The 56,656-nt window shown below is 66.3% G+C and carries 52 protein-coding genes and 3 pseudogenes (2 of these 55 cut by a window edge); 29 read left to right on the top strand and 26 right to left on the bottom strand.

From position 1 onward, the window contains the following. Both ABD974_RS16005 and ABD974_RS16000 read left to right on the top strand, forming a co-directional pair. On the top strand, positions 1-1,051 hold the 3' portion of the coding sequence (locus ABD974_RS16005; protein ID WP_345304333.1) for a TonB-dependent receptor plug domain-containing protein. 1,967 nt of this gene lie to the left of the window's left edge; the window shows 1,051 of its 3,018 coding nt (coding positions 1,968-3,018); the start codon falls outside the window, past its left edge; the stop codon is at positions 1,049-1,051. Between the two features lie 336 nt (positions 1,052-1,387). Further along, positions 1,388-2,362: an aspartyl/asparaginyl beta-hydroxylase domain-containing protein gene (locus ABD974_RS16000; protein WP_345304332.1), complete on the top strand. Its 975-nt coding sequence runs from the start codon at positions 1,388-1,390 to the stop codon at positions 2,360-2,362. 42 nt (positions 2,363-2,404) lie between these two features. Here ABD974_RS16000 and ABD974_RS15995 read toward each other — a convergent pair whose 3' ends face one another. From ABD974_RS15995 to ABD974_RS15980, 4 genes and pseudogenes are all read right to left on the bottom strand, one after another. Beyond that, entirely contained in the window at positions 2,405-3,274 is an 870-nt protein-coding gene (locus tag ABD974_RS15995; protein WP_345304331.1) for a hypothetical protein, read from the bottom strand. Between the two features lie 149 nt (positions 3,275-3,423). Beyond that, positions 3,424-3,978, bottom strand: a complete 555-nt coding sequence (gene ppa, locus ABD974_RS15990; RefSeq protein WP_345304330.1) for an inorganic diphosphatase — start codon at positions 3,976-3,978, stop codon at positions 3,424-3,426. A 189-nt stretch (positions 3,979-4,167) separates the two neighbouring features. Continuing rightward, positions 4,168-4,539: an OmpA family protein gene (locus tag ABD974_RS15985; protein WP_345304455.1), complete on the bottom strand. Its 372-nt coding sequence runs from the start codon at positions 4,537-4,539 to the stop codon at positions 4,168-4,170. 120 nt (positions 4,540-4,659) lie between these two features. After that, positions 4,660-6,690, bottom strand: a pseudogene (locus ABD974_RS15980) (sodium-translocating pyrophosphatase); the annotation flags it as partial. A gap of 284 nt (positions 6,691-6,974) precedes the next feature. On the opposite strand from ABD974_RS15980, the gene ABD974_RS15975 reads away from it, so the two are divergent. Next, the gene (locus tag ABD974_RS15975; protein ID WP_345304329.1) at positions 6,975-7,496 is read left to right on the top strand and encodes a hypothetical protein; all 522 of its coding nucleotides are present in this window, start codon (positions 6,975-6,977) and stop codon (positions 7,494-7,496) included. A 7-nt stretch (positions 7,497-7,503) separates the two neighbouring features. Here the strand turns inward: ABD974_RS15975 and ABD974_RS15970 are convergent, their stop codons facing one another. The 5 genes from ABD974_RS15970 to ABD974_RS15950 all read right to left on the bottom strand — a co-directional run bounded on the left by ABD974_RS15970 (position 7,504) and on the right by ABD974_RS15950 (position 10,488). After that, positions 7,504-8,421 (bottom strand): alpha/beta hydrolase, encoded by a 918-nt coding sequence (locus tag ABD974_RS15970; protein ID WP_345304328.1) that lies wholly within the window; start codon positions 8,419-8,421, stop codon positions 7,504-7,506. Continuing rightward, on the bottom strand, positions 8,379-8,936 hold the full coding sequence (locus tag ABD974_RS15965; RefSeq protein ID WP_345304327.1) for a DUF3106 domain-containing protein: 558 nt from the start codon (positions 8,934-8,936) through the stop codon (positions 8,379-8,381). Before ABD974_RS15965 ends, ABD974_RS15970 begins: the two co-directional genes overlap by 43 nt. Next, positions 8,933-9,499, bottom strand: a complete 567-nt coding sequence (locus ABD974_RS15960; RefSeq protein ID WP_345304326.1) for a hypothetical protein — start codon at positions 9,497-9,499, stop codon at positions 8,933-8,935. The genes ABD974_RS15965 and ABD974_RS15960 overlap by 4 nt, the downstream gene beginning before the upstream one ends. Further along, positions 9,496-10,092, bottom strand: coding sequence for an RNA polymerase sigma factor (locus ABD974_RS15955; RefSeq protein WP_425562718.1), 597 nt, complete (start codon positions 10,090-10,092; stop codon positions 9,496-9,498). The genes ABD974_RS15960 and ABD974_RS15955 overlap by 4 nt, the downstream gene beginning before the upstream one ends. A gap of 63 nt (positions 10,093-10,155) precedes the next feature. Continuing rightward, the gene (locus ABD974_RS15950; RefSeq protein WP_345304325.1) at positions 10,156-10,488 is read right to left on the bottom strand and encodes a hypothetical protein; all 333 of its coding nucleotides are present in this window, start codon (positions 10,486-10,488) and stop codon (positions 10,156-10,158) included. Between the two features lie 137 nt (positions 10,489-10,625). Here ABD974_RS15950 and ABD974_RS15945 point away from each other — a divergent pair, with 137 nt between their 5' ends. The 10 genes and pseudogenes from ABD974_RS15945 to ABD974_RS15900 all read left to right on the top strand — a co-directional run bounded on the left by ABD974_RS15945 (position 10,626) and on the right by ABD974_RS15900 (position 21,084). Beyond that, positions 10,626-10,940, top strand: a complete 315-nt coding sequence (locus ABD974_RS15945) for an NAD(P) transhydrogenase subunit alpha part 2 (RefSeq protein ID WP_425562717.1) — start codon at positions 10,626-10,628, stop codon at positions 10,938-10,940. An 8-nt stretch (positions 10,941-10,948) separates the two neighbouring features. Continuing rightward, a pseudogene (locus tag ABD974_RS15940) lies at positions 10,949-12,334 on the top strand (NAD(P)(+) transhydrogenase (Re/Si-specific) subunit beta); the annotation flags it as partial. A 158-nt stretch (positions 12,335-12,492) separates the two neighbouring features. Continuing rightward, complete coding sequence (locus ABD974_RS15935) at positions 12,493-14,478, top strand: NACHT domain-containing protein (RefSeq protein WP_345304323.1); 1,986 nt, start codon at positions 12,493-12,495, stop codon at positions 14,476-14,478. Positions 14,479-14,915: 437 nt separating this feature from the next. Next, complete coding sequence (locus ABD974_RS15930; RefSeq protein ID WP_345304322.1) at positions 14,916-15,473, top strand: hypothetical protein; 558 nt, start codon at positions 14,916-14,918, stop codon at positions 15,471-15,473. Between the two features lie 484 nt (positions 15,474-15,957). Then, complete coding sequence (locus ABD974_RS15925) at positions 15,958-16,836, top strand: hypothetical protein (protein ID WP_345304321.1); 879 nt, start codon at positions 15,958-15,960, stop codon at positions 16,834-16,836. A gap of 150 nt (positions 16,837-16,986) precedes the next feature. Next, positions 16,987-17,433: a CC0125/CC1285 family lipoprotein gene (locus ABD974_RS15920; RefSeq protein ID WP_345304320.1), complete on the top strand. Its 447-nt coding sequence runs from the start codon at positions 16,987-16,989 to the stop codon at positions 17,431-17,433. After that, positions 17,433-17,870 (top strand): hypothetical protein, encoded by a 438-nt coding sequence (locus ABD974_RS15915; protein WP_345304319.1) that lies wholly within the window; start codon positions 17,433-17,435, stop codon positions 17,868-17,870. The genes ABD974_RS15920 and ABD974_RS15915 overlap by 1 nt, the downstream gene beginning before the upstream one ends. Before the next feature lie 545 nt (positions 17,871-18,415). Next, on the top strand, positions 18,416-18,841 hold the full coding sequence (locus ABD974_RS15910; RefSeq protein ID WP_345304318.1) for a DUF1843 domain-containing protein: 426 nt from the start codon (positions 18,416-18,418) through the stop codon (positions 18,839-18,841). Between the two features lie 149 nt (positions 18,842-18,990). After that, on the top strand, positions 18,991-20,439 hold the full coding sequence (locus tag ABD974_RS15905; RefSeq protein ID WP_345304317.1) for a GDL motif peptide-associated radical SAM/SPASM maturase: 1,449 nt from the start codon (positions 18,991-18,993) through the stop codon (positions 20,437-20,439). A 171-nt stretch (positions 20,440-20,610) separates the two neighbouring features. After that, positions 20,611-21,084: a hypothetical protein gene (locus tag ABD974_RS15900; protein WP_345304316.1), complete on the top strand. Its 474-nt coding sequence runs from the start codon at positions 20,611-20,613 to the stop codon at positions 21,082-21,084. Positions 21,085-21,381: 297 nt separating this feature from the next. Here ABD974_RS15900 and ABD974_RS15895 read toward each other — a convergent pair whose 3' ends face one another. Next, positions 21,382-22,542 (bottom strand): Kelch repeat-containing protein, encoded by a 1,161-nt coding sequence (locus ABD974_RS15895; protein ID WP_345304315.1) that lies wholly within the window; start codon positions 22,540-22,542, stop codon positions 21,382-21,384. Positions 22,543-22,896: 354 nt separating this feature from the next. On the opposite strand from ABD974_RS15895, the gene ABD974_RS15890 reads away from it, so the two are divergent. Further along, on the top strand, positions 22,897-23,127 hold the full coding sequence (locus ABD974_RS15890) for a hypothetical protein (protein WP_345304314.1): 231 nt from the start codon (positions 22,897-22,899) through the stop codon (positions 23,125-23,127). Positions 23,128-23,215: 88 nt separating this feature from the next. After that, positions 23,216-23,740 carry a GrpB family protein gene (locus ABD974_RS15885; protein ID WP_345304313.1) on the top strand — a complete coding sequence of 175 codons (525 nt, stop codon included), beginning with the start codon at positions 23,216-23,218 and terminating at the stop codon, positions 23,738-23,740. Positions 23,741-23,759: 19 nt separating this feature from the next. Here the strand turns inward: ABD974_RS15885 and ABD974_RS15880 are convergent, their stop codons facing one another. Beyond that, entirely contained in the window at positions 23,760-24,344 is a 585-nt protein-coding gene (locus tag ABD974_RS15880) for a hypothetical protein (protein WP_345304312.1), read from the bottom strand. A 124-nt stretch (positions 24,345-24,468) separates the two neighbouring features. Between ABD974_RS15880 and ABD974_RS15875 the strand changes: the two genes are divergently transcribed. Next, positions 24,469-24,918, top strand: a complete 450-nt coding sequence (locus ABD974_RS15875; protein ID WP_345304311.1) for a hypothetical protein — start codon at positions 24,469-24,471, stop codon at positions 24,916-24,918. 12 nt (positions 24,919-24,930) lie between these two features. Here ABD974_RS15875 and ABD974_RS15870 read toward each other — a convergent pair whose 3' ends face one another. Next, the gene (locus ABD974_RS15870) at positions 24,931-25,569 is read right to left on the bottom strand and encodes a response regulator (RefSeq protein WP_345304310.1); all 639 of its coding nucleotides are present in this window, start codon (positions 25,567-25,569) and stop codon (positions 24,931-24,933) included. After that, positions 25,566-26,774 carry a sensor histidine kinase gene (locus tag ABD974_RS15865; RefSeq protein ID WP_345304309.1) on the bottom strand — a complete coding sequence of 403 codons (1,209 nt, stop codon included), beginning with the start codon at positions 26,772-26,774 and terminating at the stop codon, positions 25,566-25,568. Before ABD974_RS15865 ends, ABD974_RS15870 begins: the two co-directional genes overlap by 4 nt. A 146-nt stretch (positions 26,775-26,920) precedes the next feature. Between ABD974_RS15865 and ABD974_RS15860 the strand changes: the two genes are divergently transcribed. Then, entirely contained in the window at positions 26,921-27,628 is a 708-nt protein-coding gene (locus ABD974_RS15860; RefSeq protein WP_345304308.1) for a hypothetical protein, read from the top strand. A gap of 40 nt (positions 27,629-27,668) precedes the next feature. Here ABD974_RS15860 and ABD974_RS15855 read toward each other — a convergent pair whose 3' ends face one another. The 8 genes from ABD974_RS15855 to ABD974_RS15820 all read right to left on the bottom strand — a co-directional run bounded on the left by ABD974_RS15855 (position 27,669) and on the right by ABD974_RS15820 (position 36,125). Further along, positions 27,669-28,907: a glycosyltransferase gene (locus tag ABD974_RS15855; protein ID WP_345304307.1), complete on the bottom strand. Its 1,239-nt coding sequence runs from the start codon at positions 28,905-28,907 to the stop codon at positions 27,669-27,671. Between the two features lie 10 nt (positions 28,908-28,917). Continuing rightward, a complete protein-coding gene (locus tag ABD974_RS15850) occupies positions 28,918-29,508 on the bottom strand; it encodes a hypothetical protein (RefSeq protein ID WP_345304306.1) in 591 nt (196 codons plus the stop codon). Further along, positions 29,505-30,749 (bottom strand): glycosyltransferase, encoded by a 1,245-nt coding sequence (locus ABD974_RS15845; protein ID WP_345304305.1) that lies wholly within the window; start codon positions 30,747-30,749, stop codon positions 29,505-29,507. Before ABD974_RS15845 ends, ABD974_RS15850 begins: the two co-directional genes overlap by 4 nt. After that, entirely contained in the window at positions 30,725-31,678 is a 954-nt protein-coding gene (locus ABD974_RS15840; RefSeq protein WP_345304304.1) for an NAD-dependent epimerase/dehydratase family protein, read from the bottom strand. The genes ABD974_RS15845 and ABD974_RS15840 overlap by 25 nt, the downstream gene beginning before the upstream one ends. Beyond that, a complete protein-coding gene (locus ABD974_RS15835) occupies positions 31,675-32,565 on the bottom strand; it encodes an MBL fold metallo-hydrolase (protein ID WP_345304303.1) in 891 nt (296 codons plus the stop codon). Before ABD974_RS15835 ends, ABD974_RS15840 begins: the two co-directional genes overlap by 4 nt. Positions 32,566-32,588: 23 nt before the next feature. Beyond that, positions 32,589-33,596 (bottom strand): 3-oxoacyl-[acyl-carrier-protein] synthase III C-terminal domain-containing protein, encoded by a 1,008-nt coding sequence (locus ABD974_RS15830; protein ID WP_345304302.1) that lies wholly within the window; start codon positions 33,594-33,596, stop codon positions 32,589-32,591. Between the two features lie 134 nt (positions 33,597-33,730). Further along, the gene (locus tag ABD974_RS15825) at positions 33,731-34,888 is read right to left on the bottom strand and encodes an isovaleryl-CoA dehydrogenase (RefSeq protein ID WP_345304301.1); all 1,158 of its coding nucleotides are present in this window, start codon (positions 34,886-34,888) and stop codon (positions 33,731-33,733) included. Positions 34,889-35,024: 136 nt separating this feature from the next. After that, complete coding sequence (locus tag ABD974_RS15820; protein ID WP_345304300.1) at positions 35,025-36,125, bottom strand: Glu/Leu/Phe/Val dehydrogenase dimerization domain-containing protein; 1,101 nt, start codon at positions 36,123-36,125, stop codon at positions 35,025-35,027. A gap of 328 nt (positions 36,126-36,453) precedes the next feature. Between ABD974_RS15820 and ABD974_RS15815 the strand changes: the two genes are divergently transcribed. The 4 genes from ABD974_RS15815 (at position 36,454) to ABD974_RS15800 (ending at position 39,814) form a co-directional block, all read left to right on the top strand. Further along, positions 36,454-37,119, top strand: a complete 666-nt coding sequence (locus tag ABD974_RS15815; RefSeq protein WP_345304299.1) for a cupredoxin domain-containing protein — start codon at positions 36,454-36,456, stop codon at positions 37,117-37,119. Positions 37,120-37,121: 2 nt separating this feature from the next. Continuing rightward, positions 37,122-38,225, top strand: coding sequence for a hypothetical protein (locus tag ABD974_RS15810; RefSeq protein ID WP_345304298.1), 1,104 nt, complete (start codon positions 37,122-37,124; stop codon positions 38,223-38,225). 105 nt (positions 38,226-38,330) lie between these two features. Further along, entirely contained in the window at positions 38,331-39,281 is a 951-nt protein-coding gene (locus tag ABD974_RS15805; protein WP_345304297.1) for a DUF3034 family protein, read from the top strand. A 14-nt stretch (positions 39,282-39,295) separates the two neighbouring features. Then, positions 39,296-39,814, top strand: a complete 519-nt coding sequence (locus ABD974_RS15800) for a group I truncated hemoglobin (protein ID WP_345304296.1) — start codon at positions 39,296-39,298, stop codon at positions 39,812-39,814. A gap of 209 nt (positions 39,815-40,023) precedes the next feature. Here the strand turns inward: ABD974_RS15800 and ABD974_RS15795 are convergent, their stop codons facing one another. Then, on the bottom strand, positions 40,024-41,286 hold the full coding sequence (locus tag ABD974_RS15795) for a 2OG-Fe(II) oxygenase (RefSeq protein ID WP_345304295.1): 1,263 nt from the start codon (positions 41,284-41,286) through the stop codon (positions 40,024-40,026). Further along, positions 41,283-42,851 carry a phospholipase D family protein gene (locus ABD974_RS15790; RefSeq protein ID WP_345304294.1) on the bottom strand — a complete coding sequence of 523 codons (1,569 nt, stop codon included), beginning with the start codon at positions 42,849-42,851 and terminating at the stop codon, positions 41,283-41,285. The genes ABD974_RS15795 and ABD974_RS15790 overlap by 4 nt, the downstream gene beginning before the upstream one ends. Positions 42,852-42,982: 131 nt before the next feature. On the opposite strand from ABD974_RS15790, the gene ABD974_RS15785 reads away from it, so the two are divergent. The 3 genes and pseudogenes from ABD974_RS15785 to ABD974_RS15775 all read left to right on the top strand — a co-directional run bounded on the left by ABD974_RS15785 (position 42,983) and on the right by ABD974_RS15775 (position 48,699). Further along, positions 42,983-46,627: a methylmalonyl-CoA mutase family protein gene (locus tag ABD974_RS15785; RefSeq protein WP_345304293.1), complete on the top strand. Its 3,645-nt coding sequence runs from the start codon at positions 42,983-42,985 to the stop codon at positions 46,625-46,627. Between the two features lie 466 nt (positions 46,628-47,093). After that, a pseudogene (locus ABD974_RS15780) lies at positions 47,094-47,314 on the top strand (hypothetical protein); the annotation flags it as partial. Positions 47,315-47,316: 2 nt separating this feature from the next. Further along, on the top strand, positions 47,317-48,699 hold the full coding sequence (locus ABD974_RS15775) for an NUDIX domain-containing protein (protein WP_345304291.1): 1,383 nt from the start codon (positions 47,317-47,319) through the stop codon (positions 48,697-48,699). 234 nt (positions 48,700-48,933) lie between these two features. Here the strand turns inward: ABD974_RS15775 and ABD974_RS15770 are convergent, their stop codons facing one another. After that, positions 48,934-49,734 carry a hypothetical protein gene (locus tag ABD974_RS15770; RefSeq protein WP_345304290.1) on the bottom strand — a complete coding sequence of 267 codons (801 nt, stop codon included), beginning with the start codon at positions 49,732-49,734 and terminating at the stop codon, positions 48,934-48,936. Positions 49,735-50,979: 1,245 nt separating this feature from the next. Here ABD974_RS15770 and ABD974_RS15765 point away from each other — a divergent pair. Then, positions 50,980-51,636, top strand: a complete 657-nt coding sequence (locus tag ABD974_RS15765) for a hypothetical protein (protein ID WP_345304289.1) — start codon at positions 50,980-50,982, stop codon at positions 51,634-51,636. Positions 51,637-51,736: 100 nt separating this feature from the next. Here ABD974_RS15765 and ABD974_RS15760 read toward each other — a convergent pair whose 3' ends face one another. Continuing rightward, the gene (locus ABD974_RS15760; RefSeq protein WP_345304288.1) at positions 51,737-52,330 is read right to left on the bottom strand and encodes a BLUF domain-containing protein; all 594 of its coding nucleotides are present in this window, start codon (positions 52,328-52,330) and stop codon (positions 51,737-51,739) included. Between the two features lie 378 nt (positions 52,331-52,708). Here ABD974_RS15760 and ABD974_RS15755 point away from each other — a divergent pair, with 378 nt between their 5' ends. Then, a complete protein-coding gene (locus tag ABD974_RS15755) occupies positions 52,709-53,260 on the top strand; it encodes a type 1 glutamine amidotransferase domain-containing protein (RefSeq protein WP_345304287.1) in 552 nt (183 codons plus the stop codon). Positions 53,261-53,866: 606 nt separating this feature from the next. On the opposite strand, the gene ABD974_RS15750 is transcribed toward ABD974_RS15755, so the two are convergent. After that, a complete protein-coding gene (locus ABD974_RS15750; protein WP_345304286.1) occupies positions 53,867-54,301 on the bottom strand; it encodes a beta/gamma crystallin domain-containing protein in 435 nt (144 codons plus the stop codon). A 137-nt stretch (positions 54,302-54,438) separates the two neighbouring features. On the opposite strand from ABD974_RS15750, the gene ABD974_RS15745 reads away from it, so the two are divergent. From ABD974_RS15745 to ABD974_RS15735, 3 genes are all read left to right on the top strand, one after another. Then, positions 54,439-55,032, top strand: a complete 594-nt coding sequence (locus tag ABD974_RS15745; protein WP_345304285.1) for a DUF1993 domain-containing protein — start codon at positions 54,439-54,441, stop codon at positions 55,030-55,032. Positions 55,033-55,408: 376 nt separating this feature from the next. After that, entirely contained in the window at positions 55,409-56,179 is a 771-nt protein-coding gene (locus ABD974_RS15740) for a peptidoglycan DD-metalloendopeptidase family protein (protein WP_345304284.1), read from the top strand. Positions 56,180-56,189: 10 nt separating this feature from the next. Next, on the top strand, positions 56,190-56,656 hold the 5' portion of the coding sequence (locus ABD974_RS15735) for a HEAT repeat domain-containing protein (RefSeq protein WP_345304283.1). Its footprint extends 415 nt past the window's final position; the window shows 467 of its 882 coding nt (coding positions 1-467); it begins with the start codon at positions 56,190-56,192; its stop codon lies beyond the right edge, outside the window.

Here is a 56,656-nt window from a genome sequence, read left to right as displayed (position 1 = left end):
GATGGACGACCTGATGTTCCGCGGCACCTTCTCCGAATCCTTCCGCGCGCCCGACGTGCTCGACCTGTATCTCGGCGGCGCCGAAAGCTTCCCGGCCGCGATCGATCCCTGCAACACCGCGAACATCGCCCTCGCCACCACCGATGCCGCGCGCTGCGTCGCGGACGGCGTGCCCGGCGCCGGCGTGGCCCAGCCGAACGGGCAGATCCGCTCGCTGCAGGGCGGCAACCCGGACCTGCAGCCGGAATTCGGCGAGACCAAGAGTTTCGGCGTGGTCTACAGCCCGAGTTGGGCGCCGGGCCTGAACTTCACCCTCGACTGGTACAACATCACGCTCGAGGACGTGATCACCTTCCGCGGCACCCAAGCCATCCTCACCGCCTGCTACGGCGCGCCGGGCAGCGTCGGCGCCGCGCCGGACCCGGCCCAGCGCGCGCTGTTCTGTTCGTTCGTCACCCGCGACAACGTCGGCAACATCATCGACGTGCGCCAGAGCCAGTTCAATCTGGCGCAGGGCGAAGTCGAGGGCTACGACTTCCAGGTCACCTACGCCATGCCGGAGACCGCATGGGGCAAGTTCTCGTTCCAGTGGGACAGCACCTACTCGACCGACAACACCCTGTTCGGCGTGGTCGGCCAGTACAACGGCGCGCCGGCCTGGCGCCTGCGTTCGAACCTCACCACCTCGTGGCGCAAGGGCGACTGGGACGCGACCTGGGCGGTGCGCTACTACTCGGCGATGGACGAGGGCTGCCCGTTCGGCCCGAACTACTTCGAGTACGGCATCACGCCCACCGAACTGTGCGACAACGATGTGCTCGACGCGAACGGCAACCCGCTGCGCTTCGAGAACCGCATCGGCGCGCGGTTCTATCACGACGTGCAGGTCGGCTGGAAAACGCCGTGGAACGGCAAGATCAGCCTCGGCGCGCGCAATCTGTTCGGCAAGGAACCGCCGATCACCCGCAATTCGTTCGCGCATTCGTTCGACGGCGCCTACGACCTGCCGGGCGGTGGATTCTTTTATCTGCAGTACAACCAGAAGTTCTGAGCGCCGGGTTCGGGATCTCGGCGAGGGGTCTCTCTTGTCGATGCAGACGGACGACAGTCCGCCTGCATCGAATCAGGGATCCACTGTGGGAGCGACGGAAGTCGCGACAGGCTGCGGAAGGAATCTCTGCAATCCGTCGCGACTTCCGTCGCTCCCACAGGGGCTTCGATCATCGATCGGACCGTTTCATGGGCGCTATGGCCCCGGTCTCCCCGGGGCCGTGTCGTGTCCGGGCGTCCCGTCGGGCCGCCGGCCCGGGTTTGATCGGGCGCAAGCGGCAGGCGCGCGGAATCTGCCTAAAATGCCCGCCATCGCCAGCAATCCGGGGCCGCGGCCTTGAAACTCCAGGTACCTTTCATCCAGTTGCCGCTACTGTTCGACGCGGCCGTACTCGCACAGGAAATCGAGGCGCTGGGCGAGTCGGTGTGGAAGCCGCATCCGCAGGGCTTCGCCGGCAATTCGATGCTGCCGCTGCTTGCGGTGGACGGCGACCCGGACAACGAAGCCTTCGCCGGACGCATGCGGCCCACCGCGCACCTGCAGCGCTGCCCGTATCTGCGGCAGACGCTCGCCAGCTTCGGTGCCACCATCGGTCGCACCCGGCTGATGCGTCTGGCCGGGCAGGCCGAGGTCGCGCGCCACGCCGATCAGGGCTATTACTGGGTCGAACGCGTGCGCGTGCACGTGCCGCTGGTGACCCAGCCGACGGTCGCGTTCGAATGCGACGGCCACACCATCCACATGGCCGCCGGCGAATGCTGGATCTTCGATACCTGGCGCCAGCATCGCGTGCTCAACGACGCCGTGCAGTCGCGCATCCATCTGGTCTGCGACACCGTCGGCGGCGGCGCGTTCTGGGATCTGGTCGGCCACGGCCGCCCGCACGATGCGGACATCCCCGGCTGGCAGCCGCGTCGCGTGGTGCCAGATCCCGCGGCGCCGGCCGATTTCGCCTGCGAAGCGGTGAACCTGCCGGCGGTGATGAGCCCGTGGGAACTCGGCCAACACCTGTCGTTCCTGCTCGGCGAATGCCTGCCGCATCCGCAACTGCCGCAGTTGCAGCAGCACACCGCGCGGCTGATGCGGCAGTGGAAAGGCCTGTGGGCGCAGTACGGCGACGCCGCCGAAGGCCGCGCCAGTTTCCGCGCCGCGCTCGATGCCTATGCCCTGAGCGTGCGCCCGCTCGCGCAGGGCGTGATGCTGCGCAACGAGATGCCCTGGCTGCAGGTGATGACGGTGATGCTGGCGCGCACCGCGGTGGCCTCCGCCGATGCCCGCGCGGCGGCGAAACCGGCGGGCGAGTACGCCTGATCGCGCGGCGCGCGATCAGGCGTCGCGAGACCCGCGCCGCATTCACGCCGCCCGCTGTCTCCTGTCCGCGGCCGCATCGCATTCCAGCGCCGCGTTGACGAAGAAATCGCGCTGCAGGTCGGCGAAGCTGCGGTAGCCCTCGCGGGCGAGTTCGAGGATGCGTTCGCGCGGTTCCGGGCGATAGCGCGCCGCGAGTTCCAGCGCCTTCATCGCTTCGGCGAGGTGTTCGGCCTCGACGCCCTGCGATTCGAAGGTGGCGTGGATCGTGATCCATGCATACGCATGCACCAGTTTGCCGCCGAGCTCGACGCGGTAGTCGCGTTCGCGCAGGTACTGGTAGAAGCCTTCCTCGTGGCGTTCGGCGCGGAACACGCGGTCGATGATCGCGTACTCGCGGTCGGCCATCGATTCCGACGCGATATGCGTGCCGATCGAGCGGATCAGGGCTTCGGCGTCGTGCGCGACGCTGCCGTAGCAGGTGAAGGTGCGCGCGACCACGTCGCGCAGCCACGCGGGTGGTTCCGAAAGCGCGTTGCGTTCCGACAAGGTCAGCCCGGCGTAATCGGCCGCGGCCTTGCGCATGGCCTGGGCGAGGGTGCGATGCGGGACGCGATGGCCCTTGTCGAGGTGTTCGTCGACGGTGGCGTCCAGCACGTGCCCGGCGACATCCATGCCGCGCACGGCCTGCGCGCGATCGGGTTCGTTGGGATCGAGGAACAGGTCCTGCGATTCGCCGAGGTTGCCGGAAAGCTTCGCGACCAGCGCGCCGGCATACCCGTTCCAGCGGGTGTAGCGGTCGATGAACAGGAACTGCGCGAACGGGTCGCGCACGGCGGCGTCGCAGGCGCGGCGGATCGTGGCCTCCATGGCCTCCAGTTCGGCGGCGGTCTGGAATTCTTCGAGACGGAACATCGGTTCTCCGGCGGGGGCGGGGGGCTCGGCCTTCTGTATCCGCGGAGCGCACGGGGTCTGTCAAGCCGCGGGCGGCCGCGCGCGGTCCGCAACCGAAAAGCCCGCGCGGGCGCGGGCTTTTCGGTGGAAGCATCCGGGTCGCTGCGGACTCAGAACTTCGGCTTCTCGCCTTCCGGAGTCTCGTTGTAGCGCTCGATCGACTCCAGGATGATGCGCTTGGCTTCGTCGGCGTCGCCCCAGCCGTCGAGCTTCACCCACTTGCCCTTCTCCAGATCCTTGTAGTGCTCGAAGAAGTGGCCGATGCGCTCCAGCCAGTGCGGGCTGACCTGGCCGATGTCGGCGATGTGGCTGTAACCGGAGAACACCTTGTCCACCGGCACCGCCAGCAGTTTCTCGTCGCTGCCGGCTTCGTCCTTCATGCGCAGCACGCCGACCGGGCGCACGCGGATCACCGAGCCCGGCACCAGCGGCAGCGGCAGGATCACCAGCACGTCGGCAGGATCGCCGTCGCCGCAGAGCGTGTGCGGGACATAACCGTAGTTGCAGGGGTAACGCATGGGCGTGGACAGGATGCGGTCGACGAAGATCGCGCCGGTGGCCTTGTCCACTTCGTACTTGACCGGCTCCGCGTCCTTCGGGATTTCGATGATGACGTTGATTTCTTCCGGCGGATTCTTGCCGGTGGGGACGAGGTCCAGGCCCATGGCGGGTTCCATACGATGCGGGGAGGCGCGCATTCTACGCCGCCGCCTGCTGCGTCGCAGCATCCGCGGCGGCGATCCGCGCCGGGGCGAGCCGATGTCAGGGGCGATGCCCGGGCCGAAGTGCCGCCGGCAGACGTGCGAACGGCGGCCCGGAGGCCGCCGTTCGGGGTGACGCGCCGTGGATCCCGCTTACGGCATCTTCACCCGCACTTCCACCCGGCGGGCCTCGTCGGGGTTGCCGTCGCCGGTGGTCAGGGCCGGCTTCTCCAGATCGATCATGCCTTCGCCCACGCCTGCGGCGTACAGCGCTTCCTGCACCGCCTGGGCGCGCTTGCGCGCGATGTCGGCGTTCTTCGCCGGATCGCCGCTGGCGTCGTGGAAGCCCGAGATCACCGCGCGGGCCTGCGGGTTGGCCTTCAGCGTCGCGACCACCTTCTCCAGGGTCTGGGCGGCATCGGCCGGCACCGCGGTCGAGCCGGTGGGGAAATACAGCTTGGCGAAACCATCCGGCGCATCCGTGCCGGCCGCGGCGGCCTGCACGTCCGCGGCGGTCTGGGCCATGCCCGTGGTTGCCGCGGCCGCGGCGGCCGCTTCCGCCGCAGCGGCTTCGGCGGCGGCAGTGGCCTGGGCGACGGCCGCGTCGTGACCGGCCGGCATGCCGCCGTCGGCCTTGTTCATCGGCAGCATCGGCACCAGCAGCAGGGCGACGATGTTGATGATCTTGATCAGCGGGTTGATCGCCGGGCCGGCGGTGTCCTTGTAGGGATCGCCGACGGTGTCGCCGGTCACCGCGGCCTTGTGGGCCTCGCTGCCCTTGCCGCCGTGGTGGCCTTCCTCAATGTACTTCTTGGCGTTGTCCCAGGCGCCGCCGCCGGTGCACATCGAGATGGCGACGAACAGGCCGGTGACGATCGTGCCCATCAGCAGGCCGCCGAGCGCGGCCGGGCCGAGGAACAGGCCGACCAGGATCGGGATGATCAGCGGCAGCAGCGACGGCAGGATCATTTCCTTGATCGCGGCGCGGGTCAGCAGGTCAACGGCCTTGTCGTATTCCGGCTTGCCGGTGCCTTCCATGATCCCCTTGATCTCGCGGAACTGGCGGCGGACTTCCTCCACCACCGCGCCGGCGGCGCGGCCCACGGCCTGCATGGCGTAGGCGCCGAACAGGAACGGGATCATGCCGCCGATCAGCAGGCCGATCAGCACGTCGGGACGATCGATCGAGAAGTCCACCGCGTTGACGCCGAACTTGTCGTCGAGCTTGTGCGCGTAATCGGCGAACAGCACCAGCGCGGCCAGGCCGGCCGAACCGATGGCGTAGCCCTTGGTGACGGCCTTGGTGGTGTTGCCCACGGCGTCGAGGGCGTCTGTGGTCTTGCGGATCTCCGGGCCGAGCTCGCTCATCTCGGCGATGCCGCCGGCGTTGTCGGTGATCGGGCCGTAGGCGTCGAGCGCGACGATCACGCCCGCCATCGACAGCATCGACACCGCGGCGACCGCGATGCCGAACAGCCCGGCGAGTTCGTAGCAACCGTAGATGGCCGCGGCCACCGCGAGCACCGGGGCGGCGGTCGACTTCATCGACACCGCGAGACCGGCGATGACATTGGTGCCGTGGCCGGTTTCGGAGGCCTTCGCCACCTGCTGCACCGGCGCGTATTCGGTCGCGGTGTAGTACTCGGTGATCACCACCATCGCCGCGGTCAGCGCCAGGCCGATCAACGCGCAGTAGAAGACCTCGCGGGCGTTGGTCTGGATCATCGCGTCGGTGACGAACCAGAAACCGATCGCGGACAGCACGCCGGCGACGATCAGGCCCTTGTACAGCGCCTTCATGATCTTGCCGTCGCTGCCGACCTTCACGAAGAAGGTGCCGACGATGGACGCGACGATCGACACCGCGCCGAGCACCATCGGATACATCACGCCGCCATAGCCGTAGGTGGCGAACGAGATGCCGGCGATCAGCATCGAGGCGACGATGGTCACCGCATAGGTTTCGAACAGGTCGGCGGCCATGCCGGCGCAGTCGCCGACGTTGTCGCCGACGTTGTCCGCGATCACCGCCGGGTTGCGCGGGTCGTCCTCGGGGATGCCGGCCTCGACCTTGCCCACCAGATCGGCGCCGACGTCGGCGCCCTTGGTGAAGATGCCGCCGCCGAGGCGCGCGAAGATCGAGATCAGCGACGAGCCGAACGCCAGGCCGATCATCGGCTGCAGTGCGGCCTTGATCGCCGCTTCATCGTTGACGAAGCCGCCGACGATCGCGAAGTAGCCGGCCACGCCGAGCAGACCCAGACCGACCACCAGCATGCCGGTGATCGCGCCGCCGCGGAAACTCACCGCCAGCGCGTCGTTGAGGCCTTTCGTCGCCGCCTGCGTGGTCCGCACGTTGGCGCGCACGGAGACGAACATGCCGATGAAGCCGGCGACGCCGGACAGCACCGCGCCGATGGCGAAACCGATCGCCGTGGACCAACCCAGTCCGGGCACCAGCCCGATGACGACGAACAACACGGCGCCGACGATGGCGATCGTGGTGTATTGCCGGCGCAGATACGCACCGGCGCCTTCCTGGATGGCCGCCGCGATCGTCTGCATGCGTTCGTTGCCGGCAGGTTGCGCCATGATCCAGCGCGCGGACACGATGCCGTAGAGAATCGCGATGGCCGCTGCGGCCAGTGCGATCCACAAAGCGTGTTGCTCGAGCATGAAACCCTCCCCAGAGTCTTGAAGTTGTGACAACAGGCGCGGATCGCGATCCGCGACCGGAACGATGCCGTGCCGATGCATCCATGGCCACGGACAACCGCCCGACTATGGCATAGCGGCCGCCCGGGTTGGAACCGGCATGCATGCGGATACGGATGCGAATGGATGTCCGCGGTGGATGGTGCGCCGCAGCATGCACGGATTCGGGTCCGCAGAATTTGATCCAGCCCAAGTTCACCCGCATTCGGGCAGTGTCCGGGTCCCGCAACCCGCAGGACATCGACATGTCGTTCGCTCCGTCCCGCCATGCGACCGCGTTCGCTCTGGTGCTGGCACTGACGCCGGCGCTGGCTACGGCACAGACGCCGGAAATCCGGCGCGCGCCGTTTCCGCCGCAGGCCACCGGCACCGTTCACACCATCCGCATCATTCCCGAGACCTGCGCCTATCTGCAGGGCGGCTTCGTCGCCGACCCGGCGCGGCCCTATCGGTTCGGCGCCGCGCGCACCTCGAAGCGCTGCCAGGCGCGGGCGCGTCTGGTCGATCCGGCCCAGGCGCAGCCCTCCGCCGCGGCCGGCTGGATCCTCAACGATCTCATCCGCATTCCCAGCGCCGACTGCCCCGCGCGACAGGCGGTGATCCACGTCTGGCGCAAACCCGCGAACAACGTGCCGCCGCCGGCCGACGCCCAGGGCCGGCCGCGGATCTATCTCGAAGACGCGAAGCGCCAGGCCGAGGCCGGCAGGATCGCACCGCTGGCGCAATACGCCGCGGTGCTGACCATGGAAGGCGCATCCTGTCGCTGACCCGCGTTCAATGCCGCAGCGGCACGCCCACGCTGCGCAGGAAGGCTTCGACTTCGCGGGTATAGGCGTTGTCTTCGCCGAGGTCGCGGTTGATCTGCATGTGCGACAGCGGCTTGGGCAGCAGTTCGGCGCGACCGCCGAGGCCGCGGGCCTTGTCGACGAAGCCGCGGTTGTCGTCGCAGGAATCGCGCCGAAGGCTGGCGCAGACCGCCAGGATCGGCGCGGTCTTCGCCTGCAGTTGATGCAGCGGCGACGCCGCGCGCCAGAACGCCGGGTCGCTGCCGAAGGCGTTGTCGAACAGCGCCGGCGCACCGCCGTCGAGCCGCGACACCACGTCGATCGCGCCCGCGTCCAGCAGCACGCTCGCGCGCCAGGGTTTCACGTCGAATTCGCGCGCCATCGCCGGCGACGCCGCGAGCAGCGCGACCAGATGCCCGCCAGCGGAATGGCCCATCAGCACGAAACCGTCCGGGTCGCCGCCGAGGTCGGCGACGAGCGCCTGTGCCTTGCCGACGGCCCGCGCCACGTCGCGTGCCTGTTCCACCGGATCGGCATCGGGCACGAGCCGGTAATTCGTCGAAATCACGATCGCGCCGGCCGCGGTCCAGCGCCGCTGCTTCGCTTCGATCAAACCGCGCATCGCCTTGTCGCCGCGCTGCCAGCCGCCGCCATGCACGTAGACGATCGTCGGCGCACCCTTGGGCCGGGCCGGCAGATAGACATCGAAGCGCTGCCGCGGATGCGGGCCGTACGCGATGTCGCGCATCGCCGCGGCATCGGTCGTCTGCGCGGCGGCCGGCGCTGGGTCGCGCAGCAGCGCGCCGACGGCCAGCACCAGCAGGAACGCGAACGACGGCCACGGATGTTTGCGGCCGAGCGCGTTCACGGCGTCGTCCCATTCCGCCGACGATGCGTGCGCAGCCATTCGCGGCGCTGTTCGGGCGTCATCGCATTCCATTGCCGATGCAGCGCATCGCGCTGTTCGGGCGTCATCGTCCGCAGATGTTCGCGCAGCGGTCCGCGCTGTTCCGGCGGCATCGATTCCAACTGCTCACGCGCGGTCGCGCGCTGTTCCTTCGCCTGCCCACGACTCTGCTCGTAGGCCGCGCGGGCGCGCGTACGTTCTTCCGGCGACATCTGTTCCCAGCGGCGCTGGCCGTGCTGCGCGTCGCGCCGTTGTTCGGGCGTCATCTGCCGCCAGCGCTGGGCGTGCTGCAGCATCCGCGCGCGTTCGCCCGGTTTGCTGTTCCAGCGTTCGCGCACCATCGCGATCATGGCCTCGCGCTGCGCCGGCGTGAGTTTGTCCCATTCCGGCAGCGCGGCCGCGCTGCGTGCGGGCGCGCCGGCAGGCGGCGGAGGCGGACGGTTCTGCGCAGCGGCGATGCCGCTGCAGGCGAGCGCCGCGCACAACAGCAAGTGCTGCAGAGACGAGCGGCTCATAGCGCCTCCGTGACATCGGCCTGGCCTTCGTTCGCGGCCAGCCAGAGGTAGAAATCGGGATTCTCTTCGAGCGAATCGAGGCCCACCGCCTGATCGCCGGCCGCGAACTCCGCCGCCAGCCATTCATCGGGCAGGGCGTCGACCTCGACGCGCTCGTTCTCGACGACCGGTGCGAGGGTGTCGTTGGTCGCGACTTCGGGTGCCTGCCCGGACAGCTGCCCGGCCACCTGTTCGGGCGCGACCTGCGGCGGTGTGGTCGGCACGGTGTCGGGTGCGATGGCCACCGCCGGTGGCGCCACGGTGGCGGCATCGTCCGCACCGCGCAGCACGAACAGGCCCACGGCCAGCGCCAGGGCTGCCGTGCTGCCCAGCGCCAGCATCGGCCAGGCCTTGATGCCGGTATCGCGCGGCCCGGCCAGCGCGGCGCGACGGCGCTGCGCCAACTGCGCGCGGACCCGCGGCGACAGGCGATCGAGCGAGGCCCGGTGCGCGCGGCGCGCGGCGTCCTCGAACGGCAGGGCCGGATCGCGGTCGTGGGAATGGGGCGAGTGGTCCGAGGTCATCGGAAATCCTCCAACTGCTTCTGCAAAGACTCGCGGGCGCGGGAGAGGTGGGTTTTCACCGACCCTTCGCTGCAGCCCATGATGCGGGCGGTGGTGGCGACATCGCAGTCCTCCAGCACCCGCAGGGTGAAGGCCTCGCGCTGGCGCGCGGGCAGCGCGCGCAGGGCCGAGGCCAGGGTGTCGTATGCCTCGCGGTGATCGTGCGCGCCCGACGGATCGGGGCCGGTGTCCGCGGCCTGGTCGGCCCAGTCGATCCCGTCGTCGTCGTCGCGTCCGCTGCGCGCCGGCACCAGCCAGCGCATCCGGAACAGGCCGCGCCGCTGCATGTCCACGATCCGGCTGCGCAGGATGCTCCAGAACAGCGGCGTCCATTCCGCGGCGGGGCGTTCGCGATAGCGCATCATCCGGATCATCGCGTCCTGCACCGCGTCCAGCGCGTCTTCGCGATGGCGCAGCCCCAGTTCGGCGAAGCGGAACGCACGCGTCGCGATGCCTTCGAGGAAGGCATCGAAAGAAAGGCCCTCGGCCGCCACCGGGGTGGAGACGGCCGAGGGAACGCGTTGTCCGGAATCCGGGCTCACGCGGGAAAGCATAGAGGGGGAACGCTCATCGTGGGCGCTGCCGTCCGCCATGGGGGCATCGATCCGTCCGCAGGCTCAATGACGGCGGTCCCAGCGGCGGTCGAAGCGCTCGCCGCGGCGGTCCAGGCGGTTGTCGGCATGGTCGCCCTTGCGGTCGAGACGGTTCTCGATGCGGTCGCCGCGGTCGTCGAAGTAGGTCGCGCGGCGCTCGTGGCCGTGGTTCTCGGCGATCTCGGCGCGGCGGTCCAGACGTTCGTCGATGCGGTCGCCCCGGCGGTCGAGGCGGCGGTCGATCTGGTCGCCCTGACGATCGAAGCGGCGTTCGACGCGGTCGCCGCGGTCGGCGGCCAGGGCGGTACCGGCGGCCAGCGAGGCCAGAAGCAGGCAGGAGACGATCAGGGATTTCATGGGCTGTCCTTCGGGGATGGGAGGCGGGTTCGCGTGCCGGCCGGCGGGACAGGAAACGCCTCCGCGGTGCGGCGGTTGACAGCCACCCGCCGTATTCATCCGCCGGTTATGATGCCCATAGACCCCTTCGAAACAGGATGGCGAACGTGGATGGTTTTGTGGCGCTGTACATCTTCATGCTGGCGGCGATTGCCGGCCATGTGATCATTTCGCGCGTGCCGGTGATCCTGCACACCCCGCTGATGTCGGGCAGCAACTTCATCCACGGCATCGTGCTGATCGGCGCCATGGTCGTGCTCGGCCACGCCGACACCACGCTGGAGAAGGCGGTGGGCTTCGTCGCCGTCCTGCTGGGTGCCGGCAATGCGGCCGGCGGCTATGTCGTCACCGAACGCATGCTCGACATGTTCAAGTCCTCGAAGAAGCCCGACGGCAAGGGAGACAAGGCATGAGCACGCCCGAACTGCTGTCGCTGCTGGTCAAGATCAGCTATTTCGTCGCCGCCACCCTGTTTCTGCTCGGCCTGCAGCGCATGGCCTCGCCGAAGACCGCGCGCAGCGGCATCCAGTGGGCCGGCGTGGGCATGGTGCTGGCCACCGCCGCCACCTTCTTTCTTCCCGGCCTGCACAACATCCCGCTGATCGCCCTGGCCATCGCGCTGGGTCTCGTCGTCAACTGGGTCTGGGGCAAGAAGGTCGCCATCACCGACATGCCGCAGATGGTCGCCCTGTTCAACGGCATGGGCGGCGGCTCGGCCGCGGCCATCGGCGCGGTGGAACTGCTGCGCTTCTCGGCCGAAGGCAAGGCGCCGAACATGGTGACCCTCGGTCTTGCGGTGGTCGGCGCGCTGATCGGCGCGGTCTCGCTCACCGGCTCCGTCATCGCCTGGGCCAAGCTCGACGGCCGCATGGACAAGCGCTACACCTTCCCGGGCCAGCAGATCTTCAACGCCCTGGTCGCCATCGCCGCGGTCGTGCTGGGCGTGCTCGCCCTCACCACCCTGCAGGTGCCGTACATCATCGCGTTCTTCGTCGCCGCGCTGGCGCTTGGCGTGCTGATGACCCTGCCCATCGGCGGCGCCGACATGCCGGTGGTGATCTCGCTCTACAACGCCTTCACCGGCCTCGCGGTCGCGTTCGAAGGCTACGTGCTGGGCAACGAGGCCCTGATCATCGCCGGCATGATGGTCGGCGCCGCGGGCATGCTGCTGACCAAGCTCATGGCCAAGGCGATGAACCGCTCGATCAACTCGGTGCTGTTCTCCAACTTCGGGGCGACAGGTGAAGCGGCGGCCATCGAAGGCAGCCAGAAGCCCATCGACGCCAGCGACGTGGCCGCGATGATGGCCTTCGCCGAACGCGTGGTGATCGTGCCGGGCTACGGCCTCGCGGTCGCCCAGGCGCAGCACAAGATCTGGGAACTCAGCCAGCGCCTGATCGAACGCGGCGTAAAGGTGAAGTTCGCGATCCACCCCGTCGCCGGCCGCATGCCCGGCCATATGAACGTGCTGCTCGCCGAAGCCGGCGTGCCCTACGACCTGATCGTGGATATGGACGACATCAACCCCGAATTCGCGAACACCGACGTCTCGCTGGTGATCGGCGCGAACGACGTGGTCAACCCCGTCGCCAAGACCGACCCCAACTCACCGATCTACGGCATGCCGATCCTAGACGTGGTGAATTCGAAGAACACCATCGTCATCAAGCGCGGCAAGGGCACGGGGTTTGCGGGGATCGAGAATGCGCTGTTCTACGCCGACAATACGCGGATGTTGTATGGCGATGGGGCGGATATGGCGAATCAGTTGGTCAGCGAGTTGAAGGCGTTGGATGGGGGGCATTGAGTTGTAGGTTGGGTCGTTGACCCAACTGTTTCGTGCGGTACTGAGTTGGGTCGATGACCTAAGCTGCGAGCTGTTTTTGTGAGGGCGACATTGTGGTGAGTTGAGGAGTGGTGTGGCTGCTTCAGGTTTATTCCTGTGGGGGGGGTATGAAGCAATTTATGGCGCTTGTTGATGAACAGCTGTCTGGGTTGTTTGTGGAATTCTTTGGTGGGCTCCTGCTCGTTATTTTTATGGCGATTTTTTTTGGGCTCCCAAAGCGAATTTATTTGAATTTGAGAGCTTTTTTTCGTGCCAGAGTGTTGGAAAAGCGGTTGGCACAGGGGTCCTTTGATTCGGGTGTCATCGTTCGGGCTGTTAAGTACTACGTCCGTCCAATGTGTTCGAATGTCGACCCTTCAATTGAAGACGAGCCTCTCTACGCGCTTTCAAAGGTGAGGGAGCCATTGTTTCAATTGCTTGACAGGTTTCTTAAATATCGGGATTCAAAAGAAAAGCATCTGCTTTTGCTTGCGGATTCTGGGATGGGTAAAACATCTTTTTTCATAAATTATCTCAATTACAAGAGTGGGTATTTCTCAAATTGTTCGATCAGACTGATTTCTCTTTCGCAGCCAGATTGTGATTATCTGATCAGTAGAATTCCGCTTGAGGAGCGTCCATTCGTCGACATCTTTCTTGATGCTTTGGATGAAGATGCAGCCGCCTATGGCAGGCTGCGCGAGAGAATGGAAGAGATTTTGAGCATAACCAGTTCTTTTCGCAGTGTTGTGATCTCGTGCCGCACTCAGTTCTTTACAAAAGATGACGAAATTCCAGAAGGGACGGGCTTGTTTAAGCTCGCGCCTGTTTCTGCCGGTGAGAGTAAAACTTATAGATTTCAGAGGATTTATTTGTCCCCATTCGATGACAATCAAGTAAAGGAATATATAAATAAGCGATACCCGGGGTGGATGAGGTGGGGGAGCCGAGCAAGAGCATACGCCGTAGTGAAGAAGGTTCCGGCGCTTTCTGTTAGACCGATGCTTCTTGCCCATATATCTGAAATAATTGGGGCGGAAGATAAATTATTGAATTCAGTCGGTGTCTATGCGGCGATGGTTGATGCATGGTTGCGCCGAGAGAGCTGGTGGGTTTCTCCGGAAGTGCTGCGATTATTCTCGAGAGCACTTGCTGTTGATTACCATGTGGGTCGAGCAGAAAGGGGGCTGGAGTCCGCATCGCCTGAAGAAATTGATCGGCTAGCAAGGTCATGGAATTTTGATCTTGACCTTAGTCATTTGACTTCACGCTCATTGTTAAATCGGACCAGTGACGGCAGATACAAGTTTGCGCACAGGTCGATCATGGAGTACTTGGTGATCGATGCGTTGTTTTCAGGGAAAAGTTTGGGAAACTGTCAGCTTACTGACCAGATGATCTTCTTTCTTGTTGAGCGACTCGGGCTGCCTAGTGAATTATCTAATTTATTTTACGGCAAGAGCGTTGTGATTGATTGCTTACGTCCAAAAACGGTTCTTGGCTATGCCACGGATTATTATCTTTTCCGGGGAATTACTTGCGATCTGGTAGAGTCCGTTTTTATGAGCGTAAGGCTCAAAAAATATATGAGCTCTAATACTGTTGTATCTCTTGGCGAGGCATTGGCTCACATGGCTGGTCAGGCCAATTATTTGAGTGCTGGTGGCGTCAGGGAGACAGTGCTTAGGTTGAGTTTTCGTCGGGCGGCTGGCGTGACTGTAGTTTTTTGTTACAGCACGGTTTGGCTTAGAAATGCGGCAATTATGGTGGAAATGCTCTTGGATGAATTTGATTTTTCTGAAAAATGCTATGAGCTTTTTTCTTTGTGTGAAACCAGCGAATTAATGGTTTCTATTGATGGATTAGGGCAGAGGAAGGCTGTTGTTTCGATCCGAAACGGCATTTCTTTTCCTCAAATCATGATTCCGGGGGTGTCCTTCTCAGCAGGGGAGTCGTCCGACATCAAGATTTTCGTCCACGAGGAACACCTCTTCCCTCGGGAATGTCCGCTGGCGTATTTTGGTGTGCTTGGTTCTGTAAGCTATTCGCCGATGGATAATGCTGCCGGCTACCTTCTTTCGCCGAGAGGGAATCCTGGTGATGGTGCTCATAAGTCAATAAATTAAGCCCGTAAGGCGGGTCAAGACACGCCCTATGGTGCATCGTTCTTGTAACCCGTAAGGCGGGTCAAGACCCGCCCTACGGGGCATCGCTCTTGTAAGGCGGGTCTTGACCCGCCGATCGCAGGTGCGCGAACTCGTAAGGCGGGCTTGAGCCCGCCCTGCAGCCGGGCAAGAAAATGCTTTTCGTAGGGCGGGCCCTGGGCCCGCCGATGCCGAAGCGGACAACCAGGCAGGCGTGCCGAACCCGTAAGGCGGGTCAAGACCCGCCGATCGCAGGTGCGCGAGCGACGTGGGATACCTCAGCAAGTAGCAAGTAGCCCGGGTAAGGCCGTAGGCCGCACCTGGGAGCTTCGGTGAGGAATGCGATGGTTTCTCCCGGGTGCGCGCTTTGCGCTTACCCGGGCTACGGAGCTGTTCGTGGTGTGTGCCGGAGTACCGATATGACATCTGTTGTTGACATCATCCTGCGCTGCCCGGAATGCGAAGGGCTCAATCGGGATTCCGTCATCGCCTCCTCGATGCCCTGCCTCATGCTCGCCTGGAGCGATAGGGATTCCATCCCGCCCTGCAGAACGTTGCCGTTTCTCCGCTGCGCTTTGTGCGGTCGTTTGAACGCAAGATCTTCATTCGAGCCTCTGGGGCCGATCAATCATGGCCGCCACGAGTTTTTCCTTCGTCTGGGCGGGCTGGACCCCGGGCCAGTGAAGGTCATGAAACGTTTGCGTGGCGCATTCGGATGGGATGTTGGCGAGATCAAGTCCCGCCTCGCATCGCTCCCCGTTGATCTGCCGAAGATGGTTTCCTTGGAGGATTCGCAGAAGTTGCATGCGGGGTTGACCGAAGACGGTGCGCGCTGCGAGATCATGAAGATTGTGATAGAACCGGCGGATCCGCCCGAGCGACTGGATGCGCCATGGGCGATCTCGGCCGAGTCTCCGTCGAAGCTGGAAGGGGCGATTCATCAATTTATGCCCGGGGAAAAACAGGGGGCAGAGTAGATATTCTGTTGAACACGCCTGAACGTATGACTCCTTCAGCTGATGCGCCCCGAGGTGCCGACGCAACTCGTAAGGCGGGCTTGAGCCCGCCCTACAGCCGGGCAAGAAAATGCTTTTCGTAGGGCGGGCCCTGGGCCCGCCGATGCCGAAGCGGACAACCAGGCAGGCGTGCCGAAATCAAAGGCGACAAGCTGACCCATTAGCGGGGAAAAATAGCGCGTAAGGTGGACTTGTAGGATGGGGTGAGCGCAGCGATGCCCACCCATGAAGCGCCGGTGTCGCTTGATGTTGTCGGGGTCTGATCCGTCGCGATGGTGGGGTTCGCTGCGCTCACCGCCACCCTACGCGGACCGTCGCGCGCGGAAACGTCAGGACGGGGTTCTCTCGACCGCAAGCGGTTGTATCGCTGCGACGTGAAGCGCCGTGCCGGCGGACTGTTCCGATATGCCAAAATCCGCGGCATTCGAATTCACGGGATCGGACCATGCGCAATACCCTCTGTCTGCTCGTCCTGCTGGCGGCGAGCTTCGCGACGGGGCACGCCGTCGCCCGCAAGATCGACTATGCGATGCCGCCGACGCCGGCGATCGCCGAAGGGCTGACGTTCAAGGTGGCGGCGCCGGTGCCGCCGGACGCGGCCCCTGCGGATGCGAAGCCCAAGCGCGGTCTGCTCGTCGCCACCAACACGCTGTATCTGGACGACGCGCGTCGCATCAGCTACCGCCAGGATTTCGGCGGCGGTGGTCTGGCGACCGGCCTGCTGCTCGGTCCGCTGGGCGCGGCCGCGAACGCGAAGGCGATCCAGAACGCCAACGAGCGCGAGTCAGCCGCGCTGCGCGGCAAGTTTCCTTTCACGCCGGACGATCTGCTGGGGCGCGCGCTGGCGGCGCGACCCGCGGTCGCAGGCGCCACGGTCGACGCCGAACTGACGCCCAGCCTGTTCGTCACCCGCGACGCCAACGAGCGTCTGATCTTCTGGGCGATCGTCGACGTGTCGATCGGCGAATGGCGCGGCCGCTACAGCGCGCTGATGCAGGGACGCGTGCCGCTCGCCGACGCGACCCAGGGCCTTTCCGGCGACCCGCTGCGCAATCTCGAATGGGGACTGCAGAGCGCCTACGCGAACGCGCTCGATGCGATGACGGCCGATATCGCCGGCCAGCTCACGGGATTCTCGAAACAGCACGCGAAGATCGAAGCGCTGTCGCCGCGTTTCGCCGGGATGGTGAAGTACGAGCATGTGCTCCGCAGCGAGGAGCGCGTGATCGTGCGCGCGCTCGCGCCCGGCAAGTATCTCGCCCAGGGCATGGGGTTCATCGGCGTGCTGGTCGTGCCGGCGTCGGATGTGACGTTCGGTCCCTGAGCCCTGCGTCTCCGGCACGCCCGGTCACTTGCCCGCTGCGCGGCCGTTGGCAATAATCGCCCCGCCCGCGGGATCGCGGTGTGCATGCATCAGGTTCCGATCGCGCGTGCCGGATCGCCGCGAGTCGAAGCGTACAGGGGGAAATTGAAGATGACATCGCGAATGCTCGCGGCCGCGCTGCTGGCCGTTTCGCTGTCCGGCTGCGCGACCGGATATCACAGCGCCACCAATCCTCTTCTCGGCTGGACCGGCGGCTACTGGGATGAAAAGGGGCCCGGCAGCACGATCAAGGTCGGCTTTTCCGGCAACGGCTACATCAAGCCGGAAAAGGTCGGCGTTTACCTGATGTACCGCAGCGCGGAGGTCACCCAGCGCGAAGGCGGCACGCACTTCGTGTTGTACACATCGCTGCACGACGCCGTCGGCGACGTGCGCAGCAGCGAGCGCAAGGTGAACAGCGTCTGGGGCAAGCCGACCACGCATGCCTACATCTGGATCGTGCCCGCGGGCGAACGCGATGCGTTGTCCGCGGCCGAGATCCTCGAACGCTACGCCGCCGAGGTCAAACCCGGCAACGACGGCAAGGAGAACAAGTGATGCGACGTTCGTTTTCCCTGTTCGCGCTCGGCCTCGTCGCGCTGTCGACCGCGGGCTGCATGAGCGTCTACAAACTGCCTGCGGGCGCGCCCGCCACGGTGATCGAAGTGCCGAAGGGCGTCACGCCCTGGATCTGCGCGAACACCGAGCCGCAGCTGCTCACGCGCAATCCCGAGGGCAAGGTGATGATCCCGGCCGGCGAACGCATCGTCGTCGGCGCGAACTTCGCCAGCAGCGACGGCTACATGAACTACTACTGCTCCGCCAGCGCCAGCCTCGTCCCCAGCGTCGATCATCAGTACCAGCAGGACTTCGAGATCGAGGGCCGCTATTGCTCCTCGATCGTGTATCGCAAGGCACCGGACGACACCCGCATCGGTCTCGCGTTCGAGCCGACGCTGCGTGCGGACAATCAGGCCTGCCGGTTCAAGAAATAGCCGGCGCGGGGCAGGTTCCGGCCTGCCCCGGGTCTTCTGTCGACGAATGATCGAGGCGAGCGTTCGAGAGCGTCTCGTCGTCGCGAAGAGGGCGGTCGCGGGTGCCGCATGCGCCCGCTTCGATCATTGCGCCAATCGTTGTGATCGAGATGCGGGACTCGATTGATCGAGTCGATCATGATCGCGGGCAGGTGCGAAAATTCCCTTGAATTCGTGCATCTCCGCGCGTGACGACGGTGTCGGCCGCGGTCGTGCGTCGCATTGACAAACATGAACGGCGCGCCCTAGATTGCGAGCGGGGACGCTTGAACACAATCGCCCCAAAATCCGTCTCCAGCCCAAGGATCTGGCGCAGGTTTCTAACGGGTATGTCGTCGATGCCTCGCGCGTTCGTCGATGCGAGGGGCGCGTCCGTCCCGCATTCCAATGCAGTTCCCCTTTCCAACATGGCCCGGCGTTCGCTGCCTCCGATCGGATTGCGGAAATCCGTCTCCAGACAAGGAACTGGTCAACTCGTTTTTGTTCATCAACTACGGAGATTGCCAATGTCTAGCTCGCATGTGTTGTATGGGGTCGCGATGCAGGAAGCGATCAAGAGCGGTGTATTCGCCGACCTGCAGCAGGTCCGCGACGCTGCGGTCCAGCACCTCGCCGATGCGGCGGAGATCGCGCGCCTGTTGCCGGAAGTGGAGAAAGCGCTGGCGGCCCAGGGCGCCGTCCCCCGGCCCCTGTATGCGGTGACGATCCAGGATGCGCTGGCGCGCGGGGACCAGACGGAACTCGCGCGCATCAAGAGCGAAATCGCCGCTTATTCGCAGATGATCTCCAACCCGGAAAGCGGCGCGGTGTCGGTGACGCCGTACGGGCTCGCCATCCAGCAGGCGAAGGATCGCGGCGATCAGGCCGAAGTGGAGCGGCTGACCCGGGTCGCGGAAGGTCTGCTCGCCCAGTTGAACGCCGGCAAGTCCTGACGGGGACGTCCCGATCGGGACGCTGTCATCAGCACGCCGTCATCGGCACGTCGTCATCGGCAAGTCATGATCGCTCGGGCGACCGGCCGTTCGCGGCCCGTCGCTCCTTCGTGCACGGGAATGCGCAGCAGTCGAAAGGGAGAGTCGAGATGGAGCAGCATGCAGCACCGCAACCGGCGCGCGCGCGCAGTCTGAGCGATCTGAACCGACATGTCCCGGTGCATGTCGTCTGGGAAATCACGCTGTCCTGCAATCTGAAATGCCAGCATTGCGGGTCCCGCGCCGGAAAACGGCGCAGCAACGAATTGAGCACCGAGGAAGCGTTCTCGGTGATCGATCAGCTGGCGGCGCTCGGCACGCGCGAGATCACGCTGATCGGCGGCGAGGCGTATCTGCGCAGGGATTGGCTGCAGCTCGTCGAACGCATCGCCGGCCATGGCATCCGCTGCGGCATGCAGACCGGCGCGCGCGCGCTGACCCGCAAGCGGCTGGAGGACGGCAAACAGGCCGGCTTGTTCGGCATCGGCGTGTCGCTCGACGGCATGGAAGATCTGCACGATCGCCTGCGCGGCGTGAAGGGCTCGTGGCAGGAAGGCCTCCATGCGATCGAATACGCGAAGGAGATCGGGCTCGGCGCGAGCTGCAATACCCAGATCGGCGCCGAGACGATCGATCATCTCGAACCGCTGTTCAACCGGCTGATCCAGGCTGGCGCCAGCCACTGGCAGCTGCAGATCACGGTGGCGATGGGCAATGCCGTCGAGAACGATCATCTGCTGCTGCAGCCCCATCGCATCCTGGAGCTGATGCCCCTGCTTTCGCGCCTGTACACCGAAGGGCTGTCCCGCGAATTCCTGCTGACCTTCGGCAACAATCTCGGCTACTTCGGGCCCTACGAACACCTGTGGCGCGGATTCGGCGACGAAAAACTGCACTGGACCGGCTGTGCGGCGGGCCAGAACGTGATCGGACTGGAAGCCGACGGCACGATCAAGGGCTGTCCGTCGCTCGCCACCGAAACCTATGGCGGCGGCAACGTGCGCCTGGAAAGCGTGGCCGACCTCTGGAATCATTCGCCGGAACTGCACTTCGGCCGGTTGCGCGACATCGATTCGCTGTGGGGCTTCTGCCGCACGTGCTACTACGCCGATGTCTGCCGCGGCGGGTGCACCTGGACTTCCGATTCCCTGTTCGGAAAGCCGGGCAACAACCCGTACTGCCATTACCGCGCGCTGGAGCTTGAAAAGCGCGGCGTTCGCGAAACCGTACGCAAGGTCGCGCCGGCGCCGAACAAGCCCTTCGCCACCGGACTGTTCGAGTTGATCGAAGAGGCCATTCCGGGCCGCGACGTCGTGCCCGCCACCCCCAGGCCGGAGCCGTTCCAGCCGGTGCGCCATGCAGGCGAACCGTTGCCGCGGATGCATCTGTGCCGCAACTGCTCGCAGTACGTCTGGCCGCACGAGCGGACGTGCCCGCATTGCAGCGCCGACATCGCCGCGGCGCAGGCGCACCACGATCGGGAGATCGCGCGGCAGCAGGCGGTCCTGCAGGAACTGCGCACGGTGCTCGATCGTCTGAAGCAACTGACGACACCGTAGAGGCAGCGCAGCGCCCGAGGGGCGCCGCGCTTCCGGTCGCGACATCCGAATGCCTTCGCGATCCGAGGGGGCGCACGGGTCTCCATCGCTGAGACGCTCGTTTCCTACACTGTGCTTCGCACGGCGACGCCGTCGCCGCTGCGGTGATCCCCCATCAGAAAAGGACCTTTCATGAAGCGCATGTGCCTCGCCGCGCTCGCGGCGTTGCTGTTCTCCGGTTCCGCTTCCGCCGCCGGCTGGCAGTCGCTCGGGCGTCTCAATGCCATGACCGCCATGCCCGACACCGTGCTATGCAAGCAGCGCGTGATCAATCACTATCGGAGCACCAAGCCGACGTTCTACCCGAACGCGGTCATCGTCTACTCGGCCAACAACATCCAGTTCGTTTTCGATCTCGACGTGCGTTCGCTCAGCGACCTCGTCAGCAACTCGCCGTCCAACTCGCGCTTCCCGACCGCCGTCAACGCGTACAACGCGCAGACCGGCGCCAAGAGCCTCTACGGCACGGTGTCCGTCGGCGAGTTCCGCAGCGTGGGCATCATCGCCTCCTACGTCGACGCCAAAGGCGTGGTGCTGGGTCTCGGCTGGCCCGTGGTGGCCTCCGAGCTGCAGTACTACGAAGTGCAGCAGTTCTGCCCGCAGTAAGTCGTTCTCCGGCCTTCCCATGGGCCACGGGCACCGCTTGCGGTGCCCGTTTTCGTTCGCGGATCGAAATTGATGTCGGCAGCGGATCCTTCGGCCGGTTCCTCTCGCGATCGCCCGCACGATCAATCCGCTGGCCCGCCATTGCGAGGCGCGATCCCGTGGCGTCTTCAACGTGCGCGCGTCGATGCGATGTTCCGACGCGAAGTGCCGAATCCCGAATCCCGAATCCCGGACGCCGGACACGACGACGTGCAGGACGATGTCCTGCACGTCGCGTCGCATGCGCCGCGTCGCGGCTTACTCGGTGTAAAGCTCGCTGCTGGACAGCTTGACGTTGGTCGAGGTGCTGCCGCCGGCGAGCACGGCCTTGCCGTTGCCGGCGAGACCGGCGCCGAGCAGGTAGCGGCCCTGGGTCAGATTGCCTGCGCTGGACCAGGTGTTGGTCGCCGGATCGTAGAGCTGGGCCGCGGTGGTGGTGGCGGGCCAACCGCCGGCGATCAGCACTTTGCCGCTGGGCATGGTGATGGCGACATGCTGTTGCCGCGCCGCCGACAGCGCGCCGGCGCTGCTCCAGGTATTGGTCGCGGCGCTGTAGCGTTCCGTGCCGGTGATCGCGCCGTTGTTGCCGGCACCGCCGACCACCAGCAGATCGCCGTTGGCCAGCGCGGTCGCGGTATGCCAGGTGCGGACGGAGGCGAGGTTGCCGGCGGGGCTCCAGGTGTTGGTGGCCGGATCGTAGAGTTCGGCGCTGGAGAGCTTGATCCAGTTGAGACCTTCGCCGCCGGCGACCAGCACCTTGCCGTTGCTCAGCAGCGTCGCGGTGTGATCGCGGCGCGGCGTCGCCATCGGCGCGACCAGGGTCCAGGTGTTGGTCGTCGGGTTGTAACGCTCGACCGTCGTCTGCGGCGTGCCGCTGGTCACCGCGCCGCCGATCGCCAGCACGTCGCCGTTCTGCAGGGCGACGAGCGTGTGCGCGTAGCGGTTCTGGTTCAGCGGAGAGGCGATCGTCCACGCGTTGGTGGCGGGGTTGTAGATTTCGGCGGTGCTCTGGATGCCGGAACTGCCCAGACCGCCCGCGATCAGCACCTTGCCGTTCTGCAGCAGCGCGACACCGGGCAGATAATGCGGGGCGATGCTGTAGCTGCTCTGGGTCCACGTGTTGGTGGCGGGGTTGTAGAGATCGGCGGTGTAGAAGGCGAAGGCCGAGCGCTTCGCATCGCTGCCGCCCACCAGCATGACCCGGCCGTCGGCCAGCGACACCGAGCCGGCGCCGCCGCGGGCATTGGTCATGGCGGGACCCGCGGTCCAGCCCGCGGCGCTGGCGAGGCCCGAGGCGGCGAAGCAGGCGGTGAGGGTGGCGGTGGCGAGCAGTCGCCGGGAAACCGTGAGGCGGGAATGGGTGCGATGGGGAGCGGTGCGACGCGAAGCGGTGTGGCGGACAGGGTACGTCGTTGTCATGGTCGTCCTTTGCGTTCTGAAGTGGAGAAGCGCATCGCGCGCGTCGCATGGGCCGCCTGGAGGCGGCCACGACGTCGTCGCGTGGCATGCGGCGATTCGGGATGTGGTCGATCGGACCGCGTGCGGCCCATTCTTGAGCCGTCGAATCGCCGACCGCCATGATCGCCCGACGATGTATCGCGGATTGAGACTGCGCGTATCGATGCGCATGCCGCCCTCCGCACGCGGATCGCTGCGTCGCCAGGCGATGCGTGGCCGACGCGCGCGGCGCCGGAATGTGACGATGGCTGACGACACATGCGCGCATGGGGACGGGTTGCGATCCTCTCTGCGCAGCCCAACCGGAGCGGTGACATGGCATCCCGTCCCTCGATCGTCTTCCTGAAAGCCCTGAGCGGATTTCTGATCGGCATGAACGCGTTCGCGCTGATCGTGCTCGTGTTCGCGTTCGGACTGGGATTCGGGACTTCAGAACAACGATGGGAATGGTTCTGGCATCTGGGCTTGTCGATGCTCGTGCAGTTGCCGCTGCTGGTCATGGTGCGGCAGGCGGAGCGCCGGGAGCGCGAGCGTTCGAAGCCTTAGCCCGCCGCTCGGTCGCTGGACCGCGATCCCTCGAAGCGGTCATGCTGTGTCGTCCGCCGCTCGTTCTCCAACCCGCAGGCTCGTCCGGATGTCGCAGGTCGTTGTCGATCCGTATTCCACCCGATGGCCGGTCGTGTTCGATACCGTCCGCGACGAGTTGTCGTCCGCGCTCGTCCCGGTCGAGGCGACGATCGAGCATATCGGCAGCACCTCGGTGCCCGGCCTCGCGGCGAAACCGGTCGTCGATGTGCTGGTGGGCGTGCGCGCGCTCGCCGACGTCGAGTCGAGGATCGCCGCGCTCGGTGCCTGCGGTTACGACTACATCCGCAAGTACGAGCGCGAGTTGCCGATGCGGCGGTATTTCGTGAAGCCGTCGGTGTCGTCGCTGCGCATCCACGTGCATGCGGTCGAGCGGGGCTCACGGTTGTGGCGCGAGCACCGCGCGTTCCGCGATGCGCTGCGCGCGGATGCCGGGCTGCGCGCGCGCTATCAGCAGCTGAAGCTCCAGCTCGCGGCGGCGCATGCCGACGACAAGTCGGCCTACACCGCGGCGAAGGCGCCCTTCATCCAGTCGGTGCTGGCTTCGCTCGCCGATGCCGGCGAGCGCGACTGATCGCGACGATGCGCGGCCTTCAATCGTCGTCACACTGCGCCAGCATGGCTTCGATCGACGTGCCCGTGCCCGGCAGCGCGTTCCAGCAGGCCTGGCCTTCGCGGCATTGCGTCATGTAGGCCCAGTGCGCGACCTGCCGGGTGTCGCTGCCGGTCGCCATCTGCATCGCGAACGCCCAGCCGTCGGGCGTTTCGCTCATCTCGCCGGTGCCGCTGGTGATGCTCGGCCGCCCGCGCGCGGGCTGCGAATTGAAAGCGATGTACACGCGGCCGGCCGGCGTGATCGAACCGATCATGTACTGGCACATCGCCGATCCGTCATCGAGCTGGGCCACGGCCGGGCCGAAAAAATAGCCGTTTTCGAAACGTTCGATGTGCCAGACCGTCTGGTCGCTCACCTCGGTGGCGGCGGCCGGGTCGTCGGTGTTCCATCGATAGGCCGGGAGATAGGCGGTCGGGACGTACCAGTAGGTGCCGCCCTCCGCGCCGACCCAGGCCCAGCGCGAGGCGGTGGACGATGCGGCCGTCGGCGCATCGGCGGCCTGCGCGACGGTCGACAGCGACAGCGCGCAGATCAGCAGGGAACGGGGAAGCAGACGGGTCATGTCGCAGGTCCTTTGCGTGCGCCGGCAGCCGGCGGTATCAGCGTAGCGGAATGACGATGCTGATGGGCGAGTGCGATGGGCGGGTTACCATGCGCGCTCTTCCGATGACGACGCTGGAGCGGTCGTGAACGTGCTCAGGACTTTGTCGCTGTTGTTCGTCGCGCTGTGGGCCGCTGCGGTCCGGGCGCAGGTGCCAACGGCACCGTCCGCGGCCACGCCGCCGGTCGCCGCGACGGCCGGAAGTGATCCCGCGAGCGAGGTCGGGAGCGAGCCTGAGCCGGATGCTCCCGCGCCCGGCGAAAAGCGCGAAGGCATCGACAAGGCCGCCGCCATCGCCCAGTGCGCGCGTCCCGAGTATCGCGGCTGTCTGGCGCTGGATGTCGCCGGATGCGAGGCGGTCACCGCGGTCGCCGTGGACAAGGCGAACGCCGAAGTCGATGCGCTCGCCGCGAAACGCACGGAGGAAGAGATCCAGTCGCCGTTCTTCCAGGGCATGGCGCTCGGCGTCTACATCCGGCACATGGATGCGGGCACCGACGGGCGCTTCATGGCCTGCATGCAGCAGCGGGAATAGGCGGCCTGCCGCTCACAACAACCGTTGCGTGATCGCCTTCAGCACCGCATGCGTGCGGTCGCGACAGTCCAGTTTCACCAGCAGTTCGGAGACGTAGTTCTTCACCGTGCCTTCGGACAGATGCAGGCTGCGGCCGATCTCCTTGTTCGAGTAGCCGCCGGCCACCAGGCGCAGGATCGAACGCTCGCGTTCGGTCAGGCGCACCGCGCTGTCGACGACGGCCTCGCCGGTCCACGCCGCGCGCACCGGCCCCAGGCTCACCGGCTGCAGCAGGGTTTCGCCCGCGGCCACGCGCTGGATCGCGGCCTTCAGGTCTTCGGGCGACGCGTCCTTGAGCAGGAAGCCCTGCGCGCCGGCGTCCACCGCCTGCATCATCAGCCCGGGGTCGTCGAAGGTGGTGAGCAGGATCACCGGCGTGGCGTCGCCGCGTTCGCGCAGGGTGCGGATCAGGCCGATGCCGCCGAGACCGGGCATGCGGATGTCGCTGACGATCAGATCGACCGGGCGCTGCGGCAGGGCCGCGAGCAGGCGCTCGGCGTCGCTGCATTCCAGCGCGATCTCGACGCCGAGATCGGCGAGCAGGCTCGACAGCCCGCGCAGCACCAGCGCCTGGTCGTCGCACAGCGCGATGCGCACCGCGCGCGCGCTCATGCCGTGCGCTCCGGCAGGCGGGCGAGCACGCGCAGGCCGCGCGGCGGCGTCGGCACCAGCTCGAGCGTGCCGCCGAGCGCGGCGATGCGCTCGCGCATGCCGGTGAGGCCGTTGCCGGCGTCGATCTTCGCCGGCGCGATGCCGTCGTTCGCCACCGCGAGTTCCAGCACGCCGCGGTTGCGATCCAGGCGCACGACGATGCGGCTCGCACGGCCGTGGCGCAGGGCATTGGTGATCGCCTCCTGCGCGCAGCGCAGCAGCGCTTCGGCCTGATCGAGATCGTCGACGCGCAGGCCGTCTTCGACATCGACCTCGATCCGCGTGCCCGCCACCGGATGCGCCAGCGCTTCCAGCGCCGCGCGCAGATCGAGCCCGTCGTGCGCGCGCAGCGTCGACACCACCTGGCGGATCTGGCCGAGCAGTTCGTCCGCCAGCGTCGCCGACATGCGGACCTCCTCGCGTTCGGCGAGCGCCGGGTCGCGCGCCAGCCGGGCGAGATTCAATTTCAGCGCGGTCAGCGAATGCCCGGCGACATCGTGCAGTTCGCGCGAGAGTTTGAGGCGTTCGCCGGAGCGCGCGGATTCTTCCAGCAACCGTCGCGTCGCCAGCAGTTCGGCATTGACCCGCGCCAGATGCTCGCGGGCGAGTTCGCGGCTGCCGGCGTAGTGGCCGGTCAGCGCGGCGAAGGCCTGGAAGCCGAGCACCGGCAACAGCGACAGCAGCACCGGCGGCAGCGAGCCCGCACGTTCGAACCACATCGCGCCGATCGCCACGTTGAGCGCGAGCATGTAGGCGACGAAGGCCCGCATCGGCCACAGCAGCACCATCTGGCCGGCGACGATGATCAACAGCACCGCGGTCTGCCCCCCGCGCAGCGACCATTCCGCGAGCAGCACCAGCAGCCCTTCGGCGGCGACCAGCCACGGCACGCGCTGCATGCCGGCGGACACGGCGCGGGCGGCGCAGGCGACGAACAGCGCGAGGAAGGCGAGCAGTGCGGTGACACCGAGCCATTCGCGCGGATCGCCCGCGCGCAGTTCGGCGAAATCGATCACCGCCAGGCACACCGCCAGCCAGGTCACGTAGGCGGCGATGTTCAGCGGCGTGAACAGGCGCTGCGCGCAACTGCCGTGATGCGGCTGCAGCAGACTCGGCACGTGGCCGTCCAGGGCGGTGGTGTCCGACGCGGTGACGGGATCGTTCATGGCCGACAGCATGGCAGCGGCGCGACGCGCGGGGAAGGTGCGCGCTGTGGGAGGTGACTTTTCTCACCCCTCGCGGGTGACCTCGGGCATGTGGGCCGAGAGGCGGGCGATCCGGAGACTGTGCCCATCCTTTCCGGAGTCTCGCCATGGAAACCGCCTATCAGTCGTTGCTGCTCGTTCACGGCCTCTGCGGCCTCGTCGCCCTGATCACGTTCTGGGTCGCGGCGTTCGCGAAAAAGGGCTCGCCGCTGCATCTGCGCGTGGGCAGGACCTACCTGCTGTCGATGATCGGCATCGTCCTCACCGCCCTGCCGATGGCCGCGATCATCGCCGGCAAGGGCAAGCCGGGCATCGCGACGTTCCTGGTCTATCTGGTGGTCATCACCGCGAGCGGGATGTGGCTGGGCTGGCGCGCGGTGAAGCGCAAGCGCGATCAGCCGGCGTTCCGCGATCGCGCCTATGTCGTCGTCGCCGCGCTCAATCTGCTGGCCTCCGCGATCGTGTTCGCGATCGGCCTGCAGATGTCGCAGCCGCTGCTGATGGGCTTCAGCGCGGTCGGCACGATCACCGGCGTGCAGATGCTGATGCGTCGCGCACGGCCGATGGACACGCCGCGCTGGTGGCTGCAGGAACACTTCAGCGCGATGATCGGCTGCGGCGTCGCCACCCACATCGCGTTCCTGGCGATCGGCCTGGACCGGATCATCCGCGCGGTCGGCATCGATCCGCCGTCGTGGTATCACCTGATCGCGTGGTTCCTGCCGCTGTCGCTGTCGTTCGTTGTCGCCGCGTGGCTCAAGCGCAAGTACATGCCGAAGAGCAACGGCGGCGCGGCGGTGATGCAGCGCGCCTGATCCGCATCGTCTCCGCGCAGTGCGAACGAAGCATGGGCGATCACACGCCGAGTCGCGCGCGCACCAACGACACCACCTGCGCCTCGGCCTCGCCGGGGCGCAGCGCGTCGACGAAGCGATCTGGATGCAGGCCATGCTCGCCATCGAGCACGCGTCGCAGCGCAGGTGCGATGTCGCGGGCGTCGCGCAGCCGCAGCGCCACGCCGGCCGCGTCCAGCCGCGCGGCGTGATCGAACTGGTCGTAATCCTTCGGCAACACCAGCGCCGGCACGCCGGCGCGCAGGCATTCCCACATCACCCCGGCGCCGCCGTGATGCAGCACCGCGCGCATCCGCGGGATCCACGTCGGATAATCGATCCACGCATGGCGCCGCAGCGCGGCGTGGGCGGTGTCCGCCGCGTCATCCAGGCGGCCATCGCTGAAATGCAATCGCAGTTGCGGCATCGTGCGCGCGATGCCGTCCAGCGTCGCGGCCAGCGGATCCTTGGCGAAGCCCAGATGCGTGCCCAGCGTCGCCAGCACCTGCGGCGCGTCGTCGTCCGGCGGCGGCGCGCCGATGCCGGGCGGGCTCCACAGCATCGGGCCGACGAAACGCAGCGCCTGCGGCCAGTCGCGTTCGAATTCGAGCGCGCGCAATCCAAGCCCCAGGATGCATTCGTCCGAATACGCCGCTTCGCTGCCGTCGTCGCGATACAGCGATGGAAAGCCGAGCCCGCGCAGCCGTTGCCGATGCAGGCGATGCACGCTGCGTTTGAATGTGCGAACCGCACTCGCCGCGACCGCGTCGCGCGCGCGGCCGAATATGCCGACGCCCGGCATCCAGCCGCCGACATACGCCGGCGGGCCCCCGCGCGCTTCGATCACGCACGGCGACGGATGCGAGGTCCACCACGGAATGCCGCGCCTGCGCGCCACGGCGCCGGCTACCGGCAGGGTGAAGTCGGCGATCAGCAGATCCGGGCGTCGTCCGGCGTAGCGCGCAACGAGCGCGGCGGCGAAGGCGTCCAGAAGATCCAGACTGCGCTGGAACTGCGCGTGCAGGCGCAGCGGATGCGCGCCGACCGGATGCGGCGGATCGGTGATCGCATGCAGCGCCGCGTCGGCGCCGGGCACCACGGCGATGCCGGCCAGACCGGCGGCGCGGATCCGCGCCTGCGCGGCGTCGGTGGAGATCACGGTGATGTCGGCGATCTCGCGCAGCGCGCGACCGATGGCGAGGATCGGATGCAGATGTCCCGCGAACGGCGGCGCCAGCAGATCGATCTTCGGGCGATTCATGTCGGCCGGTTCATGCCGCGCCCCGCAGCCACGCGAGATGCGCGCGCGCGGCTTCGACCACCGCGTTGCCGCCGAGATAATCCATGTGCCCGTGATCGACCGCGATGGGGCGCGGTCCGTCGGCCGGACCGAGCCACGCGGCGATGCGGTCGCGACGGCCGCGCAGCTGGCTGCCGTGAATGCCGGCCGGCCAGCGTGGCGCGACCCCGCCGTAACTCACCGCCCGCAGTCGCGCGCGCTGCGTGGCATCGAACGGTGCGATCAGCGCGTCGAGCACCGCCAGCCCGCAACTGCCGACCAGCAGCAGCGTGCGCGGCGCGGCGAGCAGATGCGCGCGCGCGGCTTCGCGTTCGGGCGTCGACAGGCTCGGCACATCGCCGCGGTGCGCCGCGAGATACTGTCGACCGTTGGCGACGCTGGCGCGAAGCAGCGGCACCGCGCGCCACGGCGCGGTGTCGGCGGCCCACGGAAAATTGTGCGGCAGCAGATCGACGTCTCCGGCGTGCGGCGCCAGTGCATCGAGCGTCGCGCACTGCGCCGGCGACAGCGCGCAGCGGCCGGGATCGCTCTGGCCGGTGAGGAAGGCGATCCGCGGCTTCATCCGATCTTCCCGGCTGGATCGATGTCCTCGAAGCGGTCGTTCGCGTGGACCCGGTAGCGATGCGCGCGCCAGCGGATGCGCCGGTCGACGAGCGCCTGCGCGAGATGCAGCGGCAGCAGAAGCGCGACCAGCAGCGAGGTCAGCGGCTGCATCGCGGCGGCGGCGCCGGCGCAGGCGCGCTGCAGCGCGCGTCGGCCGACGACGTGCAGCAGCAGCCCCGCCGACAGCGCGACCGCGCCGGGCCACGTCGGCAGCAGCGCGAAGGCCAGCAGCGACAGCCACGGCGCGCAGGTCGGCAGTCCCTGGCCGAAGGCGATCCGCAGCCGCGACGGCCACGGTTCGCTGCGCACCAGCAGCAGCGCGAACAGCATCCAGCGATGCATCTGGCGCACGTAGGCGACGACATCCGGCAGGTCTGTGCGCAGCCAGACCGGTTCGCTGCGCTGTTCGATGCATCCGCCCGCGGCCAGCACCGCGCGCGCCATCGCCAGATCGTCGGTGAGGTGCCGCAGCCGCGGGGCGAAACCGTCGATCGCCTGCAGCGCGTCGCGACGCATCGCCCAGCACATGCCGTTGATCGTCGGTGTGCGCGCGCCGAGCCGCGGCGGCAGATAGGTGACCGCGGCGCTGTCGTTGACGAAGCGGGCGAGCAGGCGCGCACCCGCGCCGCGTGCGGGCAGATAGATCGGCAATGCGGTGGTGATGACCGGCGGACCATCGCCATCGCCGAGCGCCGTCGTCAGCGCCTCCAGCGTCGCCGCCGGCAGGCGCGCGTCGTCGTCGAGCACCAGCACGACATCGCCGCGGCACTGCGCGAGCGCGCGATCGAGCTTGAACAGTTTCGGATTGACGCCCTGCAGGCAGGGCGGATGTACGCTCACCGCGACCTGCGCGGCCAGTGCGGGCTGCATGCGCAGCGCGGCGCGCACGGCGCTCGCCGCGGCGGTGTCGTCCTCGTCGATCAGCCAGTGCAGGCGTGCGCCGCGGCCGCCGAGCGTGCGCAGGCTCGCGCCCAGCGCCTCCGACAGCGACGGATCGCCGCTGCGGATCGGCTGCAGCGCATCGACGTGCGCGAATCGCTGCGCATCGTCCGCATGTGCGGGCGATGTCGAACGCGGCATCGCGCGCAGCGCACGCCATGCGGCCAGCTGCCGCCACAGTTCCAGCACCGGCCAGGACAGGCATGCGGCGAGGGCGATGAGATTCACGCCGACGCTCATGCCGGTTGCGCCTTCTGCCACGCGACGAAGGTCTCGATGCCTTCGGCCAGCGTCTGCGACGGTGGGCCGAGCACCGCGCGCGCCTTCGCGATGTCGAAGGTCTTGCTGAAGCTGAGTACATCGATGCCGAAGCGCGTCACCGGCGGTTCGCCGCGCAGCGGCAGCGCGGTCCAGGCGAGTTCGGCCGCATGCGCCGCGGCGCGCGCGACGCGATACGACACCGTGCGCGTCGGCGGCGGCAGATCCAGCCGGCGGAAGATGTCGGCGATGAACGCCTGCATCGGCACCGGCTCGCCGTGGCTGAGATTGAATGCGCCCACCGCGTCGGACCGCTGCGCCGCGCGCAGCATGTAGTCGGCCAGCGCGTCGACGCTGATGAGGTCGCCGACCGCCGGCGGCCCATCGCGCACGATCCGCGGCAGCCGGCCGCGTTTCGCCGCCGCCAGCAGGCGCGGGAACAGCACCGTGTCGCCGGGACCGAACACCGCGCGCGGACGCAGGATGGTCCAGGCGCCGGGATAGTCGCGCACGAGGGTTTCGCCCGCGGCCTTGGTCTCGGCGTAGGTGTTCGCGAAGGCCGGGCCGATCGGATCGTCCTCGCGGATGCCGAGTTGATCGCAGGGCCGGTAATGCACCGAGCTCGACGAGATGTAGATCAGTTTCGGGAGGTCGTGCGCCCGGCACCAGTCGATCACGTGGCGGGTCGCATCGACGTTGTGGCGCAGGTATTCGCGGCGCGGCGCGAACGGCGACGACAGCGCCGCGGCGTGGATCACCACGTCCGGCGTGAAGTCGAGGTTGAACGGCCGCGACAGATCCACCGCGCGGTAATCGGCGTCGGCCATGGCGCGACGGCCGACGCCCAGCAGCTCCAGCCCGGGCATGTCGCGGAAGCGCTGCATGAAGCGCCCGCCGATGAAGCCCGATGCGCCGGTGAGCAGGATCTTCATGCGGCCGATCCGGAGCCGATGTCCGCGCGCGCGTCATCGCGCATCGAGGACGGCAATGCGCGATAGCTCGCTTCGCAGTGCGACGGCAGCATCGCGATGCCGTCGTCGCCATGGCGCCTCGCGGCGTCGAAGATGCGATGCAGGCGCAGGCGGGTGACGACATGCGCGCCCGGACTGTCGACCAGCAGGCGTGTCGGCCACGCGGGGGCGCGAGGTTCGCTGATTTCGGCGCGCCACCAGACCGCGTCGCCGACCATGAGCCATTCGCGATCGTCCTCGTGGCGCAGCAACAGACCGTAGTGCCCGCGTGCATGCCCCGGCAGCGGCACCGCGTACAGACTGCCGTCGCCGATCAGATCGAAACCGGCGCCGAGCGCCGACCAGCGGCCGGGCAGGGCACGGCTGGCATGCGCTTCGATGCTGCGGTGCCGTTGCGCGAAATCGTCCGGCAGCAGCGCAGGCAGATAGCCGCGGCGCAGAAGCCGGAACCGGCCGGTGTCGCGCACGTGGTGCAGCGCCTCATCGCCACACCAGATCGCCGCGTTCGGCAGATCGCGCAGACCGGCGATGTGGTCGCCGTGCAGATGCGATGCGAAGACCGCCGCGATGTCGTGCAGGGCCAGGCCGTGGCGGGCGAGCTGCGCCTGCAGGCACTCTTCCGGCGGCAGCGTCACCGGCGTGGCCCATCGATACAGGTGTTCCGGGAAGCCCGATGTCGCGCGCAGGAAGTGCTCGGCGTAGCCGGTATCGAACAGGATCGCGCCTGCGACGGGATGGCGGATCAGGCCGACCAGCGCCGGGAATTCCGCGAACTTCCACGCGCCGCCGCTGATCGCCACGCACTCGGGGTGACGGCAATGGCCGACGCGCAGGACGTGCAGGCGCACGCGCGGGAACGGGCGATCCGCGCTCACAGCCGCAGCACCGCGCCGCCGAGGGTCACGCCAGCGGCGGTGCCGACCAGCAGCGCGGTATCGCCCGGGCGCAGTCGACCGGAGGCCAGCGCGTGATGCAGCGCCGTCGGCAGCGACGCCGAGACCTGGTTGCCGTGGCTGGCGAAGATGTCCTCCACCCGATCCCGCGACACGCCGATGCGCTTGAACACGTGCTGCATGCCGAGCAGCGAGGCCTGATGCGGCACCACCCGATCGATCGCGGCGAGATCGACGCCGGCCTCGTCGAGCAGCGCGCCGACGAAGCGGTCGAACTGTTCCGCCGCGACCCGATACAAACGCTTGCCGTCCATGCGGAAGGTGCAGACCTCGGCGTAATCGCCATCGTGGCGCGACGGCGGCAGGCGCGAGCCCCCGCCGGGAATCTCGCAGGCATGCGCCGCTTCCGACCAGGTTTCGAAGCGCGCGGCGAGCAGCGCCGGCGGCGCAGCCTGTTGCGATGTGTCCGCGGTGAGCACCGCCGCGGCGGCGCCGTCGCCGAACAGGCCGAGGCTGTCGATGTCGTTGGGATCCAGCGCGCGCGAAGCCAGATCGCAGGAGGTCAGCAGCACGCGGCGATAGCGGCCGTCCGCGAGCAGCGACGCGACCAGATCCAGCCCCATCAGGAAGCCGAGGCAACTGGCGTTGACGTCGAAGGCGGGCACGCGCGACAGGCCCAGCGCGCGATGCACCAGCGCGGCATTGCAGGGCATCGCTTGGTCGAGGCTGGCGTTGGCGCAGATCACCGCGTCGATGTCGTCGCGCGCGAGCCCTGCGGCCTGCAGCGCCGTGAGCGCGGCCTCCGCGGCGACCTCGGCGGCGTTGCGATCCGGCTCGATGCCGCGGCGCGCCACGCCGGTGCGGGCCTCCACCGTGCCGGGCGCGAGCCCGAGACGCGCGTCGAGCGCGGTGCTCGGCAGCCACTGCGCCGGCGTCGACAGGCCGGTACCGAGGATGCGCAGCGGACGGGAGCGATTCGATGGCATGGCGGGGCGCGTCGGGGAGTGCGCGCAATGTAGCGTGTCGCGCCGGAATGCGCCCGCCGTCGCGACCGGTCGCGGCGGGCGATACCGGCCGGCGATGCGGTCGCGACTTCGGCTTGCAGTTTCGACGCGCGACGTCAGCTGTTGCCGTTGAACAGCTCGCGGCCGATCAGCATCCGGCGGATTTCGTTGGTGCCGGCGCCGATGGCGTACAGCTTCGCGTCGCGCAGGATGCGGCCGGTCGGATACTCGTTGATGTAGCCGTTGCCGCCGAGGGTCTGGATCGCTTCCAGCGCGACCTGCACCGCCGATTCCGATGCGTGCAGCAGGCAACTGGCGGCGTCGATGCGGCTCTTGCTGCCCGCGTCGTAGTCGCGCGCGATCTGGTAGGCGAAGGCGCGGCTGGACTGCAGCGCGGTGTACATGTCGGCGATCTTCGCCTGCATGATCCCGAAGGTGCCGATCGCCTGGCCGAACTGGCGGCGTTCGCGCACGTAGGGCAGGGCGATGTCGAGCGCGGCCTGCATCAGGCCGATCGGGCCGCCGCTGAGCACGAGGCGTTCGGTGTTCAGGCCGCTCATCAGCACCTTGACGCCGTTGTTCACGTCGCCCAGCACGTTTTCGGCGGGAATCTCGCAGTTGCGGAACACCAGCTCGCAGGTGTTGCTGCCGCGCATGCCCAGCTTGTCCAGCTTCTGTGCGGTACTGAAGCCGGGCATGCCGCGCTCGACGATGAAGGCGGTCATGCACTTCGAGCCCAGCTCGCGGCTGGCGGTGCGCATGTAGACCACCAGCACGTCGGCCTCGGGGCCGTTGGTGATCCACATCTTGTTGCCGTTGGCGATCCACACGTCGCCCTTGAGTTCGGCGCGGCAGCTCATCGAACCGACCACGTCGGAACCCGCGCCGGGCTCGCTCATCGCCAGCGCGCCCTTCCACTCGCCGCTGCACAATTTCGGCAGGTATTTGCGGCGCTGCGCTTCGTTGGCGTTGACGTAGAGATTGCTGACGCACAGGTTCGAATGCGCGCCGTAGCTCAGGCCGACCGAGCCGGACGCGCGCGAGATTTCCTCCATCGCCACCAGATGCGCGAGATAGCCCATCTCGCTGCCGCCGTACTCGCCCGGCACGGTCATGCCCAGCAGCCCCAGTTCGCCGAGTTTCGGCCACAGGTCCTGCGGGAACGCGTTCTCTTCGTCGATCCTGGCTGCACGCGGCGCGATTTCCGCGTCCGCGAAACGGCGGACCGCATCGCGCAGCGCATCGATGTCTTCACCCAGCGGAAACGGACGCATCACAACCTCTACTTTGAGGGAGCCATAGCCCCCCTTTGGTAAAGGGGGGCGCCGCGACAGCGGCAGGGGATTCGGAAGAACTGAGCGGGGGCCGAGTTCGTGAAACGAACTTGGGCTGAAACAGGCGAAGCCTGTTTCAGTGACCGCGCATGCGACCCAGGAAACGCGGCGCGGTGCGGCCCATCGGCAGCTTCAGCTTGCCGATCGCCGAAATGCGCTCTTCCGCCAGACGATCGGCGGCGCGATAGGTCGGAATGTTGTCGCGGTCGGAGATTTCGTAGATGCGCGCGAGGTTGTGGTAGATCGTGCGCATCATCCGCATCGCGCGCTCGCGGTTGTAGCCGTCGATCTCCAGCGACACGTTCATCACCCCGCCCGCGTTCACCGCGTAGTCCGGCGCGTAGACGATGCCGCGCTTCATCACTTCGTCGCCGATCGCGTTGTTGGCCAGCTGGTTGTTGGCGGCGCCGCAGATGATCTTGGCCTTCAGGCGCGGCAGGGTCTGCTCGTTGACGGTGCCGCCCAGCGCGCACGGCGAGTACACGTCGGCGGGCACATCGTAGATCTCGTCCGGGGCCACCGCTTCGGCGCCGTAGTCTTCCACCGCGCGCTCGACCAGTTCGCGGTTGATGTCGGTGACGAAGATCTTCGCGCCGCGTTCCTTCAGCAGTTTCACGAACTCCATGCCGACGTGGCCGAGGCCCTGCACCGCGTAGCTGTGGCGACCGACTTCCTCGTCGCCGTACTTCTTGTTGAGCGTGGCCATCAGGCCCTGCAGCGTGCCGTAGGCGGTGAACGGCGAGGGATCGCCCGAGCCGCCGTGCACCTGGTGCACGCCGGTGACGTATTCGGTTTCGCGATACACGTATTCCATGTCGTTGACGTCGATGCCGACGTCTTCGGCGGTGATGTAGCGGCCGCCCAGCGAATCGACGAACTTGCCGAACGCGCGGAACAGCGCTTCGGACTTGTCCTTCGACGGATCGCCGATGATCACCGCCTTGCCGCCGCCGATGTTCAGGCCGGCGACCGCGTTCTTGTAGGTCATGCCGCGCGAGAGACGCAGCACGTCGTTCAGCGCGTCCTGCTCGGTCTTGTACGGCCACATCCGCAGGCCGCCGAGGGCCGGGCCGAGCACCGTGTTGTGGATCGCGATGATGGCCTTCAGCCCCGCGTCCTTGTTGTGGCAGAACACGACCTGTTCGTGGCCGTTGTTTTCGATGTGTTCGAAGATCATCGGAAGCTCCTGTGCGCGGGCGTCGGACGGTTCCGATACGCCGAGGTATGTTGCAAGTCGTTGAATCGAAAGGTCTCGACGACTCGGTGGCGTGGCCGTCGCCGGCCGCAGGCGCGCAAGTGTAATGCAATCGAATACAGCGGGCGCGTGACCGCGGTCCCCGTCGCCGGGGCGCCTTGAGCGCGTCCGGCATCACCCTGCATCCGGACGGCCGTCACACCCGTATGCCCTGTCGTGGCTTCGATGAAAGCGCGCGTCGTGCGCCATCGGAACGGACCATCAACACCGGCCATCAGCACGGATCGTCGGAACAGGGGAGAGAGACGGAATGAGATCGATCAGGGCGCTGGCCTGCGTCGCAGGCGGGCTGTTCATGTTGGCTTTGCAGGTCCACGCGGCGCCGGAAGGCGCGAAATCCACCGCCAACATCGAGGGCCGCCTCGAACTGGCGGCCGGTGGCGGACAAACCGTCGAGAAGGGTGAAGTCGCGGACGGCGTGGTGTATTTCCTGCCGAAGGCCGGGACCACGCCGCCGCGGCCGGGACGCTTCAGCGTCGACACCCGCAGCAAGGGCTTCTCGCCCGCGGTGCTCGCGGTGCCGGTCGGCAGCACGGTGGCGTTTCCGAACTCGGACACCATCTTGCACAACGTGTTTTCGCGCAGCGGCAGCAACGGTTTCGATCTCGGCTTCTACGGTCCCGGGCAGGCGCGGCAGCACACGTTTGGCCGCGCCGGTCTGGTGCTGGTGAACTGCAGCGTGCATCAGTCGATGCGCGCGAACATCCTGGTGCTCGCGACGCCGCATTACGTGCGGCCCGATCGCAACGGCCGCTTCCGCCTTGAAGGCGTGCCGCAGGGCCCGGGCACGCTGGTCTTCTGGCATCCGCGCGGTGCGCCCACCAGCCTGCAGCTGGACGCGCCCGGCCCGGTGCCGAAGCAGCGCATCGTCGCCACCAAGCCGCCGCTGGTCGCCGGCCAACACGAGGGGCACTGATCATGCGCTCGCCTTACGCCGTTTTTTCAGCGCTGTTGATCGTCGTCGCCGCTTCGGCGGCCCTCGCCATCGGCGCCTGGCACGAGGCGCGGTTGTCGCGCGCGCTCGCCGCCGAGGATCTGCGCGGCCTGCGCGCGATGCATCGCGTGGTCGAACAGCAGCACGCGCGAGAAACCGCGCTGCGCGCCGAGATGATCGCCGGCAACCAGGCCGTCACCGGTTACATCGGACAGGCGCTCGATGGCGCGCTGCCGGGCATCGAGCCCGACTACACCTCGGTCGTGGATCTGCTCGAAGAACGCCGCGCGCAGCTGGGCCTGTCGATGGTGGCCATCCTCGGTGCCGACGGCCAGGTGCTGGCATCCACCGACCGGCTCACCGGCCCGCTCTCGTTCGGCGACTCGCCGCTGTTCCGCGAGGTGCGCGAACGCAAGCTCGCGCGCGGCGGGCTGCTGGTGGAGGGCGAGCGCCTGATGGACATGCTGGTGCTGCCGCTCGCGGAATACGGCTTCAGCGAAATCTATCTGCTGGTCGCGTCGCCGGTGGATCAGCGTTTTGTGCAGTCGATCGCCGATGGCATCGATGCGGGTCCGAGTGCCGACACGCAGGCCGTCGACAGGCGCGGCGTCGACATCGCGGTCGTCGCGCAGGGCCCGCAGGGCGATCGGATTGCCGCGACCACGCTCGCCGCCAAACCCGCCACCGCCCTGCCGCTGAACCTGCCCGCCAACGCCGCCGCGTCCGCCACGCTCGACATCGACGGCATGGCTCGCGCGGCGGTTGCGGTTCCGCTGTTCGGCGATGCCAGGGCCCGCGTGCTGCTGATCTCGGCGCCCGACAGCGGCGTGGCCACGCGCGCCGCCGCACGACTGCCGCTGCTGGTCGGCGGCGCGGCCCTGTTGTTCGCGTTGCTGGTCGCGCTGTGGTGGATCCGTCGCCGCTGGTGGGCGCCGTTCGACGCCTTGTCGCGCCTCGTGATCTACGCCGCCGACAGCGGCGACCTGCATCTGAAGGCGCCGGTCGCGGGCGTCGCGCCGGTCGCGCGTCTGGCCGATGCGTTCAACCGCCTGTGCGCGCGCGCCGCGGCGGCCATCGCGAAACCGTGATCGAAACACCGTGACGCGCGACGGCGTCGGCATGCGCCGGCGTCGAACCGCTGCGGCCACGTTCTGCCCACATTCCCAGCCATATTCCACCAAGGACATCGAACGATGCCGCTGAATCCGACTCCGACCCTGTTTCCCCTGCGCCGATGCGTGGCCGCCTGCGCGCTCGCGCTGCTGGCGATGCCCGCGTTCGCACAGGAGCTGTCCGACCTCGATCCGGGCGAAGACCCCGCGACCGTCGAGCCCGCCAATCCGAAGACCGGCGGCAAGCTGCTGCTCACCGCGGGCGTGACCCAGGTCGAGGGCGCGGCCGGCGGCGGGCTCACGCCGTGGGCCACGATCGGCGGTTATGGCGAACGCGGCCAGATCGGCGCCAACGCCTTCTATACCCGCGTGGATGTCGACGATTACGGTCTCGAAAGCTACGGCGCGATGGTCGGCTTCCACGATCGCGTCGAACTGAGCGTGTCGCGCCAGGTGTTCGACACGCAGGACGTGGGCGCGGCGCTCGGCCTCGGCCAGGGTTTCGAGATTTCGCAGGACACCCTCGGCGTGAAGGTGAAGCTGTTCGGCGACGCCATCCTCGAACAGGATCGCTGGCTGCCGCAGGTCGCGCTCGGCGTGCAGCGCAAGCGCAACGACCGCGGTGCGCTGGTGCGCGCGATCGGCGCGAAGGACGACAGCGGCACCGATGTCTATCTCAGCGCCACCAAGCTCTACCTCGACAAGAGCCTGCTGCTGAACGCCACCGTGCGCTTCACCGAAGCCAACCAGTTCGGCATTCTCGGCTTCGGCGGCGACCGCAACGATGGCCGGTCCGCGCAGTTCGAGGGCTCGGTGGCGTATCTGCTCGACCGCCGCTTCGCGATCGGCGCCGAATACCGCACCAAGCCCGACAACCTCAACATCGCTGACGAAGACGACGCCTGGGACGTGTTCGCGGCCTGGACCCCGAATCGCCATGTGTCGCTGACCGTCGCCTACGTCGACCTCGGCAACATCGTCATCCGCGATCGCCAGCGCGGCGTCTACGCCTCGCTGCAGGTCGGCTTCTGAATCCGGAGAACCCCATGTCCACGACACGATTTTCGATCGCGCTCGCTTCTATCCCGCACGCTTCGATCGCGCGGTCTCTCGCCGCGCTGCCGCTGCTCGTCGCCGGCATCTGCTTCGATGCCTCCGCGCAGTCCGCCGCGGGCCCGGCGCCCGATCCCGCACCGGTGCATCCGGAACTGACCGGCGTCTACGAACAGTTCGGCGGCGCGCCCGGCATGGCCGCGCTGATGGATGAATTCATGGCGATCCTGCTCGAAGACCCGCGCATGCGTCCGTTCTTCGAGAAGGTCGATCACGACCGGGTCAAGCGCCAGCTCGCCGAGCAGTTCTGCGCGATCCTCGGCGGCGGCTGCGCCTACAGCGGACGCGACATGCGCGAGACGCATGCGGGCTTCGCCATCGACCGCGCCGATTTCAACGCCCTGGTCGAAGACCTGCAGATCGCGATGGATCGCCGCGGCATCCCGTTCCGCGCGCAGAACCGGCTGCTGGCGATCCTGGCGCCGATGCATCGCGAAGTGATCAATCGCTGAGCGCTTGATCGAAACCTTGCGACGGCATCGGTAGAGGGGCATGACCCCTCACCGAAGCCCCTGTGGGAGCGACGGAAGTCGCGACGCTTTTCTGGGACTTTTCCCGCAACCTGTCGCGACTTCCGTCGCTCCCACAGGGGTGTGTCCCGATTCGATGCGGATTCATTTCGCTCGACCGGTTCAACCGGCTCGAGCGCACATGCCCGCGCTCACCAGTGCCGATATCGCCGCTGCCGGATCCACAGCGTCGCCAGCCATTTCTCGCCGCGTTCCACCGGCGTGCCCGCATGCAGCGAATCCGGATCGGGACGGCCGTCGGCGAACAGGTTGTCGAACACCACCGCGCGTCCCGGCATCGGTTCCACGCGCAGGCCGGGCACCGGGAATTCGGTGGCGCCGCCGGCCTCGACCGCATTGAGATACACGATGGTGGTGCGCGCGCGGTTGCCGGCATGCGGGCGATCCATCTGCAGCGTCGCCGCCGGCAGATAATCGCGATGCGGCCGGTATTGCTGGCCCGGCGCGTAGCGCAGCACGGTCAGCTGTTCGGCGTTGGGCAGATCGAACCCCGCGGCGTGCGTCATCCGCAGCTGCGCCATGCGCAGCGCGCTGTTTTCCATCACCGGATCGAAACTGGCTTCGCTGCTGGTGCGCACCGGCAGCGTGTACGGCACGCCCGTCACCGGGTCCGCGGTCTGCGAGGCGTGCAGATGCGGCTGGGCGCTGGCGATGAACAGCCGGCATTCGTCGGCGGAGAAGAATCGGTCGATCACCGCGACCCGCGGCATCGCGCTCACCGTTTGCGCCTGCGGCGGACGCAGCGCGTCTTCCAGCGCCAGCTGACGCGGCGGCCCCGGCTCGCCCGGCGGCGGCAGGGTGAAATCGGGCAGTCGCGACGCGCCGTTCGCTTCGAGCTGCGTCCACAGATCGGCGGCGGCATCGGCGTCGGCTTCGCAGCCTTCGCCATGCGCCAGGCGTTCGGCGAGCAGCACCGCGGCCACGGCGTTGCCGCGCGCGGCTGCGCGCTGCAGCAATTGCATGCACAGCGCCTGGTCCTCGGCCTGCGGCTTGCGCCCGAAATGGATGGCCGCGGCCAGCAGCGCGGGCTGAAAATCCGCCTGCACCGCGCGATGCAGGCGTTCGTTGATGCGTGCGTCGCGCGGCAGCGCCGCGCCACCCAGCGCGATGTTCGTCAGCAGTTCGCTCGCGGCCGGATGCCCGGCCTGTTCGGCGCGCTGCAGCCATTGCGCCGCGGTTTCCGGCGCGACCGGCCCGGCCATGCCATACAGCCGCATCCGCGCGTATTCGATCTGCGCCGGCGGATGCCCGGCCTCGGCCGCGCGCAGATGCCAGCGCTGCGCCTCGTCCATCCGCTGCGCGTCGACCAGCGCCAGCGCCAGCCGGAACGCATCCTCGGCCGATCCGGTCCCGGCCGCGGCCTGCAGCGCGTCCAATGTCGAAGATGCGTTCACAGTTGCGACTCCACGGGCAGCCACGAAATCGCGTGCGCGCTGAAACGCTGCCAGCCGCCGGTGTCCGGCTCCCGCGTCATCGACCGCGGCGGTCGCGCGGCGCGATCCAGCCAGCGCGGCGCGTTGGAGGCATCGAGATACATCCAGTAACTCAGGTCGGGGCTGGACAGCCGGAGATATTCGTCGCGCACCGCGCGCGCGAGGTCGGCGTCGTCGAACATCACGCCCATCTCGGTGTTCAGATACGCCGAGCGCGCGTCGAGATTGAACGAACCGATGAAGCCGCGCGTGTCGTCGACGCTGTAGGCCTTGGTGTGCAGGCTGGCGCCGCTGCTGCCGAACAGGCTGCTGTCGGGATGGCCCTGCGCGCGCAGTTCGTACACCCGCACGCCGCCGCGCAGCAGATCGTCGCGATACGGCCGATACGCGCCGTAGACCGCGGCCACGTCGTTCGCGGCCAGCGAATTGGTGACCACGCCCACGGTCAGGCCCTTGTCGACCAGCCCGTTGAGTTCCTGCGTCACCTCCGCGCCCGGCACGAAGTAGGGCGAGATCAGCAGCACCTTGCGTTTCGCGCCGGCGAGGTCGCGCGCGATCCGGTGCACCAGCCAGTCGTCGCGGCTGTCCTCGTCCCATTTCAGCGGCGGGTCCGCGACCAGATGCAGGCGATCGGTCCAGAACGGTTCCAGCCGCTTGCCGGCGTAATCGCGCACGTTCGGCGACGCCGCCACGCGCTGCAGATACCGCTGCGCCTGCGGGCCCGCGGCTTCGGCCTCGATCGCCTCGCCGATGCTGTCGAAGCCGCCCGCCGGCGCGCGCGCCAGCCCGGCCAGCGGCACCGCGGCCTCGCTGTTCCAGTAGCGGTCGAACATCGCGCTGGTTTCCAGCACCGCCGGCCCGAACAGCACCATGTCGAGGTCGCGGAAATTCACCTCGTCGCCGGCGCCGAAATACTCCACGCCGATGTTGCGCCCGCCGACCACCGCCACCCGGTTGTCGGCGATCCACGCCTTGTTGTGCATGCGATGGTTGACGCTGAAGACGCGCTGGATCAGTTCGACGATCCGCGCCGGCCCGGTGCGGTTGCGGAACGGGTTGTAGAGCCGAATCTCGACGTTCGGATGGCCGTCGAGCAGCAGCAGCTTGGAATCCATGCCCTCGGCGTTCATGTCGTCCAGCAGCATGCGCACGCGCACGCCGCGTTCGGCCGCGCGCCAGGCCTCGCGCCCGAGCAGGCGGCCGGTGAGGTCGTCGTGCCAGATGTAGTACTGCAGATCGAGGCTGCGTCCGGCCTTTTGCGCCGACAGCGCCCGCGCCGCGAACGCATCGACGCCGTCGGTGACCAGCAGTGCGCCGGTCTTGCCGGGGTGCTGGGCCAGCAGCGGCGCCAGTTCGCGGTCCAGTTCGGTGGCGTCGGCCTGCACCGGCAGGGCCGCGCTGGCGACACCGTTGGCCGGCGGCGTGAAGTGATTGGCCAGCAGCAGGCCGCTGCCGATCAGGGCCAGCAGCGAAAACGCGCCCCAGCGCACGATCCGCCAGCACCTTCCCCACGAAAACCGAGCCATCCGCGCCACCCCCGACTGCACCATGCGGGCCAGTATCCCCGGCGCTGCGGGTGGCGGGCAAGGCGCGGGCAGGGTCTGGCGGGGTGGGGCGGGCTAGAATACGGAATCGCCACAATCGCAGGACGCGCGCCATGAGCACGCCAGCCGTCAATCTCCCGTCCGCGCAGAACGAATCCTCGCCGCTGCGTTTCGTCACCGCCGCCAGCCTGTTCGACGGCCACGACGCCGCGATCAACATCATGCGCCGGCTGATCCAGGCCCAGGGCGCCGAGGTCATCCACCTCGGCCACAACCGCAGCGTCGAGGACGTGGTCCGCGCCGCGCTGCAGGAAGACGCCGACGCCATCGCCCTGTCCAGCTACCAGGGCGGCCACGTCGAATACTTCAAGTACATGGTCGACATGCTGAAGGAACGCAGCGCCGGCCACATCAAGGTCTTCGGCGGCGGCGGCGGCACCATCACCCCGGAAGAGATCCGCGAACTGCAGGCCTACGGCGTCGAACGCATCTACCATCCCAACGACGGCATGCACATGGGCCTCGTCGCGATGATCGAGGACGTGGTGCGCCGCGCCGGCGCGGCCCGCCTGCCGGTCGAGAAGCCGCACCGTGCCGAGTTCTCCGACGAGATCACCATCGGCCGCATGCTCAGCGCGATCGAAGAGAGCGCATTGGACGAATCCGAACTCGCCCACCTGCGCAAGGAATGGCAGCTGGCCGGCGGCAGGACCCCGGTCGTCGGCATCACCGGCACCGGCGGCGCCGGCAAGTCCTCGGTCACCGACGAACTGCTCAACCGCTTCCTCGCCAGCTTCCCCGACATGCGCATGGCGGTAATCTCGGTCGACCCCACCCGCCGCCGCACCGGCGGCGCGCTGCTCGGCGACCGCATCCGCATGAACTCGTTGCGGTCGAAGCGCGTGTTCATGCGCTCGATGGCCACGCGCCGCCAGCACATGGCGACGAACATCGTGCTGAAGGACTGCATCGCCTTCCTCAAGTCGCTGGGCTACGACCTCGTCATCGTCGAAACCGCCGGCATCGGCCAGAGCGATTCGGAGATCGTCGATCTCGTCGATTTCCCGATGTACGTGATGACCAGCGACTTCGGCGCGCCCAGTCAGCTCGAAAAGATCGACATGCTGGATTTCGCCGAACTCGTCGTGCTCAACAAGTTCGACAAGCGCGGCGCCGAAGACGCGCTGCGCGACGTGCGCAAGCAGTGGAAGCGCAACCGCGTCGCGTTCAACGTCGCCGACGAGGACGTGCCGGTCTACCCGACCATCGCCAGCCAGTTCAACGACCCCGGCATCAGTTGGATGTTCGCCAACCTCTGCCGCCTGCTGCGCGAGAAGCTCGGCCTGGGTCTCGTAGGAGGGGCTTCAGCCCCGAGCTCTTCGCCGAATGACGCGGCAGAGCAAAAGCTCGCGGCTAAAGCCGCTCCTACGAAAGGCTGTGATTTTCTGCCGTCCGTCGACACCACGCTGAAGGAACCGCGCGCCACGGTGCTGATCCCCGGCAACCGCGTGCGCTACCTCGCCGAGATCGCCGAGCAGGGCCGCGGCATCAACCGCCGCATCGAATCGCAGGCCGAGATCGCCGACCGCGCGCAGTCGTACTGGCAATCGCTGCATGACCTCGGTGATGCGGCGCTGCCGAAGGTCCTCGACCTCTACGCGCCCGACGCACTTCTCCTTCCCCCGCGTGCGGGGGAAGGTCGGGATGGGGGCGACGCCGCCGCGAACCCCGGCCCCCACCCCAACCCTCCCCCGCAGGCGGGGGAGGGAGTCGATAGAACCCTGCTGACGCTGCGCCAACGCTACAACGACGCCGTCCAGGCGCTCGATAGCGAAGCGGTCAAGCTGCTGCGCGAATGGCCCGCGCGGCTGAAATCCATCGTCGACGAGGTCAACGAATACCAGGTCCGCGACAAGACCATCCGCGTCGAGAACTACCGCGAATCGCTGTCGCACCAGAAGGTGCCGAAGATCGCCGCGCCCACCTACCGGAGCTGGGGCGAGCTGCTGACCTTCCTGCAGAAGGAAAACCTGCCCGGTTCCTATCCGTACACCGGCGGCGTGTACCCGTACCGCCGCACCGGCGAAGACCCGATCCGCATGTTCGCGGGCGAGGGCACGCCGGAGCGCACCAACCGCCGCTTCCACTACCTCAGCGTCGGCCAGCCGGCCGCGCGCCTGTCCACCGCCTTCGACAGCGTGACCCTGTACGGCGAAGACCCGGCGCCGCGCCCCGACATCTACGGCAAGATCGGCAATTCCGGCGTCAACATCGCCACGCTCGACGACATGAAGAAGCTGTATTCCGGCTTCGACCTCTGCGCGCCCAGCACCTCGGTGTCGATGACCATCAACGGCCCCGCGCCGATCATCCTCGCGATGTTCATGAACACCGCGATCGACCAGCAGGTCGAGAAACATCTGCGCGCGGATCAGGCGCGCTGGGACGCCGCGCATGCGGTCATCGAGACACTGTTCGAAGGTCGCGCGCGCCCCGAATACAGCGGCGCGCTGCCCGAGACCAACGACGGCCTCGGCCTCGGCCTGCTCGGCGTCACCGGCGACCAGGTGGTCGACGCCGAGACCTACGCCAACATCAAGGCGCAGACCCTCGCCAGCGTGCGCGGCACGGTGCAGGCCGACATCCTCAAGGAAGACCAGGCCCAGAACACCTGCATCTTCAGCACCGAATTCGCGATGCGGATGATGGGCGACATCCAGCAGTATTTCGTCGAGAAGAACGTCCGCAACTTCTACTCGGTGTCGATCAGCGGCTACCACATCGCCGAAGCCGGCGCGAACCCGATCAGCCAGCTTGCCTTCACCCTGTCTAATGGTTTTACCATCGTCGAGTACTACCTCGCGCGCGGCATGAAGATCGACGACTTCGCGCCCAACCTGTCGTTCTTCTTCAGCAACGGCATGGACCCGGAATACACCGTCATCGGCCGCGTCGCCCGCCGCATCTGGGCGCGTGCGATGCGCGAACGCTACGGCGCCAGCGCCCGCAGCCAGATGATGAAGTACCACATCCAGACCTCGGGCCGCTCGCTGCACGCCCAGGAAATCCAGTTCAACGACATCCGCACCACGCTGCAGGCCCTGTACGCCCTGTTCGACAACTGCAACAGCCTGCACACCAACGCATACGACGAAGCCATCACCACGCCGACCGAAGAGTCCGTGCGCCGCGCCGTGGCCATCCAGATGATCATCAACAAGGAACTGGGCCTCAATTTCTGCGAGAACCCCTGGCAGGGCAGCTTCATCGTCGACAAGCTCACCGACATCGTCGAGGAGGCCGTCTACAGGGAATTCGAAGCCATCAGCGAACGCGGCGGCGTGCTCGGCGCCATGGACACCATGTACCAGCGCGGCAAGATCCAGGAAGAGTCGCTGTATTACGAGCACAAGAAGCACGACGGCAGCCTGCCGCTGATCGGCGTGAACACCTTCCTGCCGAAGGATCATGGCGGGGATATCGTCACCGAGATCGAGCTGATCCGGTCGACGGAGGGGGAGAAGGGGCAGCAGATTGCGAATGTGGCGGGGTATCAGACCCTGCGCAACGCGCTTTCGCTGTCCGTAGGAGCGGCTTCAGCCGCGAGCTCTGCCCCCGGCCTCGCCTACCTCCAGAAAACCGCCCGCGACCGCGCCAACGTCTTCACCGCCTTGATGGAAGCCGTGAAAACCCACTCTCTCGGCCAGATCAGCCATGCGCTGTACGACGTGGGCGGGGAATACAGAAGGAACATGTAAGGCCGGCCCTCGGGATGACGGCCTTTCCTTGCCGTCATCCCCACGAAGGTTGGGATCCAGCTTCAAACGTTTTCCGGGGCAGTGCGTGTCGCTCACGAATTTGACGGCATCCGGACCCCATTGAAAGCCAATGCGGGCCAGCTCGACATGGAAGAAGTGCGGCGCTACTTTGCACTCTTCGACCGGGAAGACTTGCTGGAGGCGCTGACGCATGGTCGTTGAACGACCCCCCGAAGCGGTGCCCCCATTCTGCTTGTCGCTGATGGCGGTCTGCCTGAAACGCTGCCGCGGAGCACCGATCCCATCGCGGATTGGATCGATCTGATGGAAGTTGTAGAGGCGTTGTGTCCGAAATGGCCGGCGCCCGAGCCGCTGCGGGTGGGGTGGGTGTATCGGTTGTAGGGTTGTAGGCTGGGTCATCGACCCAGCGGTTTGAAGGTGCTGGGTCGATGACCTAGCCTACGTGCTGATCCGGTCGACGGAGGGGAGAAGGTGCAGCAGATCGAGAATGTGGCGGGGTATCAGGCCCTGCGGAACACGCCGGAAGGGCTGGGGTATCTGCAGAAGACCGTCCGGGATCGCGCGAATGTGTTCGCGGCGCTGATGGAAGCTGTCAAATCTTACAGCTTGGGGCAGATTTCACATGCTCTTTACGATGTGGGTGGGGAGTGCAGGAGGAATATGTAGTCATGGCCAAGAAAAAGGTGGTGAAAAGCGAGCCTAAGAGTGATCGGCAACTCAAGGCTGAGCGTCTTGCCGTCAAGATTAGGGAAGCGATGCCTAGGCCCATAGTTATAGAATTCGCGGGCTTGCCAAAAGCTGGAAAAAGTTCAACGCTCACAAATGTTCAAATGTTTCTTAAGCGTTGCGGATTTAAAACGGAGGTTGTCGTTGAGAGAGCTTCCGTGTGCCCTATAAAAGACAAAAAGCATGCCCACTTTAATGCGTGGACAGCATGCACAACACTTTCTCAGGTTCTGGAAAAAACTCAAGATCCGCCTAGAGAAGATGATGCGCAAATTCTATTCTTGGATCGAGGTCTATTTGACGCGATCTGTTGGTTTCGGGTTATGGAAAGGCTTCGCAGGGTAAAGCCTGAAGATCGAGAGCAGATTGAAAAATTTCTACGCATTGACGATTGGCGGGAAAAGATAACAGGCGTAATTCTCATGACTGCTAGCCCAGAGGATGCGTTGCGTAGAGAGGTTGGACTCTTGGATTTCGTAGGCACCCCGGGCTCAATAATGAATGCGCAGGTTTTAGATCAGTTGCGAACCATTTACGACAAGGCTGCTGACGATCTGTCCAGTAATTTTGAAATCGTGAGAATAGATACATCAGCTCCTCAATTGGACAGTCCACGCCAGTCCGCTGAATACGCTTTGGACCGAGTTCTTGAAATGATTGAGTTTGCGCTAGAGGAGCGGATTTTGTTTCTGCCGACCTCAAGCGTTGAAAGGGTTTTTGGCTCGTCCAAAGCGGTGGGTCTGGAGAGTGCGCGCCAGCTTGCTAAAAATTTTGAATCTTCCGGTATCTACAAGGCACGCATAGAAGTCGAGCCAGATGTCACTGCTGTCCAAGCACTGCCCATAGTAGTGGTCAGAAATAAGACTGGTGATGTTTTGGTGCTTCTTCGCAGGGAGCCAAATCCAAAGAATCCGCTTCATGAGAAAGTTGTGATCTGGGCTGGCGGTCATGCTAGAGAAGAGGATGGTCCGATTAATGCTTTAGCAGAATGTGCATCAAGAGAGTTGTATGAAGAGCTTCGAGTTAGTGTTGATGCCAAGGAATTGACACTTTTGGGGGCAATATACGATCGATCCAATGATAGATCGGCGAGGCATGCTGCGATGGTTTATGAGTGGCGTGCTCCCAGTGATGATGTCGCGATAGCGCTCAGCTCAGATGAGTTCTTTGAGCGGCATGGGACATCGCTTACTGGGAACTTCGTAACTCTTCAGGATTTATCGCAACGGATAGAGGCAGGTGAGATAAATGAAAGTTGGTCAATTTCGGTTGCGGATTTTCTGCTTTCGCATTCGGGAGTTCGTTCCGGAGATCGTTTGATCTAATCCTATTTGTGAGAACAGGGTGGGCAGAGTCTGAGGTATCCCCGCGTTTTTCCTCCGTGAACTCGTAAGGCGGACTTGAGCCCGCCCTGCGACCGAGCTGGAGTGGGGTCAGTCAACTCGCAAGGCGGGCTTGAGCCCGCCCTGCGGTCGAGCTCAAGTGTCGCCGGCCGGGTCTTCGACCCGGGCTTTGTTGGGTGTGGCCATTGCGGGAAGCGGAGCCCCCGGTGGACGCGTTCAGTATGTCGGCTCGGTATCGCTCACGGACGCATAGCCGAAGCAATCGCCGTACCCCATGGCTGTGGTTTCCGCAATCAGCGAGTGGGTCCAATTGAAGTCGGTCACGTATCCGGTCGAAACCCAGGAGCCGATTGAGGTTCCCAAGGATTCGTAGGCAGTGACGCCTGTACGTTTGTTCTTCGCATAGGCCGTCATCCGCAGGCCGCCCAGGTAGCTGGGTAGATTGACCGGTCTGCGTACAATTCCGTTTCCGGCGGCAATGGCGCGCGCGTAGTAGTGATTCCAGCCGCCGCCGCCATTGTCGACGTAGAACTCGACATCCGCGCCCAGGGTTGCAGTTGCGTAATAGAAAACTGTCGTCCATGCCGCTGGGTCTTCGGTATTCTCGGATGTGCTGGTGTAGATATGCGAGATGCAGTTGAAGATGTGGTAGACCGGCGGAGACTGCTTGGTCCCGTTTCCCATCAGCTGATCGAGTTCCGCATAGCGTGAGAGTGCTTCTTCCAGTTGCAGGACGCTTTGCGCTGCGTATGGGTCAGGCGTGCCTGCCAGAATGGCATCGGCAACGCGCGCGCGCTGGATGCTGAGATCGTATTCCAGGCCGCTTCGTCCGATCGAGACCGTTTTGCCTGTGGACGGGCCGTTGACGATGAGATAGACGCCAGGCGCGATTTTTTCTGCCTGACCGCTGTATTGCTGCTCGAATTGCGCCTCGCTTTCAATCTGGAATTCGTTGTCGGCGACTGCATTGCCGCCGATCGCCAATGCGGCGAAGATGATCGGACTGAGGTGCTTCATGGGGTGATGTCTCCTGCTCTTCGAAAGGGGACGGGAAGCCGGTCCGGTGGTGAAGGAAAGCTCCCTGTGGACTGGAACATGCTGGCCGAAATGGATGTGCCGACAGGGTTAGCGTGTTCCCTGGAAAAACAGGATCAGAACAGCAGGGGGCAGAGTCTGAGGTATCCCCACGAATTTTCCATGAGACGCAGTAATTTCTCAGTTCCGACGGCATTCGTGAACCGGTTCTGGTCTTGATCTTCCGGGGCCCCTGGTCGCGACGGGTTTCGTGGATCAGGCCCAACGGGCGCGCGGCAGGACGCCGCGCGTTTTTCGACAGGACACGGACGTCCTGTCGAAAAACCCCGCGAAACCCGTGGACCCGGCGCAACGCGCCGGGCGCGACCGACGGGGTGTGCTTTCTTTTGGTTATCTTTTCTTGACTCGCGCTGCGCGCTCGCCCTTCGGGCCGGCTTCGCCGTTCGCGCCGCTGCGCGGCGCAGTGGCACAAGCAAAGAAAAGTGACTCGCTCGCGGCAGCGAGCGAAACCAAGGCCATACGGCAGATCGTTCCGTTAGCCTGCGTAGCGAGTTGGATTCGAATCGATCACAAACAGGTCCCTCGCCTGCGGCTCGGGATGACAGTCGTATCAGAATGATCGTAACCCGATGATCTACTGAGCGAAAAAGTGGGGATACCTCAGGGTCAGAGTGGACTTTCTCGATGGAGTTCCGACTTCTTCGGCCTGCCGATCTTCCGCGGCCCCGTCGGGCGCCCGAGTTGGGCTTCGATGGCCTCGCGGAAGCGGCCCGTGCCGCGGCGCGTAGGATGGACTCGTAGGGTGGCGGTGAGCGCAGCGAACCCATCAGCATCGTGCCATGGTGTCACCGCATCGGTCGCACGCGCCGAGCTTGTGCCTCGATGTCGTTACGAGGTCGGCCTCGGCACCGTTCACGCCCACATGGTGGGGTTCGCTGCGTTCACCGCCACCCTGCAAGGCCTGGCCGCGATGCTTTGCGGCTTGCAACTCGCAGGTGGCTGGGATCCGCCCTGCGCCGCATGACGTCTTCGGCGGATGCGCCTTGCGGCATTGGCGGGGTCGATCGCCTCCTGCCCGCTTGCAGGAAAATGAACCTGAGCCCATTTTTACCGGTGTGCCCGGGTCGATGCAGCACCCGATATCATCGAATACCGGGCGATGGGCATCGTGGCAAGCGCAAGGACTTTGGCTGACAACGACATGAGGGCTTGATGAGAATTATGAGATTGGCGGGTTTGATCGGACTGACTGTCGTTTGCGGCTTGGCACAGGCCGGCGAACCTTATCTGCGTGTGGGCGTCGATTACGGCACGGTCTTTTCGAGCGAGAAGCCGAAGAAGAACGAACCGAAAGGCTGCCTCGCCGGCAGCGTGGGGCGGATGACTGCAAGCAAGGGCGGACCGAGTTCGGTGCGTATCGGCATCCATTTCCAGGGCGCCGATGCGCCTCGCGGAACTCGCAAGCGGATGATCGAGCTGGGCTGGTGGCAGCCGATGTCGGGGCAGCCGCCTGAAATCCGCGAAGGCGATTCGGTGCGCGACGTGTTCCTGATCTGCCTGCGTCCCGGCGAGTACAGGCTGGCCACTTTCACCTTCGGCTACAACACCGTGACGAAGTACATGGGGGAGCACATGGTGCTCCCGCTGAGGGTCGAGGCCGGCAAGACCCATTACCTCGGCAGCTTCATGCTGAGCGATCAAGGCGAGATCCATCCCTGTTCGGGGGAGGATCGCGGGTTGCGGATGATTCTGCAGGATCGCGCGGAGGTCGATATACCCCTGATCAACCGTTTCGTAGAAGGCGAGCCGGCGTTCGCCGACATTCCCGACGTGCGTGGTCACGAGCCGCTTTTTTATGGTTGTCTGCCCGTACCGGTGCGGTGACGATTCGCAACGCGGGCCCCGGGCCCGCCGATGTCGAAACGGACGACACGCATGATGCGACGTCGCTGAAGCATTTTCCGTCCCGCGCGCGCGATGCGTCTCAGCGGAAGGCACCCATCGCGGCGGCGATGCCGGCGACCACCGCGATCGCGACCGCGGCTGCGGTTGCGGCTGCGATCGTCCACGGGCTGCGGGCGTTCCCGGGTCGGGTCGTGGCCGCACCGGGCCGTGTCGTCTCTTCGGCCGCGGCGGCCGTGGGATCGAGATCCCGGCCGGTGCCCAGCAGCTCCAGCACGCGGGCCACCGCGGCCTGGTCGAAGCGGTAGGGATCGAAGGTCGCCAGCCCGAGCTCGCGCAGCAGGCCCTTCATCTCCGCATCGAGCGGCACGTACTTCATGGCCCAGCTGGCGAAGCTGGTGCGCTCGATGGGGCGGCGCACCAGGACCTTGAGGTCGGTGTGGCGCGGGTCCCGGAGCAGGGCGGCATAAAGGCGTTCGACCTCCGCTGCGTGGCCTTCCAGGCACTGGAAGAAGCAGCCGTCGCCGAAGTACAGCGCCCCGACCAGGCCACGCCGCGCATTGTTGACGCGCGACTGGGCCAGAATCCTCGCGACGCTGGGCTCGATCCCCAGTTCGGCGGGCATGGTGGTGAAGGTCGAGCGGCTCACGTACACGATCTGGACCAGGTCCGGCACGGTCTTGTCTCCCTTCTGTGGGTGCGTTCATGGCGGCGGCACGCGCGAGGAACATCCTCGCGCCGTGCATCGCGCCCAAACGGTACGGTGCGTCGACGGTCATGGATGCACTCCCGGATGCATCCCGGTCGCATCGGTTGCCGGCCGAACCCGCAAGGCGGGCATGAGCGCGCCCCGTGGCTCATGCAGCCCACGCACCTGCGAGGCGGCAGCCGCCGGGATGGCGTCGGATCGCACGGGCGCAGCGTGCATTTGTCCCGCGATCCGTGCGACATCCTTGCAAAAAGATCGGTGAAGCGCGCTCGCGTGGCCGGTTCACTGCGGGGTTAGCGATGCGCGTGCAGGCTGCGGTTCCCCCGAATATTCCAGGAAGCCGCCATGTCTTCGATGCCATCGATCAAACGCGTCGCGATCCTCGCCACCAACGGTTTCGAGCAGTCGGAACTGATGGTGCCTCGCCAGCAGCTCAAGGAGGCCGGCTTCGCCGTCGTGGTGGTCGCGCCGAAGGGTCCGCAAATCCGCGGATGGAAGGACAAGGACTGGGGCGAGGGCGTCGATGTCGATGCGGAGCTGGCCAGCGTGTCGCCGAACGATTTCGACGCGCTGGTGCTGCCGGGGGGCGTGATCAACCCCGACATGCTGCGGATCGATGCGGCGGCGATCGCGTTCATCAAGGCCTTCGACGACGCGGGCAAGCCGCTGGCGGCGGTCTGTCACGGCCCGTGGCTGCTGGTGGAATCCGGTGCCGCCAGGAACCGCAACGTCACGTCGTGGCCGTCGCTGAAGACCGATCTGACCAACGCCGGCGCGCACTGGCAGGACGCCGAGGTCGTGGTGGACGGGCATGTCATCACCAGCCGCAAGCCGGACGATCTGCCTGCCTTCTGCGCCGCGATCATCGATGCGTTGAATGGGCAAGACAAGTCGTAAGGCGGGCTTGAGCCCGCCCTGCGATCGAGCAGCTAAACGATGTTCGCAGGGCGGGCCCCGGGCCCGCCGGTGTCGAAGCGGATGGCACGCGGAATGCGATGAGGTCGAAGCACTCCGAATCGCAAGCCGGGTCCTGACCCGATGAAGACCGAGCGTCGAGTCGGTTGCTGGTGTCTACATTTCCGCGTCCGCCGCGAACGCGCCGTCGGACTCAAGGAGTGCCGTCACGGCGCTTCGCCATTCGCGCTCGTTCCTCCGCCAGCGTGAGCTGGCACTGCGCGACGCACACGTCCCGATCGAGCAGACACTGTTCGAAGGGCGGTGGCGTCGGAACGGTGTCGTCGCCCCTCGGCGGCAGCGGTATCGGTTGCGGGGGCGGCCTCTGACTGCCCAGGCAGCCAGCGAAGCCCGCGTCGCACCGATCCAGGCAGACGGCGGCATCGTCCGCCATCCGCGCACGCGCTTCGCGTCTCGACTGCCCGTATGCGGGCACTGCCATGAGGGCCACGATGCAAGCGGCGAGCCACCATCGTGCGTTCATGCGTCCTCCTTGTGGAAACCACTGGAATTCCGGCGTCCGGCCGTTGGCCGTCGCGCGCATGTGGATCATCGGCTGCACGCGCAGAGCGCTTCCGAAACTTCGTCGTTCCTTTTGTCGCCGACATAGTCCAGCTGGCCCGTGCGCGTCAGCTTCCAGCCTTTCCCGTCGACATGCTCCCACATGTACAGCGTGCAGTTGGCGCTGACCTTGTACGAGGAGATGCGGTCGTTCCAGTCCGGCCGATAGTCGTACTGAAAGCCTTCGCCTCTGTTTTCGACCATCTTCACGTGTGCGTTGTCTCTCAGGAAGAGAACTTCGCCGGCGAAATCGCGGTGTTCGTAAAGCCGGCAATCTGCCGACACCGATGTGGTGGTCCCCAAGGTTGCGGCCAGAAGAAGCGCGGACGCCAGCGAGGATTTTCGGTTCATGTCGATCTCCTTGATCTGCGTTGGAATGGAATCCCCCTGTCCGGAACCGCCGAGCGTCGTCTTTTCGCGCACTCGACGCGTTCATCAAGGGCATACGCAATCGACAAGCAGTATCGGCCAGCCGGCCTGCCTCTCATGACAACCCGCGACGAGGACACACTCACAAGGCGGGCTTGAGTCCGCCCCGCGCTGCATGACGTCTGCGGCGGATGCGCCTTGCGGCATTGACAGGCTCAATCGCATGCTGCCCGCTTGCCGGATACCATGCGCTTCCTCCACTGTGGAATCGATTCATGTCCCTCTCGATGCATGCCGCGTCCGTTCCCGTGTTCCAGCAGATGCTCGCTGCGCTGTCCGGCGTGCTGGCCAAGGCCGAAGCCCATGCGACCGAACGCAAGATCGAACCTGCGGCCCTGCTGCAGTCGCGTCTGTTTCCCGACATGTTCCCGTTGACGCGACAGGTGCAGATCGCCTGCGATTTCGCCACGAGCGTGTCGGCGCGGCTCGCCGGTGAGGATGTCCCGGCCTATGAGATCGGTGACCAGACGTTCGCCGACCTGCAGCAGCGGATCGCCGCGACATTGGCCTTCATCGGTGAATTGGACGCGGCGCGATTCGAAGGCAGCGAGGCGCGCGAGATCCTGTTGCGCCCCGGCACACCGAAGGAGCGCCGCATCGGCGGTCAGGCCTATCTGCTGTCGTACGGGCTGCCGCAGTTCTTCTTCCATGTCACCACCGCGTACGACCTGCTGCGCCACAACGGCGTGGAGATCGGCAAGAAGGATTTCATGGGCGCGTACTGACGGAATGTACGGGTCCAGCCGTCATACGGGCTTGGGCCCGATCTGCGCGACGACAATCGATGAGAGTCGATGCGAGGCGAGTCCGGTTTCAACGTGTTGAAAATCATGCACAGGCCGGGCAGTGCAAGAGGCGCGCAGAGCGGTTGACTATCCCTCGCGATCCCGGCATAACGACGGGCGTCGTGCGAATGCGACGAATCCTGTCGATGCAGGAAAGCGGTCTCCGCGAAATGCCGCGTGGCCGCCATGCATCGCAAGAACACGTCTCGGACAGGGGCGTGCGACCGCGCATCGTGGCCGCACGGCCGACCGGCGTGCGACGAATCCCGCAACCTGCGGCCCGTGTCCCGGGCCCTCAATTCAACGGAGTCATTGGATGAGTATCCGTTTCGGAACCGTGTTCTACAGTGCAATGTTCCTGCTGTTCGCGGTGCCCGCCGGCCGGGCATTGGCCGCGCCCGATTTCCAGATGCCGTTTCCGTGCAATCAGGTCTGGACCGGTTCGACCTGGAGCGGGCACAACCCGCTGTATGCGGTGGACCTCAACCGGCCCGACGACCTCGGCGATACGGTCGTGGCCTCCGCGGGCGGCACCGTGACCACGTCGGCGTATTCCACCACCAGCGGTTACGGCAACTACATCATCATCGACCACGGCGGTGGCTGGCAGACGCTGTACGCGCACCTGCAATCGCGCGATGTGTCGCGCGGCGCCTCGGTCAGCAGGGGCCAGCGCATCGGCACGGTGGGCAACACCAGCGCCACGGCGAGCATCGGCGTGCATCTGCATTACGAACAGCGCTACAGCGGCACGGTGCGGAAGATCGTCTGGAACGGCAACGCCATTCCGTACTACGTCAAGCAGAACTACACCAGCCGCAACTGCAGTTCGGGCGGGGCGGCCACCGGCACGGTCCGCACCAGCGGCGTCAACCTCAATGTGCGCGCGGGTCCCAGCACCGACCACGCGATCGTGGGCTCGCTGGCGAACGGCACCACGGTGACCATCCAGTGCCAGACCCGCGGGGAGTCGATCACCGGCACCTACGGCACCAGCACGCTGTGGAACCGGATCGGCAGCGGCCGCTTCATTCCGGATGCCTATACGTACACGGGCTCGGACGGCCGCGTCGCACCGGATTGTTGATCGCGTTCCGATGATGTCCGGCATCGGCGCGCGCTCGTCACGCCTTGCGTTGTCCGCGGTCGTCGCGCTCGTGGCGACTGCGGGCGCATGGGTGGCGTTCGATCGGCACCAGGCTGCGGATGCCGTGGCCCGCGAGGCGATGCCTGCGGGCCGCTCGGATCGGGCCGATGCCACGGCGGTACCTGCGGTCGCGAACGATCCGCGGCGCGGCCGTGCAGGCGGCATCGATGTGCAGGAGTTGATGCGTCGCTACACGCTCGAAACGGAGCTGGACAAGCGCGGTGCGCTGCTGGCGACCCTGCAGGCGAATCCCGACGACGAGGTGAAGCGATTCGCCCTCCAACTGGCCGCGAGCCGCGATCCGGTCGCACGGCGGGAAGGCCTCGAACTGCTCAAGGCCTTTCCCCTGAGCGATACGGACGTGCGCGGTTTCCTGGTGAGCGAGATCGATCGGGAACAGGATCCCGCCATGCTCAC

The organism is Lysobacter hankyongensis, from assembly GCF_039543145.1.
Classification (GTDB): Bacteria; Pseudomonadota; Gammaproteobacteria; order Xanthomonadales; family Xanthomonadaceae; genus Lysobacter_I; species Lysobacter_I hankyongensis.
Note: the sequence above shows the minus strand (reverse complement) of the source record. Positions and strands in the feature narration are given on the sequence as shown.

Coding starts and splice junctions, on each gene's coding strand:
- ABD974_RS15840 (WP_345304304.1), bottom strand. CDS start 31,678: ATGAAGATCCTGCTCACCGGCGCATCGGGCTTCATCGGCGGGCGCTTC.
- ABD974_RS15930 (WP_345304322.1), top strand. CDS start 14,916: ATGACATCTGTTGTTGACATCATCCTGCGCTGCCCGGAATGCGAAGGG.
- ABD974_RS15805 (WP_345304297.1), top strand. CDS start 38,331: ATGCCGCTGAATCCGACTCCGACCCTGTTTCCCCTGCGCCGATGCGTG.
- ABD974_RS15820 (WP_345304300.1), bottom strand. CDS start 36,125: ATGATCTTCGAACACATCGAAAACAACGGCCACGAACAGGTCGTGTTC.
- ABD974_RS15860 (WP_345304308.1), top strand. CDS start 26,921: ATGGAAACCGCCTATCAGTCGTTGCTGCTCGTTCACGGCCTCTGCGGC.
- ABD974_RS15950 (WP_345304325.1), bottom strand. CDS start 10,488: ATGAAATCCCTGATCGTCTCCTGCCTGCTTCTGGCCTCGCTGGCCGCC.
- ABD974_RS15880 (WP_345304312.1), bottom strand. CDS start 24,344: ATGACCCGTCTGCTTCCCCGTTCCCTGCTGATCTGCGCGCTGTCGCTG.
- ABD974_RS15920 (WP_345304320.1), top strand. CDS start 16,987: ATGACATCGCGAATGCTCGCGGCCGCGCTGCTGGCCGTTTCGCTGTCC.
- ppa (WP_345304330.1), bottom strand. CDS start 3,978: ATGGGCCTGGACCTCGTCCCCACCGGCAAGAATCCGCCGGAAGAAATC.
- ABD974_RS15995 (WP_345304331.1), bottom strand. CDS start 3,274: ATGTTCCGTCTCGAAGAATTCCAGACCGCCGCCGAACTGGAGGCCATG.
- ABD974_RS15985 (WP_345304455.1), bottom strand. CDS start 4,539: ATGGCCCAGACCGCCGCGGACGTGCAGGCCGCCGCGGCCGGCACGGAT.
- ABD974_RS15935 (WP_345304323.1), top strand. CDS start 12,493: ATGGCGCTTGTTGATGAACAGCTGTCTGGGTTGTTTGTGGAATTCTTT.
- ABD974_RS15955 (WP_425562718.1), bottom strand. CDS start 10,092: ATGCTTTCCCGCGTGAGCCCGGATTCCGGACAACGCGTTCCCTCGGCC.
- ABD974_RS15915 (WP_345304319.1), top strand. CDS start 17,433: ATGCGACGTTCGTTTTCCCTGTTCGCGCTCGGCCTCGTCGCGCTGTCG.
- ABD974_RS15740 (WP_345304284.1), top strand. CDS start 55,409: ATGAGTATCCGTTTCGGAACCGTGTTCTACAGTGCAATGTTCCTGCTG.
- ABD974_RS15905 (WP_345304317.1), top strand. CDS start 18,991: ATGGAGCAGCATGCAGCACCGCAACCGGCGCGCGCGCGCAGTCTGAGC.
- ABD974_RS15810 (WP_345304298.1), top strand. CDS start 37,122: ATGCGCTCGCCTTACGCCGTTTTTTCAGCGCTGTTGATCGTCGTCGCC.
- ABD974_RS15900 (WP_345304316.1), top strand. CDS start 20,611: ATGAAGCGCATGTGCCTCGCCGCGCTCGCGGCGTTGCTGTTCTCCGGT.
- ABD974_RS15815 (WP_345304299.1), top strand. CDS start 36,454: ATGAGATCGATCAGGGCGCTGGCCTGCGTCGCAGGCGGGCTGTTCATG.
- ABD974_RS15865 (WP_345304309.1), bottom strand. CDS start 26,774: ATGAACGATCCCGTCACCGCGTCGGACACCACCGCCCTGGACGGCCAC.
- ABD974_RS15965 (WP_345304327.1), bottom strand. CDS start 8,936: ATGAGCCGCTCGTCTCTGCAGCACTTGCTGTTGTGCGCGGCGCTCGCC.
- ABD974_RS15960 (WP_345304326.1), bottom strand. CDS start 9,499: ATGACCTCGGACCACTCGCCCCATTCCCACGACCGCGATCCGGCCCTG.
- ABD974_RS15785 (WP_345304293.1), top strand. CDS start 42,983: ATGAGCACGCCAGCCGTCAATCTCCCGTCCGCGCAGAACGAATCCTCG.
- ABD974_RS15945 (WP_425562717.1), top strand. CDS start 10,626: ATGGCGAACGTGGATGGTTTTGTGGCGCTGTACATCTTCATGCTGGCG.
- ABD974_RS15925 (WP_345304321.1), top strand. CDS start 15,958: ATGCGCAATACCCTCTGTCTGCTCGTCCTGCTGGCGGCGAGCTTCGCG.
- ABD974_RS15830 (WP_345304302.1), bottom strand. CDS start 33,596: ATGCCATCGAATCGCTCCCGTCCGCTGCGCATCCTCGGTACCGGCCTG.
- ABD974_RS15975 (WP_345304329.1), top strand. CDS start 6,975: ATGTCGTTCGCTCCGTCCCGCCATGCGACCGCGTTCGCTCTGGTGCTG.
- ABD974_RS15870 (WP_345304310.1), bottom strand. CDS start 25,569: ATGAGCGCGCGCGCGGTGCGCATCGCGCTGTGCGACGACCAGGCGCTG.
- ABD974_RS15855 (WP_345304307.1), bottom strand. CDS start 28,907: ATGAATCGCCCGAAGATCGATCTGCTGGCGCCGCCGTTCGCGGGACAT.
- ABD974_RS15775 (WP_345304291.1), top strand. CDS start 47,317: ATGGCCAAGAAAAAGGTGGTGAAAAGCGAGCCTAAGAGTGATCGGCAA.
- ABD974_RS15910 (WP_345304318.1), top strand. CDS start 18,416: ATGTCTAGCTCGCATGTGTTGTATGGGGTCGCGATGCAGGAAGCGATC.
- ABD974_RS15800 (WP_345304296.1), top strand. CDS start 39,296: ATGTCCACGACACGATTTTCGATCGCGCTCGCTTCTATCCCGCACGCT.
- ABD974_RS15790 (WP_345304294.1), bottom strand. CDS start 42,851: ATGGCTCGGTTTTCGTGGGGAAGGTGCTGGCGGATCGTGCGCTGGGGC.
- ABD974_RS15850 (WP_345304306.1), bottom strand. CDS start 29,508: ATGAAGCCGCGGATCGCCTTCCTCACCGGCCAGAGCGATCCCGGCCGC.
- ABD974_RS15770 (WP_345304290.1), bottom strand. CDS start 49,734: ATGAAGCACCTCAGTCCGATCATCTTCGCCGCATTGGCGATCGGCGGC.
- ABD974_RS15970 (WP_345304328.1), bottom strand. CDS start 8,421: ATGGCTGCGCACGCATCGTCGGCGGAATGGGACGACGCCGTGAACGCG.
- ABD974_RS15755 (WP_345304287.1), top strand. CDS start 52,709: ATGTCTTCGATGCCATCGATCAAACGCGTCGCGATCCTCGCCACCAAC.
- ABD974_RS15895 (WP_345304315.1), bottom strand. CDS start 22,542: ATGACAACGACGTACCCTGTCCGCCACACCGCTTCGCGTCGCACCGCT.
- ABD974_RS15885 (WP_345304313.1), top strand. CDS start 23,216: ATGTCGCAGGTCGTTGTCGATCCGTATTCCACCCGATGGCCGGTCGTG.
- ABD974_RS15890 (WP_345304314.1), top strand. CDS start 22,897: ATGGCATCCCGTCCCTCGATCGTCTTCCTGAAAGCCCTGAGCGGATTT.
- ABD974_RS15825 (WP_345304301.1), bottom strand. CDS start 34,888: ATGCGTCCGTTTCCGCTGGGTGAAGACATCGATGCGCTGCGCGATGCG.
- ABD974_RS15745 (WP_345304285.1), top strand. CDS start 54,439: ATGCGCCTTGCGGCATTGACAGGCTCAATCGCATGCTGCCCGCTTGCC.